The sequence below is a fragment of the Bradyrhizobium sp. 142 genome, from assembly GCF_023074015.1.
Classification (GTDB): Bacteria; Pseudomonadota; Alphaproteobacteria; order Rhizobiales; family Xanthobacteraceae; genus Bradyrhizobium.
This window is the reverse complement of the sequence record NZ_JADPKQ010000424.1, coordinates 55,876-104,184: the sequence shown is the minus strand read 5'-3', so window position 1 is coordinate 104,184 and position 48,309 is coordinate 55,876. Positions and strand designations below refer to the sequence as shown.

At 65.0% G+C, this 48,309-nt stretch carries 45 protein-coding genes and 1 pseudogene (1 of these 46 only partly in view); 23 read left to right on the top strand and 23 right to left on the bottom strand.

The features are described 5' to 3' along the window. From IVA82_RS39570 to guaA, 3 genes and pseudogenes are all read right to left on the bottom strand, one after another. Positions 1–241: pseudogene (locus IVA82_RS39570) on the bottom strand (transposase); the annotation flags it as partial. A gap of 377 nt (positions 242–618) precedes the next feature. Then, positions 619–1,836 carry a prolyl oligopeptidase family serine peptidase gene (locus tag IVA82_RS39565; RefSeq protein WP_247386637.1) on the bottom strand — a complete coding sequence of 406 codons (1,218 nt, stop codon included), beginning with the start codon at positions 1,834–1,836 and terminating at the stop codon, positions 619–621. A 336-nt stretch (positions 1,837–2,172) separates the two neighbouring features. Further along, positions 2,173–3,771, bottom strand: a complete 1,599-nt coding sequence (gene guaA / locus IVA82_RS39560) for a glutamine-hydrolyzing GMP synthase (protein WP_247386644.1) — start codon at positions 3,769–3,771, stop codon at positions 2,173–2,175. A 146-nt stretch (positions 3,772–3,917) separates the two neighbouring features. On the opposite strand from guaA, the gene IVA82_RS39555 reads away from it, so the two are divergent. Continuing rightward, positions 3,918–4,289: a nuclear transport factor 2 family protein gene (locus tag IVA82_RS39555; RefSeq protein WP_247386635.1), complete on the top strand. Its 372-nt coding sequence runs from the start codon at positions 3,918–3,920 to the stop codon at positions 4,287–4,289. A gap of 44 nt (positions 4,290–4,333) precedes the next feature. On the opposite strand, the gene IVA82_RS39550 is transcribed toward IVA82_RS39555, so the two are convergent. After that, positions 4,334–4,786, bottom strand: a complete 453-nt coding sequence (locus IVA82_RS39550; RefSeq protein ID WP_247386633.1) for a helix-turn-helix domain-containing protein — start codon at positions 4,784–4,786, stop codon at positions 4,334–4,336. Between the two features lie 95 nt (positions 4,787–4,881). Between IVA82_RS39550 and IVA82_RS39545 the strand changes: the two genes are divergently transcribed. The 3 genes from IVA82_RS39545 (at position 4,882) to IVA82_RS39535 (ending at position 7,016) form a co-directional block, all read left to right on the top strand. Further along, positions 4,882–6,117 carry an MFS transporter gene (locus IVA82_RS39545; RefSeq protein ID WP_247386631.1) on the top strand — a complete coding sequence of 412 codons (1,236 nt, stop codon included), beginning with the start codon at positions 4,882–4,884 and terminating at the stop codon, positions 6,115–6,117. Between the two features lie 96 nt (positions 6,118–6,213). Next, positions 6,214–6,546, top strand: a complete 333-nt coding sequence (locus tag IVA82_RS39540; protein ID WP_247386629.1) for a DHCW motif cupin fold protein — start codon at positions 6,214–6,216, stop codon at positions 6,544–6,546. 260 nt (positions 6,547–6,806) lie between these two features. Then, complete coding sequence (locus IVA82_RS39535; protein WP_045000506.1) at positions 6,807–7,016, top strand: cold-shock protein; 210 nt, start codon at positions 6,807–6,809, stop codon at positions 7,014–7,016. A 253-nt stretch (positions 7,017–7,269) separates the two neighbouring features. Here IVA82_RS39535 and IVA82_RS39530 read toward each other — a convergent pair whose 3' ends face one another. Continuing rightward, positions 7,270–8,571, bottom strand: coding sequence for an RsmB/NOP family class I SAM-dependent RNA methyltransferase (locus IVA82_RS39530; RefSeq protein ID WP_247386628.1), 1,302 nt, complete (start codon positions 8,569–8,571; stop codon positions 7,270–7,272). Between the two features lie 87 nt (positions 8,572–8,658). Next, on the bottom strand, positions 8,659–8,796 hold the full coding sequence (locus IVA82_RS39525; protein WP_247386627.1) for a hypothetical protein: 138 nt from the start codon (positions 8,794–8,796) through the stop codon (positions 8,659–8,661). Between the two features lie 105 nt (positions 8,797–8,901). Between IVA82_RS39525 and IVA82_RS39520 the strand changes: the two genes are divergently transcribed. From IVA82_RS39520 to IVA82_RS39475, 10 genes are all read left to right on the top strand, one after another. Beyond that, on the top strand, positions 8,902–9,525 hold the full coding sequence (locus tag IVA82_RS39520; protein WP_247386626.1) for an acriflavin resistance protein: 624 nt from the start codon (positions 8,902–8,904) through the stop codon (positions 9,523–9,525). A gap of 69 nt (positions 9,526–9,594) precedes the next feature. After that, positions 9,595–10,434 carry a metallophosphoesterase gene (locus IVA82_RS39515; RefSeq protein ID WP_247386625.1) on the top strand — a complete coding sequence of 280 codons (840 nt, stop codon included), beginning with the start codon at positions 9,595–9,597 and terminating at the stop codon, positions 10,432–10,434. A gap of 142 nt (positions 10,435–10,576) precedes the next feature. Continuing rightward, on the top strand, positions 10,577–11,872 hold the full coding sequence (locus tag IVA82_RS39510) for an alanine racemase (RefSeq protein ID WP_247386624.1): 1,296 nt from the start codon (positions 10,577–10,579) through the stop codon (positions 11,870–11,872). Positions 11,873–11,883: 11 nt separating this feature from the next. Further along, on the top strand, positions 11,884–12,543 hold the full coding sequence (locus IVA82_RS39505) for an amino acid ABC transporter permease (protein ID WP_247386623.1): 660 nt from the start codon (positions 11,884–11,886) through the stop codon (positions 12,541–12,543). Between the two features lie 11 nt (positions 12,544–12,554). Continuing rightward, positions 12,555–13,205, top strand: a complete 651-nt coding sequence (locus tag IVA82_RS39500; protein ID WP_247386622.1) for an amino acid ABC transporter permease — start codon at positions 12,555–12,557, stop codon at positions 13,203–13,205. Further along, complete coding sequence (locus IVA82_RS39495) at positions 13,192–13,920, top strand: amino acid ABC transporter ATP-binding protein (protein ID WP_247386621.1); 729 nt, start codon at positions 13,192–13,194, stop codon at positions 13,918–13,920. Before IVA82_RS39500 ends, IVA82_RS39495 begins: the two co-directional genes overlap by 14 nt. Before the next feature lie 35 nt (positions 13,921–13,955). Next, a complete protein-coding gene (locus IVA82_RS39490) occupies positions 13,956–14,753 on the top strand; it encodes a transporter substrate-binding domain-containing protein (protein WP_247386620.1) in 798 nt (265 codons plus the stop codon). Between the two features lie 55 nt (positions 14,754–14,808). Beyond that, the gene (locus IVA82_RS39485) at positions 14,809–15,153 is read left to right on the top strand and encodes a RidA family protein (RefSeq protein WP_247386619.1); all 345 of its coding nucleotides are present in this window, start codon (positions 14,809–14,811) and stop codon (positions 15,151–15,153) included. A 62-nt stretch (positions 15,154–15,215) separates the two neighbouring features. Further along, positions 15,216–16,244: a succinylglutamate desuccinylase/aspartoacylase family protein gene (locus tag IVA82_RS39480; protein ID WP_247386618.1), complete on the top strand. Its 1,029-nt coding sequence runs from the start codon at positions 15,216–15,218 to the stop codon at positions 16,242–16,244. A 41-nt stretch (positions 16,245–16,285) separates the two neighbouring features. Continuing rightward, positions 16,286–17,350: a LacI family DNA-binding transcriptional regulator gene (locus tag IVA82_RS39475; protein WP_247386617.1), complete on the top strand. Its 1,065-nt coding sequence runs from the start codon at positions 16,286–16,288 to the stop codon at positions 17,348–17,350. 9 nt (positions 17,351–17,359) lie between these two features. Here IVA82_RS39475 and IVA82_RS39470 read toward each other — a convergent pair whose 3' ends face one another. The 3 genes from IVA82_RS39470 to guaB form a co-directional block, all read right to left on the bottom strand. After that, positions 17,360–17,656, bottom strand: coding sequence for a hypothetical protein (locus IVA82_RS39470; protein WP_247386616.1), 297 nt, complete (start codon positions 17,654–17,656; stop codon positions 17,360–17,362). Between the two features lie 174 nt (positions 17,657–17,830). Then, positions 17,831–18,853, bottom strand: coding sequence for an NADP-dependent oxidoreductase (locus IVA82_RS39465; protein WP_247386615.1), 1,023 nt, complete (start codon positions 18,851–18,853; stop codon positions 17,831–17,833). Between the two features lie 286 nt (positions 18,854–19,139). After that, positions 19,140–20,630 (bottom strand): IMP dehydrogenase, encoded by a 1,491-nt coding sequence (gene guaB / locus IVA82_RS39460; protein WP_247386614.1) that lies wholly within the window; start codon positions 20,628–20,630, stop codon positions 19,140–19,142. 452 nt (positions 20,631–21,082) lie between these two features. Here guaB and IVA82_RS39455 point away from each other — a divergent pair, with 452 nt between their 5' ends. Beyond that, on the top strand, positions 21,083–22,573 hold the full coding sequence (locus IVA82_RS39455; protein ID WP_247386613.1) for an MFS transporter: 1,491 nt from the start codon (positions 21,083–21,085) through the stop codon (positions 22,571–22,573). 396 nt (positions 22,574–22,969) lie between these two features. Further along, the gene (locus IVA82_RS39450; RefSeq protein WP_276578029.1) at positions 22,970–24,748 is read left to right on the top strand and encodes a peptidoglycan-binding protein; all 1,779 of its coding nucleotides are present in this window, start codon (positions 22,970–22,972) and stop codon (positions 24,746–24,748) included. Positions 24,749–24,928: 180 nt separating this feature from the next. On the opposite strand, the gene IVA82_RS39445 is transcribed toward IVA82_RS39450, so the two are convergent. Both IVA82_RS39445 and IVA82_RS39440 read right to left on the bottom strand, forming a co-directional pair. Next, positions 24,929–25,615, bottom strand: a complete 687-nt coding sequence (locus tag IVA82_RS39445) for an RlmE family RNA methyltransferase (protein ID WP_247386612.1) — start codon at positions 25,613–25,615, stop codon at positions 24,929–24,931. Then, positions 25,615–26,694, bottom strand: coding sequence for a Ppx/GppA phosphatase family protein (locus tag IVA82_RS39440; protein ID WP_247386611.1), 1,080 nt, complete (start codon positions 26,692–26,694; stop codon positions 25,615–25,617). The genes IVA82_RS39445 and IVA82_RS39440 overlap by 1 nt, the downstream gene beginning before the upstream one ends. A gap of 209 nt (positions 26,695–26,903) precedes the next feature. Here IVA82_RS39440 and IVA82_RS39435 point away from each other — a divergent pair, with 209 nt between their 5' ends. Then, a complete protein-coding gene (locus IVA82_RS39435; protein WP_247493845.1) occupies positions 26,904–29,276 on the top strand; it encodes a xanthine dehydrogenase family protein molybdopterin-binding subunit in 2,373 nt (790 codons plus the stop codon). A gap of 174 nt (positions 29,277–29,450) precedes the next feature. Here IVA82_RS39435 and IVA82_RS39430 read toward each other — a convergent pair whose 3' ends face one another. Further along, positions 29,451–30,251 carry a hypothetical protein gene (locus IVA82_RS39430; protein ID WP_247386609.1) on the bottom strand — a complete coding sequence of 267 codons (801 nt, stop codon included), beginning with the start codon at positions 30,249–30,251 and terminating at the stop codon, positions 29,451–29,453. Positions 30,252–30,355: 104 nt separating this feature from the next. Here IVA82_RS39430 and IVA82_RS39425 point away from each other — a divergent pair, with 104 nt between their 5' ends. From IVA82_RS39425 to IVA82_RS39415, 3 genes are read left to right on the top strand one after another with little or no spacing between them, the layout of a single operon-like run. Then, positions 30,356–30,859 carry a YaiI/YqxD family protein gene (locus IVA82_RS39425; RefSeq protein WP_247386608.1) on the top strand — a complete coding sequence of 168 codons (504 nt, stop codon included), beginning with the start codon at positions 30,356–30,358 and terminating at the stop codon, positions 30,857–30,859. Positions 30,860–30,861: 2 nt separating this feature from the next. Further along, entirely contained in the window at positions 30,862–32,673 is a 1,812-nt protein-coding gene (locus IVA82_RS39420; RefSeq protein WP_247386607.1) for an ATP-binding cassette domain-containing protein, read from the top strand. Positions 32,674–32,676: 3 nt separating this feature from the next. Then, positions 32,677–33,756, top strand: coding sequence for a D-TA family PLP-dependent enzyme (locus tag IVA82_RS39415; protein ID WP_247386606.1), 1,080 nt, complete (start codon positions 32,677–32,679; stop codon positions 33,754–33,756). Here the strand turns inward: IVA82_RS39415 and IVA82_RS39410 are convergent. Further along, the gene (locus IVA82_RS39410; RefSeq protein ID WP_247386605.1) at positions 33,753–34,655 is read right to left on the bottom strand and encodes a LysR family transcriptional regulator; all 903 of its coding nucleotides are present in this window, start codon (positions 34,653–34,655) and stop codon (positions 33,753–33,755) included. The genes IVA82_RS39415 and IVA82_RS39410 overlap by 4 nt on opposite strands. 91 nt (positions 34,656–34,746) lie before the next feature. Between IVA82_RS39410 and IVA82_RS39405 the strand changes: the two genes are divergently transcribed. Beyond that, complete coding sequence (locus tag IVA82_RS39405; protein WP_247386604.1) at positions 34,747–35,964, top strand: MFS transporter; 1,218 nt, start codon at positions 34,747–34,749, stop codon at positions 35,962–35,964. A 9-nt stretch (positions 35,965–35,973) separates the two neighbouring features. Here the strand turns inward: IVA82_RS39405 and IVA82_RS39400 are convergent, their stop codons facing one another. The 8 genes from IVA82_RS39400 to IVA82_RS39365 form a co-directional block, all read right to left on the bottom strand. Then, positions 35,974–37,212: a TIGR03862 family flavoprotein gene (locus tag IVA82_RS39400; RefSeq protein WP_247386603.1), complete on the bottom strand. Its 1,239-nt coding sequence runs from the start codon at positions 37,210–37,212 to the stop codon at positions 35,974–35,976. 175 nt (positions 37,213–37,387) lie between these two features. Next, positions 37,388–38,305: an SDR family NAD(P)-dependent oxidoreductase gene (locus IVA82_RS39395; RefSeq protein ID WP_247493844.1), complete on the bottom strand. Its 918-nt coding sequence runs from the start codon at positions 38,303–38,305 to the stop codon at positions 37,388–37,390. A gap of 231 nt (positions 38,306–38,536) precedes the next feature. After that, positions 38,537–39,016, bottom strand: coding sequence for a MaoC family dehydratase (locus IVA82_RS39390; protein ID WP_247386602.1), 480 nt, complete (start codon positions 39,014–39,016; stop codon positions 38,537–38,539). Positions 39,017–39,153: 137 nt separating this feature from the next. Beyond that, positions 39,154–40,872, bottom strand: a complete 1,719-nt coding sequence (locus IVA82_RS39385) for an AMP-binding protein (protein WP_247386601.1) — start codon at positions 40,870–40,872, stop codon at positions 39,154–39,156. After that, a complete protein-coding gene (mmsB, locus tag IVA82_RS39380) occupies positions 40,872–41,762 on the bottom strand; it encodes a 3-hydroxyisobutyrate dehydrogenase (RefSeq protein WP_247386600.1) in 891 nt (296 codons plus the stop codon). The genes IVA82_RS39385 and mmsB overlap by 1 nt, the downstream gene beginning before the upstream one ends. A 31-nt stretch (positions 41,763–41,793) precedes the next feature. Further along, positions 41,794–42,861, bottom strand: a complete 1,068-nt coding sequence (locus IVA82_RS39375) for an enoyl-CoA hydratase/isomerase family protein (protein ID WP_247386599.1) — start codon at positions 42,859–42,861, stop codon at positions 41,794–41,796. Beyond that, the gene (locus IVA82_RS39370; RefSeq protein WP_247386598.1) at positions 42,858–44,003 is read right to left on the bottom strand and encodes an isobutyryl-CoA dehydrogenase; all 1,146 of its coding nucleotides are present in this window, start codon (positions 44,001–44,003) and stop codon (positions 42,858–42,860) included. Before IVA82_RS39370 ends, IVA82_RS39375 begins: the two co-directional genes overlap by 4 nt. 152 nt (positions 44,004–44,155) lie before the next feature. Further along, positions 44,156–45,652, bottom strand: coding sequence for a CoA-acylating methylmalonate-semialdehyde dehydrogenase (locus tag IVA82_RS39365; RefSeq protein ID WP_247386597.1), 1,497 nt, complete (start codon positions 45,650–45,652; stop codon positions 44,156–44,158). A gap of 98 nt (positions 45,653–45,750) precedes the next feature. Between IVA82_RS39365 and IVA82_RS39360 the strand changes: the two genes are divergently transcribed. Beyond that, a complete protein-coding gene (locus tag IVA82_RS39360; protein ID WP_247386596.1) occupies positions 45,751–46,659 on the top strand; it encodes a LysR family transcriptional regulator in 909 nt (302 codons plus the stop codon). Positions 46,660–46,736: 77 nt separating this feature from the next. Here the strand turns inward: IVA82_RS39360 and IVA82_RS39355 are convergent, their stop codons facing one another. Together IVA82_RS39355 and IVA82_RS39350 are read right to left on the bottom strand one after the other, a co-directional pair. Continuing rightward, complete coding sequence (locus IVA82_RS39355) at positions 46,737–47,360, bottom strand: TetR/AcrR family transcriptional regulator (protein ID WP_247386595.1); 624 nt, start codon at positions 47,358–47,360, stop codon at positions 46,737–46,739. A gap of 59 nt (positions 47,361–47,419) precedes the next feature. Next, a complete protein-coding gene (locus IVA82_RS39350) occupies positions 47,420–47,959 on the bottom strand; it encodes a PaaI family thioesterase (RefSeq protein ID WP_247386594.1) in 540 nt (179 codons plus the stop codon). A 156-nt stretch (positions 47,960–48,115) separates the two neighbouring features. Here IVA82_RS39350 and IVA82_RS39345 point away from each other — a divergent pair, with 156 nt between their 5' ends. Beyond that, a protein-coding gene (locus IVA82_RS39345; protein ID WP_247386593.1) for an enoyl-CoA hydratase crosses the window boundary here: on the top strand, positions 48,116–48,309 show its 5' portion. The gene runs 577 nt beyond the window's last position; 194 of the gene's 771 nt are visible here — the first part of the coding sequence; it begins with the start codon at positions 48,116–48,118; its stop codon lies beyond the right edge, outside the window.

Sequence of the window (48,309 nt, the reverse complement as noted above, 5' to 3'; positions counted from 1 at the left end):
TTCTGTGCGCCAGCGGCAGGCGGAAATAGGTCAGCGTCTCCTCGATGTTCTCTTCCACCCAGCCGGTGAGCTTGGGGTATTTGCCGCCCCATTTGCCGAGCCAGGCGGCGAGATCGCGCCGCACCTCTGCAAGGTCGCGCCGGTCATACATCCAGCGCAGTTCGAGCAGGCAATCGTCATCGACCTTGCGCGGCACGTAGTCGAGCGCATTGCGCAGGAAGTGCACATAGCAGCGCTGCCAGAACACGCCTGAGAGAACCTCCGCTATCCGATACCGCTCCACGGTACTCCCCTTTACTCCCACTCGATGATTCCAACTGATCATACCGCGTTGATTTCAAGCCAGAAATTTCCGATACAGAAAGAAACACCGTCTCCCCGATCGTCAAAAATTTTCGCTCTTAATTCCAAACAGGAATTACGACGATGTGCGATTTGCTCGGTTTCAGGGACTATCGCCATCGATTGATGGATTCTTTGCAGATGCGCGAAAATGATCTTTCGAGTTCATATGAAAAGGACCGTCAATCTTGCGCCGATGGACTCGAGTGACCAACGAGATGGAATACCCGAACAGTTGCTTCGCCATGGAGGTGAAGCGCGATCGACTCTCGTTCCCTACAGCCCGTCGAACCATGTCTTCCACTGCGGCACGGCGGTCGCATAGGTGCCGCGGTGCGAGGTCTGTCCGGTCGACACGGCTTCGACTTGCGGGTTACCGTTTCCGATGGCGCGCTGATAGGTCATCGCCAGTTGACCCAAGCCAACGGCGATCGCCTCGTCCGCCTCGCCATAATAATTGCGCACCGGCGACTTGATGACCCATCGATAGGCCGTAGTCTGCGCGACGAGCTTGCCATAGGCCGACTCTGCGAAGAACTGCGCGTTGAAATACTCTGGCTTGATCAGCTTTTGCAGATCGGTCGGCACATCGCTGACGTTGAATGGCTCGCGCAGGTACGCTTTGCGCGCAACATCGTAGTACTCATCCGCAATCAGCGAGCGCGCCAACCCCGGCACGCCATAATAATTCTCGAACGCAAACGACGAGAGGATGAACAGCGAGTTCACCCAGTCGGCGTCATTCTTGCGCGGGAAGCTGAGGAAACCATTGAGGGCGACCGACACGTCGACCGGCGCGCTCGCCGTCGCCGCGGCATCGACCTTTACGCCGGCGGCTTCCAATTTTTCCAGAAACGCCATCGCGACGAAACCGCCCTGCGACCAGCCGCTGACGAACAGCTTGCTGCTTGAGAGCTTCAGATCGGCGAGCACGGCGCGGCTCGCCAGCAGCATGTCATAGCTCGCCTGCTGGTGGCTCGCCTTCACCATGTAGCCTTCTGGCTCCTTCGACGAGCCCATGCCGAAATAGTCGGCGCCGATGACGATGTAGCCCTGCCCTGCGAACTGCGCGAGCATCAGCTGCGTCTCCGGCGACTGATCGGGAAACGACGGCACCTGCGTCTTCTCGTAAACCGTGCCGTGCTGATACGACACCATCGGGAACGATGTGCCGGCGATATCGGGAACGGCGACCAGTCCGGTCGCGACGATCGGCTTGTTGCCGCGCTCCGGCACCACCGATGAATAGGTCACGCGGTAGATCTTCACCGCGTTCTTGGCTGCGGTGTAGTTCACCTTTACGCCGAAGAACTTCGGCGCGTCGTCGGTGAGCACCTTGTTAAGCTTGTCGGCATCCCAGCGGCCGATCATTTCATATTGTACGTCTGAGGCGATGTGGATGGGGCCCTTGTCCTGCGCCATCGCAGGCAGGGTCTTGCCAACCATACCCAGGGCCAGAACGGCGACAACCAAGGCGCGGAGCATCATCGACATCGGCAGTCTCCAGAAATTAATCGGCGGCAATGACGTAATCGCCAAGCACTTAACTTTGGCTGAGTCATGACGAACAAAGACGCGCTTCAGATGCGGGATAAAATCCCGCGTGTGTTTCGGCGTGCGACTTTGATCCCGTGAGGCGGCGGATTGGAGTGCAATATTGCTTGCCTTTTGACAGGCTCAGTTCGCTGTCATTTATCCGCCGCCGCTCCAGCAGATGTTCGGCCCCCAAGCGGTGCGTAGTTTTCTTCGCGTGATTGAATTGGAGAAATAGCTGAGGATCGTCTTCCAGCGGACGGAACGGGCTTTCGCACCCCACCGATACTAACACCCTCACTCCCACTCAATCGTCCCGGGCGGCTTGCTCGTCACGTCATACACCACTCTATTCACGCCCTTCACCTCATTGATGATGCGCGTGGCGGTCTCGCCTAAGAACTTCATGTCGAACTGGTAGAAGTCCGCAGTCATGCCGTCGGTTGAGGTCACCGCGCGCAGGCCCACGACGAAGTCATACGTGCGGCCGTCGCCCATGACGCCCACCGTTTTCACCGGGAGCAGCACGGCGAAGGCCTGCCAGATCTCGTCGTAGAGGCCGTGCTTCCTGATCTGGTCGATGTAGACGGCGTCGGCCTTGCGCAGAATCTCGAGCTTGTCGCGAGTAATGTCGCCGGGGCAGCGGATGGCAAGGCCCGGGCCCGGGAACGGGTGCCGGCCGACGAAGATTTCGGGCAGGCCGAGCTCGCGCCCGAGCTTGCGCACCTCGTCCTTGAACAGCTCGCGCAGCGGCTCGACCAGCTTCATGTTCATGCGCTCAGGCAGTCCGCCGACATTGTGGTGCGACTTGATCGTCACCGAGGGGCCGCCGGTGAAGGAGACGCTCTCGATCACATCGGGATAGAGCGTGCCCTGCGCCAGGAAGTCGGCGCCGCCGATCTTCTTGGCCTCCGCCTCGAACACCTCGATGAAGAGGCGGCCGATGGTCTTGCGCTTGGTTTCGGGGTCGGTGACGCCTTCGAGCTCGCCCAAAAATTGCTTCGAAGCATCCACGTGCACGAGCGGGATGTTGTAGTGGTGGCGGAACAGATCGACCACGGTCTTGGCCTCGTCGAGGCGGAGCATGCCGTGATCGACGAAGACGCAGGTGAGCTGGTCGCCGACCGCTTCGTGGATCAGCACGGCGGCCACGGCCGAATCGACGCCGCCGGAGAGGCCGCAGATCACCTTGCCCTTGCCGACTTGCTGGCGGATCTTCTGGATCTCCTCCTCGCGGAAGGCGCGCATCGTCCAGTCGCCGGAAAGCCCTGCGATCTTGCGCACGAAGTTGCGGATCAGCTTGGCGCCGTCGGGCGTGTGCACCACTTCGGGGTGGAACATCAGGCCGTAATATTTGCGCGTCTCGTCCTGGATGATCGCGAACGGCGCGTTCGGCGAGGTGCCGGCGACGGAAAAGCCCGGCGGCATTCTTGTGATGCGATCGCCGTGGCTCATCCAGACCTGGTTCTTGCCGCCGAGCGACCAGACGTCCTCGAACAGCTTGCTCTCTGCCTTCACCTCGACATCGGCGCGGCCGAATTCGCGGTGATGGCCGCCCTCGACGGTGCCGCCGAGCTGCTCCGCCATGGTCATCTGGCCGTAGCAGATGCCCATCACCGGCACGCCCGACGCGAAGATCAACTGCGGCGCGCGCGGCGAGCCCGCCTCATGCACCGACTCCGGTCCGCCGGAGAGAATCACCGCTTTCGGCTTCATCTCCAGAAAGGCCTGTTCGGCCTTGTTGAACGGGACGATCTCGCAATAGACACCGTCCTCGCGCACGCGGCGCGCAATCAGCTGCGTCACCTGGCTGCCGAAGTCGACGATGAGAATCTTGTCATGCGCCGAGGCCACCGAGGGCGTCGACGCGGAGCGGTCGTGCTGTGCTGCTGTCATGGCAAGCAAATACGCGACCATGCCCCGGGCCGCAACCGCGCGCCGACACGCGCCCACATTCTTCTTTGGGCATGGACAAATGAATATAGGTAAGTATTATTTACCTAACGGTACCGACAGACAGGGGCCGATTCGGGGAGGGCGCCATGCCGCAGCACCATCAGCCATCAGAGCTCGCCGCGCTCGGCCGGACCTGGGTCGAAGCCTGGAATGCGCGCGACCTCGAACGCGTGCTCACGCTTTACGACGAAGCCACAGAGATGGTTTCGGACCGCATCTCAGCGATGGGGATCGATCCCGATGGCATCGTGCGCGGCAAGGACGCGTTGCGGGCGTATTGGGGCAAGGCGCTCGGGCTGTCGCCGGACCTGCATTTTTCGCTGATCGATGTGTTCGTCAGCCCGGACAGCGTGGTGGTGTTTTACGAGAACGAGCGGGGCAGGCGCATTTGCGAGTATTTGCGGGTGAATGCGGCCGGGCTGATCGTGCAGGGTTCGGCGAACCATTTGCCGCATTGAAGACGTGATCCGGCCTGGCGGCATTGCTCCAGGGCGGAGGGAATTCAGCGCTTGCGCGCGCCGGCCTTCCTCACCCTGGTATCGGACCATGTCAGCGGACGGCCGGCCCGCGACGGGAGCACGAGTTTGCCGACCGGCTGCCCCGTCTCGTCCACAAGGTCGGAATGTACCTCGCCACGGGCGTAGAGATTCGCTTCGCCCCATTGCCGCAAGCTGACCACGACCGGAAACAGGTCGCGTCCCCGCTTCGTCAGCGCGTATTCCTGATAGGCGCTCCCGTCGGAGGCCGGAACCGATTCGAGCACGCCGAGCTCCACCAGCCTGTGCAGGCGCGCGCTGAGCATGCCCCTGGCGATCCCGAGGTTCTTCTGGAAATCGCCGAATCGGCGCAACCCGTCGAAGGCATCGCGCACGATCAGGAGCGACCAAACGTCCCCAATTGCGTCGAGTGCCCGCGCTACCGGGCATTCAGCCTCGGCAAAACCGGTCCGCTTCATTCGCCGCCCTCCAAACAAGTCCTAAAATAGGACTAGACAGCGCCGCACGCAACTGGTCTTATTTTAGGACCAGATTGAGCGTGCGGGAGGCGACAATGACGAATGACGACATCGCGACAGCCGGACCGGCCAAGGCCGGCGACATCAACGGCGATATGACCGGGCGCGGCCTCTCGCGGGCGATGGCGCTGCTGTTCGCGCTGACCTGCGGCCTCAGCGTCGCCAACGTCTATTTCGCGCAGCCGCTGCTCGATGCCATGGCGCACGATCTCGGCATCGCCCCCGCCGCGATCGGCATGGTGGTGACGTTCACCCAGATCGGCTACGCGTTCGGCCTGATCTTGATCGTGCCGCTCGGCGATCTCTGGGATCGGCGCCGCCTGATCGTCGGGCAGACCCTGCTGTCGGCGATCGGCCTCGCCATCGTCGGCACGGCGTCGCAGCCCGTCGTGCTGCTCGCGGGAATGACGATGGTCGGCGTGCTGGCCGTCGTCGTCCAGGTCCTCGTCGCCTTTGCCGCGACGCTGGCAACGCCGGACGGGCGCGGCCGCGCCATCGGCACCGTCACCAGTGGCGTCGTCGCGGGAATCCTGCTGGCGCGGTTCGCCTCGGGCGCGCTGGCCGATGTCGGCGGCTGGCGCACGGTCTACCTGGTCTCGGCCTGCCTCATGCTCGCCATGGCCGTGCTGCTCCTGCGCGTACTGCCGCGCGGCCGGCCGTCGACGTTGGCCGGATCGTCCTATCTGGCGCTGTTGCGCTCAACCGCCTCGCTGTTTGTTCAGGAGCCGATCCTGCGCGAGCGCGCGCTGTTTACGTTTCTGATCTTCGCCAATCTGAACGTGTTCTGGAGCTCGATCGTGCTGCCGCTCTCGGCACCGCCCTTCGCGCTGTCACACACCACAATCGGATTGCTCGGGATCGCCGGTTTTGCTGGAGCACTGGCGGCGCGCAATGCCGGGCGCCTTGCCGACCTCGGCTGGGGCCAGCGCACCACCGGGCTATCGCTGCTGCTGATGCTGGGCGCCTGGGCTCCGATCGCCTGCCTGCACACCTCGCTGTGGTTGGTCGTCGCCGGCGCGATCATGCTGGATTTCGGGCTCCAGGCCGTGCATGTGACGAGCCAGAGCCTGATCGTGGCTGCCCGATCCGATGCGGCCAGCCGGCTGGTCGGGGGCTATATGGTGTTCTACTCGATCGGAAGCGCGGTCGGCGCGATTGCATCGACGATGGTGTACGCGATGGCGGGCTGGAGCGGCGTTTGCGTGCTCGGCGCCGGGATCAGCGCGGCCGCGCTGCTGGTGTGGGTCATCATCGCGAGCAGGATGCGGTGACGGCGGACTGCGCGCTGACGCACTAGGAAAAATGGGGACTGCGCCGAAACCATACGATAACAACAGCGCCGCCGCCGCTAATACAGGACGACTGTAATGAAACTCCCCGCCTCCCCCTTCACGGTCACGGACTGGAGCAAGGTGGAACCGACGCTACATCCCGGCGAGACCGGGCAAGCCAGGTGGCGCACGCTGAACATTGGCGATCTCCGGGTGCGGATGGTGGAATATTCGCCCGGTTATCTCGCCGATCACTGGTGCGACCGCGGCCACGTGCTCTACGTGCTGCAGGGCGAGCTCGACAGCGAGCTGCGCGATGGGCGCAAATTCAAGCTGACGGCGGGAATGAGCTACCAGGTCTCCGATTTCGGCGACGCCGCGCATCGCTCCTCGACGGCTGTGGGCGCGACGCTGTTCATCGTGGATTGAGGGCACACGAGCGGGCGGTGTGCACCGCAAAATAGCAAAGTCCGCTGGCCTCGCGATCAGCGCGTGCCGTCTTGAAGTTGCCCCAATAATTCGCTATATTGTGATCATCGATCCTTGGCCGAACGACTGGGCCGCTCCGCCTCATTTCCAATGGGTGAGCACGTTTCAGGTATTTCTCCAAAATCGACCAAATGGGACGACGGGCGCAAACCATAGCGCACTAGTCCCCCTGAATGCATCCTCAATGAAGGGAAATGACTATGGCAATGGGCACAGTGAAGTGGTTCAACAACCAAAAGGGTTTTGGTTTCATCCAGCCGGACAACGGCGACAAGGACGTTTTCGTCCACATCAGCGCAGTTGAGCGCGCTGGTCTGAGCACCCTCAACGAGGGTCAGAAGGTTTCCTTCGACATCGTCGCGGACCGCCGCAGCGGCAAGTCCTCGGCTGACAACCTCCGCGCCGGCTAGTCCGCCGCGCACCTCGCAGTCTGACCGCGGACGTACCGGCCAGATCGCAGGAATCTCGAAGCCCCGTCACCGGCCTCCGGTGGCGGGGTTTTCGTTTGGGCCGTCATTCCGGGATTCGCCTAGCGAGAACTATGATGCGCAATTGCGCATCTGAGAATTCATCGAGCCACAGAGAATGCCGCGTAATGGATTCTCAGATGCGCAATTGCGCATCATAGCTCGCCCTTCGGGCGCCCCGGAATGACCAAGAGGGTCAGCCGGCCTTCTTCAACACCGACACGAAGAACCCGTCGGTGCCGGTCCGGCGCGGGGTCATCAGCCAGCCTTCATCCGACCGAAGCGCGGCCTTTGCAAAATCCTCGGCCTTGTCCCAGAGCACGCTGGCGGTCTGATCGGGCGGGACAACGGCAAACTCGGGGTGGCGAGCGACGAATGCCCTCACCTGCTCGCCATTCTCCTCAGGCAGCACCGAGCAGGTGATGTAGGCGATGCGGCCGCCCGGCTTCACCAGCGGCACGGCGCGCTCCAGCACCTCGGCCTGGTCCTTGAGACGGATCTCCAGCGCGCCGGGGCGCATGCGCCATTTGGCGTCGGGGTTGCGCCGCCAGGTTCCGGTTCCCGTGCAGGGCGCATCGATGACGACGAGGTCGGCCGAGGCATGGATGTCCTGGAGCGGATCGGCTTCGCCCTTGGGCGTGCGGACATCGGCGTTGTGGACGCCGGCGCGCGACAGCCGCTCGTGGATCGGCGCCAGTTGCCGCTTGTCGCTATCGGTCGCGATCAGGCGACCCTTGCCCTGCATCATGGCGGCGAGCGCCAGCGTCTTGCCGCCGGCCCCCGCACAGAGATCGATCACCTGCTCGCCGGGCTTTGCCGCGGTGAGGCTGGCCGCAAGCTGCGATCCCTCGTCCTGCACTTCAACGCCGCCCTTGATGAAATCCTCTTCGGCCTGGATGCCGGGATTGCGCGCGTCGGCCGAAAGCGCGATGCGCAGGCCAGTTGCCGACCACGGCGTCGGTTCCGCATGAAGATGAGCAAGCGCCCGCAGCACCTTGTCGCGGTTGGATTTTAGGGTGTTGACGCGCAAATCGAGCGGGGCCCGGCTCGCCATTGCGGCGGCCTCCGCCGCACGGTCCTCGCCGAACGCTTTTGTCAGATACGGATCGAGCCACTCCGGATAGTCGCCGGCGATCGCGGCGGGTGCGTCCGTCAGGGAACGGGAGGCGAGCGCCGCCTGCTCGGCCTCCGTTAGCGGCGCCGGCGCGAACCGGCTGCCGTCGAACAATGCCGCCATGGTCGCCGTGTCCATGTTGCGCTCGAGGCGGAGCATACCGATCAGCCGCGCCCGCGCCGTGTCGGCGTCCATCAGATACGCGCTCGAGGCGTAGCGGCGCAGCACGTCCCAGACCAGACCGGCAATGGCCGCACGGTCGCCGGAACCCGCGAAGCGGTGCGCAGTGCCCCACTCCTTCAGCGCCTTGGCCGCAGGCACGCGGTCTTTTTCGATGGTGTCGATCAGCTCGATGGCCGCGGACAGCCGGGCAGCGGGGGTCATTTCAAATCTTTCAGGTCAGGATTGGTTGTTTTTTGCGCATGATCTTGTCGGAAAACCGGTATCCACTTTTCCGGATCATGCGCGCGCCTAGATCAGCAACAGCATCTTCAGCGCGAAGTAGATCCACATCGCCAGCAGCACAAGCACGCCCGCAGCAACACCATTTGAACGGACATCGGAATCTTCCCATTCGGCGGGACCGCCGCAGCGTCCATTAGCTGCCACCGTTGCCGCTGACAATGAACCAGTTGAACCGGCGTTCCCACTTGAGCGACCAACTGCCGATAGTTAAAGCGATTTCGGCTCCCGCGAGCCCGGCGAGATGGCGCCATGACCACCCTGTCCAATCTGATCAGTCTCCTCATCGAGTCGCCGGACGGCCGGCTCGGCATCCTGATGTCGGCGCTATCAGGCATCGCCGCAGCGCTCGCGGTCGCGCTGGCGATGACCGTCTATTTCCGCATGAGCTATCGGACTTGGCGCGACGTCGTCAGGCATGGCCTCGCCGCCACGTCCGCCGCCGTCCTGTTCGTTTTTGTCGCCTACGACACCCGCCACGCCGCGCTCGCCTATCTCGGCCTCAACCCGTCCAAGCCCGCGGTCGAGTTCGAGATCCGCATGCCCAGGGAGACGCTGACGGCGGTATCGGATACCCAGATCGAGCTGCACACCGACCGCAACCAGACGCTGGCGCTGGTCGATGGCGTGAGCGATCTTGCCGACGGGTGCGCGCTGCTGCGCGGTGCCGTGGCGCTCAACCACCGCACCGCGGACCGGGTGCTGGTCGTGAGCCTGCCGGGCAAAGGCACGTTCGAATTCCGCCTCCGCCTGCCCGCCGAACCCCACCGCTCGGAGCAGTTCGGGCCGTGGCATCTCGCCGACCGCGTCGCCTCACCGCTAGCGGGCAGCCTCGCCCCGCAGGACGCCTATACGATCCGCTACCGCGTGTTTTAAATTTTGTTCATTGCGATGCATGCCTGCGCCGTCATCGTTCCGACGCGCGACGACCGGTATGCTGATCCCATGCCCGAATTTCGCCTGACGCAGATTTCCGACACCCATCTCGGCCGGCGCTTTCCCGACCTGATCGCCAACTTCCAACGCGTCAGCGAACATATCGACGCTGATAGACCTGATCTCGTCGTCAACACCGGCGACATCTCGTTCGACGGGCCGACCAGCCGCGACGATGTCGAATTCGCCAAGAGCCTGCACGACGCGCTGCCCGTCGCCTGCCGTTACCTGCCGGGCAATCACGACATCGGCGATAATCCCACCGCGATCGGGCCCGCGCCCACCCCTCCGGTCGCCGAACCGCATCGCCGGCAATTCTGCACACTGATCGGCGAAGACCATTGGTCATTCGAGGCCGCAGGCTGGCGCTTCATCGGCCTTAACTCACTGGTGATGAATTCAGGGCTGGCCTTCGAGGCCGAGCAGTTCGACTGGCTGGCCTCCGAAATCTCGCGCGCGAACGGCAGGCCGGTCGCGCTGTTCCTGCACAAGCCGCTGTTTCTCAACCTGCCCGACGATCCCGAAACGCCGGAGACATCGATCCGCTACGTGCCGCAGCCGGCGCGGGCACGCCTGGTCGAGATGTTTTCGCGCGTCGATCTGCGCCTGATCGCCAGCGGTCACGTGCACCAGCGGCGCGATTTCACGTTCCGTCACACGCGGCACATCTGGGCGCCGTCGGCCGGCTTCGTCATCAACGACAAGCGCCAGGACCGAGTCGCGATCAAGGAAACGGGTCTCGTCGAGTACTGCTTCCAGCCCGACAGTCTCGAGGTCCGCCACGTCCGGGCTCCTGGCCAGGTCGATGTCGATATCGAGGAGCTGCTCGCGCAGATGGGTGCGCATTAGTCTCGTCCACGGGCATCTATCCATACCATAATACCATAATGCATCAGTTTTGGCCGCTTTATGGCTAGAAGACGCTGATGACAACGTTGTCATTTCGCCATATCGTCGGTGCAGGCGGTCGAGGACCGCAGGTGGAGCGATGATGCAGTCCATGTCCGTGTGGGATAGCCAGCGCCTGTTGACGACCATGCGCGGCATCCCCGTGGTCGACGGCCTGCCCGCTGGGGAGGTCAGCAGCCAGCGCTGGTCGCCGGCACGCGGCGATCTGGCCCTCCCTGCACTCACTCTCAATGAGGCCGCTTTCGCGGCCAATCGCGATCTGTTCCTGCGATGGTGCGCGAGCGCCGGCGTGACGGTCGCGCCCCACGCCAAGACGCCAATGTCGCCGGAGCTGGCCCGCTCGCTGCGCGAGGCCGGCGCGTGGGGCACGACGGTCGCCAACGTCCAGCAGGCTGCGGTGCTGCTCGGCCACGGCGAGCGGCGCCTGCTGCTGGCCAACGAGATCGGCGGACTCGCCGCCGGCCGGCGGCTCGGCATATTGCTCGCGGCGTATCCCGACGTCGAGTTTCACGCCTTCGCGGATTCGCCGGCCGCGGTCGCAGCGCTGGCTGAAGCGGCGCAGGTTGCAGGCCGCAGCGAATTGTCCGTGCTGGTCGAGCTCGGCGCGGGACGGGCCGGCGCGCGCGATCGCGCCGCGATCGAGGCAACCATCGCAGCCGTGCTCGGCGCCGACCGGCTGGCGCTCGGCGGCGTCGCCACCTACGAGGGCGCAGCCGCAACACCCGACGCCGACGCGACCATGCGCGAGATCGCAGCGCTCATGGACCGTACCATCGAGACCTTCGCGCTGGTCCGCGCTGCTGCGCCGTGCCGCAAGCTGATCATCAGTGCCGGCGGATCGGCCTATTTCGATGTCGTGGCGCGCGCTCTGGCGCCGGTCGCCCTGGCTGACAGCAACGCCGTCGTGATCCTGCGCTCCGGCGCGCTGTTCTTTGCCGATCACGGCATCTATGCGCGCGCGTTCATTGAGCTCGACCGGCGCGGCGGCCTCGTCATCGAGGGAACGCGATACTCCGCGGCCGAAAGCTTCCGCCCCGCGCTGACGCTCTGGGCCGAGGTGCTGTCGCGGCCCGAGAGCGCGCTCGCGATCGCAGGCTTCGGCATGCGCGATGCTTCCTTCGACGAGGGACTGCCGGTGCCCTTGCGCGTTTTCCGCAACGGCGTCGCACAGCAAGGCCTTCCCGCGGACCTGGCGGTGACCCGCCTCAACGACCAGCACGCATTCCTGTCCGTCGCGCCCGGCGGCGCGCTTGCGGTCGGCGACATCATCGCCTTCGGCATCTCGCATCCCTGCACCTGTCTCGACCGCTGGCGCGTCATCCTCGGCCTCGACGCCGAGGGCATCGTCACGCGCGCCCTTCCCACCCAGTTCGGCTGAGAGCGCGCACGATGAACTTCCTGCCGCTATGGCGTTACGAGAACCAGCTGATCGACGGGGCCATCGTCACGCTCGAACTGACAGTGATCGCGGCACTGTTCGGGCTCCTGATCGGCGTCGCCGGCGCGGTCACGCTGAAAGGCCGCATCACGCCGCTGCGCTGGCTGGTGCGCTTCTATATCGAGCTGTTCCGTAACACGCCGTCGCTGATCCAGATCTTCATCGTCTTTTTCGTGCTGCCGAATTTCGGCCTGAAGCTGCCGGCCTTCGAGGCCGCCGCCGTCGCGCTCTCGCTCTATTTCGGGGCCTATTCGGTCGAGATCATCCGCGCAGGCCTGGATTCCATTCCGCGCAGCCAAATCGAGGCCGGCCAGTGCCTCGGTTTGTCCGGCTGGCAGGTCTTTCGCCACATTGTGCTGCCGCCGGCGCTGCGCAATTGCTATCCGGCCGCGACCAGCCAGTTCGTCCTCCTGCTGCTTGGCACGTCGCTCGCCTCGCAAGTTGCGGCTGACGAACTCTTCCACGTCGCGGGCTTCATCGAGAGCCGCACCTATCGCAGCTTCGAGGTCTACGCGGTGATCTGCGCCGTCTATTTCGCGATGGCGATGTCGTTCAAGGCGCTGTTCGCGCTTCTCGGTGCTGCGGCCTTCCGCTGGCCGCGGCGGCGCTGAAGGGGGAAGCGATGCGATCATTCTCCTTCATTGATCTCATCTCGCTGGTCGCAGCGCTGCGCTGGACCGTTGCGCTCGTCGTGCTCGCACTCGCCCTTGGTGCGCCGCTGGCGCTCGCGCTGGCCATGGGTCGCATCAGCCGTTTCGCTGGGCTGCGCTGGGCGATGGCGGTCTGCATCCAGGTGGTCCAGAGCGTGCCGCTGCTGGGCCTGCTGTTCTTCTTCTATTTCGGCATGCCGGTGTTTTTGGGCATCCAGGTGCCCGCCACCGTCGCCGTGACCGTGGCCTACACGCTCTACACCGCCGCCTTTCTCGGCGAGATCTGGCGCGGCGGCCTGGAAGCCGTGAAGCAGACGCAATGGGAAGCCGGCGCATGCCTCGGGCTGTCGGGCTGGCAACAATTCCGTCACATCGTTGCACCACAGGCGCTACGCCTGTCGTTACCGCCGAGCGTCGGCTTCCTGGTGCAGCTGATCAAGGGCACCTCGCTCGCGTCCATTCTCGGCTTCGTCGAGCTCGCCCGCGCAGGGCAAGTGGTGAGCGCCGCGACGTTCCAGCCGCTTCTCACCTACGCGCTCGTCGCCGGGATCTATTTCGCGCTCTGCCTGCCGCTCACGCTCTGGTCCCGCTCCCTGGAGGCCCGCCTCGATGGCTCTCGTTGAAATCCGCGACGTGCACAAGACATTCGGCCGGGTCGAGGTGCTCAAGGGCGTCTCGCTCGATGTCGAGGAAGGCGAGATCGTCACCATCATCGGCCGCTCCGGCTCCGGCAAGTCGACGCTGCTCCGCTGCATCAACGTCCTGGAGAGCATCGATTCCGGCGAGATCCGCATCGAGGGCGAGAAGGTCCACGCCAAGATGCGCGACCTCAAGCAATTCCGACAGCGCGTCGGCATCGTGTTCCAGGCCTTCAACCTGTTTCCGCATCTGAAGGTCGAGCGCAACATCACGCTTGCCCCGCTCCTGACCGGCCGCATCGACAAGGCGAAGGCGCGCGCGCTCGCCGAGGACGTGCTCACCCGCGTCGGGCTTGCCGAGAAGATCGACGCCTGGCCGGAGCAGCTCTCCGGTGGCCAGCAGCAGCGCGTCGCAATCGCGCGCTGCCTCGCCATGGCCCCTCACCTGATGCTGTTCGACGAGGTGACCTCCGCGCTCGACCCCGAGCTCGTCGGCGAAGTGTTGAAGGTGATGGAAGCGATGGCCAAGCAGGGCATGACCATGATCCTGGTCACGCATGAGATGGGCTTTGCCCGCAACGTCGCCAACCGCATCGTCTTCATGCACCAGGGCCGCGTCTGGGAACAGGGGCCGCCGGCAAAGCTGTTCGCCAACCCAGAGACCCCCGAGCTCGCAAGCTTCATCGCGTCGTCGAAGTGAACATCGTTCACCAAATCCGCCACCAGGAGAGAGCCATGAGAAAGTTGAAGTCCCTCTTCACCATCGCAGCCGCGGCACTTGCCGTTTTCGCCGCACCAAACCTCGCCAAGGCCGACAAGCTCCAGGACGTGCTCGGCTCTGGGAAGCTGCGGGTCGGCATTCTCACCGATGCCGCGCCGTGGGGTTTCAAGGACGACAAGGGGGAGATCGCGGGACTGGACGCCGATCTCGCCAGGCTGATCGCCGCCGACATGGGCGTGAAGCTCGAGCTCGTCCCGGTGACGGGTGCGGCGCGCATCCCGAGCCTGCTCTCGGACAAGATCGACATGCTGATCGCGGGCCTCGGCGCCACGCCGGAGCGCGCCCAGCAGGTGATGTTCTCGCAGCCCTATGCGGTGGTGAATCTCGGCGTCTACGGCGCAAAGTCGCTTGCCGCCGCCACCGGCAAGAAGCCCGACAATCTCGACGGACGCAGCGTCGCGGTCGCCAAGGGCTCGACGCTCGACGTCTGGCTGACCGACAACGCACCGAAGGTGAAGCTGGTGCGTTTCGAGGACACGCCGGCGGCGCTCGCCGCCTATCTGGCCGGCCAGGCCGACACGTTCGCGGAGAACAGCGCAATCGCGCTGAAGGTGCAGGAGCAGAACCCGACCAAGGAGGTCGAGCTGAAATTCCTGATCCGCCAGTCGCCGGCCCATGTCGGCGTGCGCCAGGGCGAGCAGAACCTGCTCAACTGGATCAACACCGACATCTTCACCAACAAGCTCAACGGCAAGCTCGGCGCGCTGCAGCTGAAATGGTTCAAGGAAGAGCAGTTGCTGCCGACGCTGTAGTTTTGGATAGGCTCCCGCGTCACGCGGGAGCCGACTTCACGAGGAGAATTTCAAGATGATCAAACGTTACGTCGCCGGTCCGCGCATGAGCCAAGCCGTCGCCGCCGGCGGCATGGTGCACATCGCCGGCCAGGTCGCGGACGACCGCAAGGCTGGCATCGTGTCGCAGACCCAGCAGGTGCTCGCCAAGATCGATGCGCTGCTGAAGGACGCCGGCTCCGACCGCTCCAAGCTCATCGCCGTCAACGTCTTCCTGCCGCACATCACCGACTTCGACACCATGAACTCGGTCTATGACGCCTGGATCGATCCGGCCAATCCGCCGGCGCGCGCCTGCGTCGAAGCCCGCCTCGCCGATCCCGACCTCCGCGTCGAGATGACCGCGGTCGCCTTGCTCTGAAGGCGACGCCATCCGTTCAACCTTCGGCCGGCGTCGGCGACGACGCGGCCCCGAGGCAAGCCATGCATACCGGACTTTTCCACGAGATCGATTTCGAGACGGACCAGAAATGGTCCGGCCATCTTGGTATTCCCTTCTCGATTGATCGCTCCCCCTATTACCAGCTCAAGATCCCGATCTTCCGGATCAAGAACGGCGCCGGCCCGAAACTGCTGTTGATGGCCGGCAATCACGGCGACGAATATGAGGGCGAGATCACGCTGACGCGGCTGTATCGCCGACTCGATGCGGCGGCGGTGAAGGGCGAGATCACGATCCTGCCCTTCGCCAATCTGCCGGCGGTGATGGCGGCCCGCCGCCGCTCACCGCTCGATGAAGGCAATCTCAACCGCGCCTTCCCCGGCGATGCCTGGGGAACGCCGACCTTTCGGCTGGCGCATTTTCTCGAGCATGAGCTGTTTCCGCGCCACGAAATCGTCTTCGACATCCACTCGGGCGGTACGTCGATGGCGCACGTGCCCTGCGCGCTGATCGAGCGGCAGGGCACTCCCGAGATGTTCGGCCACGCGCTGCGCCTGATGGAGGGGTTAGGCATGCCCTTCGCTTTCGTCGCGGAGAACGGCGCCGCCGCGCCGACCTCGATGGCGGCAGCCGCGCGCGCCGGCGCGATCGGCTTGTCGGGCGAATTCGGTGGTGGCGGCACTGTCACGCCGCAGACGATGGCGCTCACAGCGCGTGCCGTCGATCGGCTGTTGCTGGCGCTTGGCATCGTCCAGGCACCGGTACTGGGTCCCCACGCCCCGGTCGAACGCGCGAGCGAACTGCTGGCGCTGCAAAGTCACGCGCAGGCAGTGTTCGCAACGCGGCGCGGCTGGTTCGAGCCGGCGGTCATGGTCGGCGCACGAGTCAAGGCCGGCGACGTCGCCGGCTGGTATCATGATTTCGAGCGCCCGGAGCAGCCCGAAGAGGTGCTGCGCTTTCCGGCCGACGGCATCGTGATCTCACAGCGCCTGCACACCGACAGTCAGAGCGGCGACTGCCTGGTCCAGGTCGGCCGAGCGCTCGCGCGCGACGAGGTGTCGGCGCGATGAGCTTTGGAGACGATACCGACTTCGACTAAGTTCGGGATTCGATGGCTGATCCGCTGAAGCCGACCTATGACGACGTGGTGCGCATTCCGGCGCCGCCCGGCCGCGGCAGCGCGAGCGGACGGCCGCCACGTATCGAGGAGGTGGCGGAGCGCGCGGGCGTGTCGCCGATCACGGTATCGCGGGTGCTGCGCCATCCCGAGAAGGTTAATCGCGACACCCGTGAGCGCATTCTCGAAGTAATCGAGGCCACCGGCTATGCCTCCAACCCGCATGCGCGCGCGTTGCGGTCGGGCAGGTCCAACGTGGTGGTAGCGTTCGTCTCCAACATCCTCAGCCAGCAGTTCGGGCTTGCCGTGCGCAGCTTTGCCGCCACGCTCGAGCCGGAAGGGTTCGAGGTGCTGGTCGGTCAGACCTCCTACTCCTACGCCAAGGAGGTCGCGATGATCCAGTCGCTGCGCGGCATCCGGCCGGCAGCCGTCATGTTCACCGGCGTTATCGAGCTTGAGGAGAATCGCGCCGCGCTCGAAGAGCTCAGCATTCCCGTGATCGAGACCTGGGCGTTCCCGCCCGATCCCATCGACATGCTGGTCGGCCTCTCCAACGTGGACGCCGGCGCGATGGCGGCACGGCGCCTTGCGGAGGCCGGACATCGCCGCGTCGCCTTCATCGGACGCAGCGTCGGGCGCGGTGCACTGCGCCGCGACGGTTTTCGTGCGGCCGCTGCCAAGCTCGGGCTGGAGATCAGCCACGAGATCGGCGTCGGCGAGATCGCGGGGCTGGTCGATGGCCGCGCGGCGTTCAGCGCCCTACTCGATCGCGGCGACCGCGTCGATGCCGTGTTCTGCGCCAACGATCTATTGGCGACCGGCGCGCTGATCGAGGCGCGCGCCCGCGGCCTGACGGTCCCGCGCGATCTTGCGCTGCTCGGCTTCGGCGACAACGACGTGGCGGATCAAATCACGCCCGGCCTCACCACCATCTCCTTCGACGCGGCTTCCGTGGGGCGTATCGCAGGCGAATTGCTGCTGGCGCGCCTTGGCGGCGCGCCGCCGGCCGAACAGCGGCTTGCGGTCGAGCTCTTCCTTGTCGAGCGCGGCAGCATCTGACGATGCGGCTTACGCGACGCTCTTGAGATCCTGCTGGATCGCGGCAAGCAGGGATTGCAGCGCCTGGCTGTTCACCGGCTTGGCCGCGCAAGAAGCAGGCTGACCATCGGATGGCTTGGCGGCCTTGACCGGACGTTTCGGAAAGGGCGGCGCAGGCGCGCGCATCGCGGGTTGCGCAGTCGCGCCCCCATCGTCGGCATGAACGAACTTGCCATGGATGACGTCGTCGCGACGGCCCATGACGAACATGATCGCCCAATAACCGGCGGCCAACAGCATTACGCAAAAAACACTGATCTCTAACATCGCAACACCCAAAATATGCGCGATGATTCAATGCCTTCGCTCAGCCGTCAATGAACCGCCGGTCACACCTGCGGCTTTTGCCGGCATGTGTGGCCGATCGGTCACTTTTTGTTAACCATCTCCGGCCCCGAGAGTGGCGTTGGCGCAACCAGGCCTTGTAACTAAGATTTGCAGCTAAGCCTTATCCGGCCCGACCCGGACGAGCTGCTTGCCGAAATTGGCGCCCTTGAGGAGCCCGATGAAGGCCCCGGGCGCGCTCTCCAGGCCCTCGGTGACGAACTCCTTGTACTTCACCCGGCCGTTACGGACCCAAGCCGACATGTCGCGCAGGAAGTCGCCATGGCGGGCGGCGAAGTCGGAGACGATGAAGCCGCGGAAGGTCAGCCGCTTGGTCAGGATCGCGCGCATCATGGACGCGGCCCATTTCGGCGGCTTGGCCTCGGTGTCGTTGTAGTGGGCGATCAGGCCGCAGACCGGCACGCGCGCAAACGGATTGAGCAGCGGGAACACGGCCTCGAACACGGCGCCGCCGACATTCTCGAAATAGACGTCGATACCCCCAGGACAGGCGTCCTTCAGCTTCGCCGCCAGATCAGGATCGCGGTGATCGAGGCAGGCATCGAAGCCGAGCTCCCTCACGACGAAGTCGCACTTGTCCTTGCCGCCGGCGATGCCGACCGCGCGGGCGCCCTTGATCTTGGCGATCTGGCCCACGGCCGAGCCGACCGCACCCGAAGCACCGGCGACGACGACGGTCTCGCCCTGTTGCGGCTTGCCGATGTCGAGCAGGCCCGTATACGCCGTCATGCCGGGCATGCCGAGCACGCCGATAGCGGTCGAGATCGGCGCGAGCTTTGGGTCGACCTTCGCAAGACCCCTGCCGTCGGAGATCGCATGCGTCTGCCAGCCGGCGCGCGAGAGCACGATGTCGCCCTTGGCGAAATTCGGATTGTTGGAGGCCGCGACCTCGCAGACCGTGCCGGCTTCCATCACCCCGTTCACGGGCACCGGCGTCGCATAGGACGGACCGTCGCTCATGCGCCCGCGCATGTAGGGATCGAGCGAAAGCCAGATCGTACGCAGCAGGACTTCACCCTGCCCCGGTGTCGGAATGGCGAATTCCTCAACGCGGAAATCGGACGGCTTTGGCTCGCCGACGGGACGCGCGGCGAGAACGATGCGTTTGCCTTGGGACATGATGGCTTCCTCCTGATTATGCTTCGGCGCGAACGGAAGCGGAGGGAGCGGGGCGCGTCAATACAAAAGCGAGGAGTGCGGCGGCCTGGAAGCACCGTGACGACGTTGCTGCGTTACGCTCGCGTTCAACGCATCGCCGTCATGCCCCGCGAAGGCGGGGCATCCAGTACGCCGCCGCTTCTCGGTTCAATCGCAGGCGTCGCGGAGTGCTGGATTCCCCGCCTTCGCGGGGAATGACAGCGGAGAACATGGCAAGCGCGCTGAAACCAACGCGGAGCCGAGACGACTAACCCCCGCCGGGATAGTTCGGGGCTTCGCGCGTGATGGTGACGTCGTGGACGTGGCTTTCGCGCAGGCCTGCGCCGGTGATGCGGACGAACTGCGCCTTGGAATGCAGCTCGCTCAGGTCGCGCGCGCCGACATAGCCCATCGCGGCGCGAAGGCCGCCGGCGAGCTGGTGCATGACGTTGCCGACCGGGCCCTTGTAGGGCACCTGGCCCTCGATGCCTTCGGGCACGAGCTTGAGCGTGTCCTTGATGTCCTGCTGGAAGTAACGGTCGGCCGAGCCGCGCGCCATCGCGCCGACCGAGCCCATCCCACGATAGGCCTTGTAGGAGCGGCCCTGCCACAAGAACACTTCACCGGGCGTCTCGTCGGTGCCCGCCAGCAGCGAGCCGACCATGGCGATGTCGGCGCCGGCGGCAAGCGCCTTGGCCAGATCGCCGGAGAACTTGATGCCGCCATCGGCAATGACGGGGATGTTCGACTTCTTCGCCGCTTCCACCGCATCCATGATCGCGGTGAGCTGCGGCACGCCGACGCCGGCGACGATACGCGTGGTGCAGATCGAGCCCGGGCCGATGCCGACCTTGATGCAATCGGCGCCCGAATCGATCAGGGCCTGCGTGCCCTCCGCCGTCGCAACGTTACCGGCGACGACCTGCACCGAGTTGGACAGGCGCTTGATGCGGTTCACGGCGTGAAGCACGTGGCGGGAATGGCCGTGCGCGGTGTCGACGACGACGAGGTCGACGCCGGCATCGATCAACCGCTCGGTGCGCTCGAAACCGGTGTCGCCGACGGTGGTGGCCGCGGCGACGCGCAGGCGGCCCTGCGCGTCCTTGCAGGCGAGCGGATGGGCGACCGCTTTTTCCATGTCCTTGACGGTGATCAGGCCGACGCAGCGATACTGGTCGTCGACGACGAGCAGCTTTTCGATGCGGTGATGATGCAGCATCCGCCGCGCTTCGTCCTGACTGACATTCTCACGGACCGTGACGAGGTTTTCGTGCGTCATCAGTTCGGAAATTTTTTGCTGACGATTGGTCGCAAACCGCACGTCGCGGTTGGTGAGGATGCCGACCAGCTTGCCCGGCGTGGACTTGCCGGCGCCGGTGACGACGGGAATGCCGGAGATGCCGTGATCGCTCATCAGCTTCAGCGCATCGTCGAGCGTGGCATCGGGGCTGATGGTGAGCGGGTTGACCACCATGCCCGACTCGTATCGCTTGACCTGCCGGACCTGGGCGGCCTGCCCCTCGGGGTCGAAATTGCGATGGATGACGCCGATGCCGCCGGCCTGCGCCATGGCGATCGCCATGCGCGCCTCGGTCACGGTGTCCATGGCGGAGGCCATGATCGGAATGTTGAGCGGGATGGCGCGGGTGACGCGGGAGCGGATATCGACCTCGCCCGGCATGACGTCGGAGAGGCCCGGCTTCAACAGCACGTCATCGAATGTAAAGGCTTCGCGGATGCCTTGTTGCACCGTAGCCATGTGCCAACTCCTTCCTGCGGCCTTGCCGCAAATAGCTATGGATGAGCGCCGCCCTCGGCGTACCTTGCGGCAGCGCCGTCGAATCGGAGCCCATCAGTGGGGTTGACGCGGGTCGATAGCACGGTCGGGTGACGAATCAAAGCGATTCGGACCGCTGGCCAGCCATGCACAGGCTTTTTGGGCTAATTCAGCGGGGATAGCCCGGCGGCGACCCACCCGCCGTCATTCCGGGGCGCGACGAAGCCGCGAGCCCGGAATCCATCCCAAAGCGGTCTCTCGGCCCAATGGATTCCGGGCTCGCGCCAAGGAGGCGCGCTCCGGAATGACGAGAGGTGTCACACAATCGTTGCGCAGGATTTAGGTGCCATGCGCTGATCCGCAATGGTCCCCGCTCGGTGGCGGTGATAAGCCGCAATTCCACCCGTCCTGCCAATTTCAATTACCAATCCGTCATGATCGACAAGCAACGCGTCATTCCACTGATCGTGGCCACCGCCCTGTTCATGGAAAACATGGACTCGACAGTGATCGCCACCTCGCTGCCGGCGATCGCGGCCGACATCGGCACCAGCCCACTGACGCTCAAGCTCGCGATCACGTCCTATTTGCTGTCGCTCGCGGTGTTCATTCCGGCGAGCGGCTGGACTGCTGACCGCTTTGGTGCGCGCCTGGTGTTTGCCATCGCGGTCGGGGTGTTCATGGTCGGCTCGGTCGGCTGCGCGCTCTCGACGTCGGTCACCGATTTCGTGTTCGCGCGCATCCTCCAGGGCATGGGCGGGGCAATGATGACGCCGGTCGGACGCCTCGTGCTGCTGCGCTCGGTCGACAAGAGCGCGCTGGTCAATGCGATGGCCTGGGTGACGGTCCCTGCCCTGATTGGTCCCGTGATCGGGCCGCCGCTCGGCGGCTTCATCACCACCTACGCGTCGTGGCATTGGATCTTCCTGATCAACATCCCGATCGGGCTGCTCGGCATCTTCATGGCCTTGCGCTTCATCGATCCCATCAAGAGCGAGGAACGCGAGCCGTTCGATCTCTACGGCATGGTGCTCGCGGGAATCGGCCTCGCCGGCATCGCGTTCGGATTGTCGGTTGCCGGCCTCAATCTGCTGCCGTGGAGCACCGTCGTCGCCCTGGTCGTCGGCGGATCGATCTCGATGACGCTGTACGTACTTCACGCAAGGCGCACGGGATCGCCGGTGCTGGACTTTTCGCTGTTGAAGCTGCCGACGCTACGCGCGGCCGTTCTCGGCGGCTTCATGTTCCGGCTCGGCATCGGCGCGCTGCCGTTCCTCCTCCCGCTCCTGATGCAGGTCGGCTTCGGCCTGTCGCCGTTCAAGTCGGGCCTCGTCACGTTCGGCTCCTCGCTTGGCGCCATGGGCATGAAGGCGCTGGCCGCGCGCATCATCCGCGCCTTCGGCTTCCGCAATCTGATGACGATGAATGCCATCATCAGCGCGGTTTTTCTCGCCGCCTGTGCGCTGTTCACGGTGACGACGCCGCTGCTCATCATCATGATCATCCTGGTGGTCGGCGGCTTCTTCCGCTCGCTGGAGTTCACTGCGATCAACACGGTCGCCTATGCCGAGGTCGAGACCGCACAGATGAGCCGCGCCACCACGCTTGTCAGCGTCAACCAGCAGCTGGCGGTCTCGGCCGGCGTCGCCGTCGGTGCCGCCTCGGTGGAGACGACGATGTGGCTCAGCCACGTCAGCGAGCTCAACGCCACCGTATTCGCGCCGGCCTTCATCGTGGTCGCGCTGACCTCGGCGGCGTCGAGCTGGTTCTTCTGGCAGATGCCCGATGATGCCGGCCACGAGATCTCCGGCCGCAAGGCGGTGGAGATTTCCAGCCGCAAAGGCGCGGACAAGGGTGCAGCGAAAGCGGCCGTCAAGGCGGCGACCGAGGACACGCAGGACGTGCGGGACCAAAGGTTGGGGTAGCGGAAAGCAAGGTGTCGGCCCTCGGCGGACAAAATGCGCGAAACAACTCCATGCAAAGCAGCCGAGGGGCGTCGGGGTCAATTGCTTCCATATTTCCGAAAACGGATTGATGCATCCATCGTCGGCATGAGACCATAGTGACGGAATTCCCGAAAGACGATCCACCGTCCGGCCCCGCGACGTGATCTTCGCACGCCCGCGGAACAGCTAAGGGATATGGATCTCTCGGGCAAAAGCCATAGTCACGAGGCGGCCGCCACCAGAGCGCGCGGGTTCAATGAGAGGAACACCCGTTTATCTTTGTGGCTCCTGTTGCTCGCGGATGGCGCGCACTTGCAACTTTTGCCCTTCGGCAATGTTGGCTCCCATTGAGAAATGCTCATGGAGGAGCTTCAGATGAACACGAGCAAGAACAGGTTCCTGCTGACCACAGCAGTCCTGCTCGCCGGTGTCAGCCTGGCATCGGCCCAGGGCATGCGTGAAGGTGCCGGCGGTGGAATGAGCGGCGGCGGAACGAGCGGAGGCGCAGGCGCTGGCGCTGCGGAACACGGTCGATCCGGCGATGGAATGCCGCAAGGTGCAGGTGGTGCTTCCCATAGCGAAGGTGCAGCTGGCATTTCCCACCGCGAGGGAATGACACAGGGCCGCGCAGGCGGCCGGGCCGAGGGTCCCTCTGCGGCGCCATCGCGCACCGAGCGCAGTGAAGGAATGCGTGATAGCGGCACGGCCGACAGGAGCGAGCGTCAGACCATCGGTCAGGGTCGCAGCGATCGCGACGCTGCACGACAGTCCCAATCTGAAAGCGGGAAGCATGGCAAGGACCAAACAGTCGGACAGAGCCGTAGCGAACCTAGCCATGCGCGTCAGTCCAAGTCCGATAGCGACAAGAGCGGACAGAAGGACCAGACCGTCGGACAGGGACGCAGCGACCGCGACCGCACGCGTCAGTCACAAGGTGCAGAACAGGGTAAGAGCACGACCACAGGCGCCAACACCAAGGACAATGTCCAAGGCAAGAACGCGCAGGGTCAGAGCACGACAACGACCGGCGCCAACACCAAGAGCAACGCCCAAGGTCAGGACGCCCAGGGTCAGAGCACGACAACGACCGGCGCCAACACCAACAGCAACGTCCAGGGCCAGAGCCCACAGCAGGGTCAGGGCACGACGACCGGCGCCAACACTCAGGCTTCGGCCAACACTCAGGCGCAAGCCCAGGGTGGGACTACCCAGAGCCTGTCCGGCCGCGTGCAGGTAAACGCGCAGCAGCAGACCACACTGCAGCAGTCGGTGTTGACCTCAAGCAACGTGGAGCGCGCGCGGGTCAACTTCAATTCCATCAACTTCGCCGTCAACCCCGGCGTGGTGGTGCCGCGGAACATCTCCGTGGTCGCCGTCTCGGCATTCCCGGTGCTGATCGACCTCTATCCGGACTATCGCGACGATAGCTTCTTCGTCGTGGATGACGAGATCGTCGTCCTCGACCGAAGCCGCCGAATCGTCGACGCCATTCCCGCCGGCCCGCGGACACACTTTGCCCGGCGCGGCGGCCCGAGCGGCGGCGGTGCCAATGTCGCGGCGCTGAATCTCAGCCCCGACGAGATCCGCGTTGTTCAACGGGTCCTGATTGAACGTGGCTTGCTGTCTGGCCAAGCAGACGGCGTCCTCGGGCCCGCTACGCGCGAAGCGCTGATCACCTTCCAGAGACAGGAAGGCTTCCAGACCACTGGCTCGATCGATACCCGCACGGTCGCTGCACTTGGCGTGTCCAACCAGATCCGTGCCACGCAGGGCCAATCGACGACCGTTGGTCAAGGCGCGACTGGCCAGTCGACGCAGCAGAACACAACCGAGCAGTCGACGCAGCAGAACACGACCGGTCAAACCACCGGTCAGACCAATGCGCCGGCGCAGCAGAACCAGACCACGGGCCAAGCCGGGCCGAATCAGCCATCCACTAGCGGCCAGGCCCAGCAGAACCAACCGGCGACGTCGGGTGAGGCGGCCACACAGCCGCCGCCAGGCCAGACCACCGGACAGGCCCCGGCCCAAAGCAACCAATCCACCAACCAGCCTGACGCCACACAGAACACGCCGTCTGGACAAACCAACCAGAACAATGCCCCGCCGCCTTCACCGTCGGGTCAGCCGGCTCAAAACCAACCCAGCCGGTAAGGGCCCGAGCCCCGCCCCTGGCGGGGCTCTTTTTGCGGCCTGTACGATGCTCAAGCGTTTGGCTGCCAATGCCGGACGATCGCGGCAACTCTGGTTGCCTCGGTACGTCTACCGCGCATCACGGACGGACCACGCGGTAGGAGTCCCGGCCTTCCGCCGGGACGACAGCGGAGTGTCGGGCTACGCCTTCGCCCCGCCCCGAAACCCCGTCGCGAGCACGTAGCGCTCGGACGAATCCTGGCGGCTTGCGGCCGGCTTGACGTGGCGCACGGTGGCGAAATCGCGCTTGAGCTGATCGAGCAGTTCGGCGTCGGCACCGCTTTGGAAGGTCTTGGCCAAAAAAGCTCCGCCGGGCTTGAGCACGTCGCAGGCAAACGCCGCCGCGGTCTCGATCAGGCCGACGATGCGGAGCTGGTCGGTCTTGCGATGGCCGGTGGTGTTGGCGGCCATGTCGGACATCACGACGTCGGCGCCGCCGCCCAGCATGGCCTTGAGCTTGTCCGGCGCGTCGTTCTCCATGAAGTCGAGCTGCGCGAAGTCGACGCCGGGAATCTCAGGCATCTCCAACAAATCGATCGCCACGACCTTGCCCTTGCCGTCGACCGAGCCGACGCGCTTGGCCGCGATCTGGCTCCAGCCGCCGGGTGCAGCGCCAAGATCGACTACGGCCATGCCGGGTTTCAGCAGCCGAAACTTGTCGTCAATCTCCAAAAGCTTGAACGCCGCGCGCGAGCGATAGCCCAGCGCCTTGGCCTTAACGACATAGGGATCGTTGAGCTGCCGCTCCAGCCAGAGCTTTGATGACAGCTTGCGCTTGCCGCCGGTCTTGACCTGGACGTGCAAGCGGCCGGTGGTATCCTTGGCCATCACCAGCTCCTGAGCGCGCCGTCCTCGCGCATCATCTCGACCAGCATGCCTTCGCGCAGGCCCCGGTCGGCGACGCGCAGGCGCGGCAGCGGAAAGGCGCGGCGGATCGCATCGAGAATGGCGCAGCCGGCCAGCACGAGATCGGCGCGCTCGGCGCTGATGCAATTGTTGGCTGCGCGCTCCTCGTAGCTCATGCCGAGCAGCTTGCTGATGGTCGCGGTGACGTCGGCATCGTTCATCCAGATGCTGTCGATGCGGCGGCGATCGTAGCGCACGAGGTTGAGATGAATGCCGGCGAGCGTCGTCACCGTGCCGGACGTGCCGAGCAGATGCATGCCAGCGAGATCGCGACCGTGCGCCTGCGCAAACGGTGCCACGTGGCGTGCGACCTCCTGCTCCATCTGCGCGTAGATTTCCGGCGTGACGTCGCGGCCGCCGAACTGCTCGGCCAGCGTGACGACGCCGAAGGGAATCGACATCCACGCCTTGATGCGCGGCTCCGGGTTCTCGCCGGCAGGATCGCGCTCGATCCGCACCAACTCGGTCGAGCCGCCGCCGATGTCGAACAGGATGGCGCCGCGTCCCCTGGGATCGACCAGCGGCGAGCAGCCGAGCACGGCAAGCGCGGCCTCGGTCTCGCGGTCGATCACCTCGAGCTCGATGCCGGTCTCGGCCGAGACGCGGCTGCGAAAGCCTTCCGCATTCGAAGCCGCACGGCAGGCCTCGGTGGCGATCAGCCGCAAGCGCCGCGCTTTGCGCAGGTTGATCTTGTCGCGGCAGATGCTGAGCGCAACGATGGCGCGCTCGATCGCGGCCTCGCTGATGCACCCCGTGGCCGAGACGCCCTCGCCGAGCCGGATGATGCGCGAGAACGAATCGACCACGCGAAAGCCGTCGCTGGTCGGGCAGGCGATCAGGAGCCTGCAATTGTTGGTGCCGAGGTCCAGCGCCGCGTAAACGCCGGTTCCCGGCGCTTGTACGACGACGGCCGGTTCAGTGGCCAATGCCACCGCCGCCATCGACCCCTCTAGCTCACCGTGCAGCGCATGGCCGTCGCGGAGCCGCGTGTGGTCATTCATACAAACTGTCTTTCCGCGGCCAGTTGGGCCGATCTGGAATTGCTTTTTCGCCTGAAACATTAGCAGCGCGGCAGGTCTGCGCAACAACGCATCACATAGGACCATGCCCATTCGTGCGTTGTCGTGAACGGGTCCGTGGGTTATTTGGAGGGATCCGGTCCTCCAGGCGCCCACAAACCGCGCAATCGCCGGCTTTTCAGGTCAATCCCATGCAAGAACACACTAAATCGTCTACGCTCGAAAACGCTATTGCACTGCAAAAATACGGCGTCGGGCAGCCCGTCCGCCGCAAGGAGGACGACGCGCTGGTGCGCGGCAAGGGCCGCTACACCGACGATTTCAACCTGCCCGGCCAGGCCCATGCCGTGGTCGTCCGCTCGACCCATGCGCATGGCATCATTCGCGGCATCAAAATCGACGCCGCCAAGGCGCTGCCGGGCGTGCTGGGGGTGTGGACCGGCACCGACCTCAATGCCGCCGGCTATGGCCCCTTCACCTGCGGTCTGCCGCTGAAGAGCCGTGACGGCTCGCCCCTACTCCAGACCAACCGCCAGCCGCTGGCGACCGACAAGGTGCGCTTCGTCGGCGATCCCATCGCCTTCGTGGTGGCGGAGACGCTAGCTCAGGCGCGCGATGCGGCCGAGGCGGTCGAAGTCGACATCGACCCGCTGCCGGCCGTGACGGATCCCGAGGAAGCCGCCAAGCCGGGCGCGCCGCAGCTTTACGACCACATCCCGAACAATGTCCCACTCGACTATCACTATGGCGACACGGACAAGGTCAACGCCGCCTTCGCCAGCGCCGCCCATGTGACCAGGCTCGACATCGAGAATACTCGCGTCGCCGTGGTCTCGATGGAGCCGCGCGTGGGACTTGCCTCTTATGACAAGAAGGCCGAGCGCTACACTCTCCAGGTGCCGACGCAGGGGGTGGCGGGCAACCGCGCCAATCTCGCCAAGAACCTGAAGGTACCGAACGAGAAGGTGCGCATTCTCACCGCCAACGTCGGCGGCTCCTTCGGCATGAAGAACATCAACTATCCCGAATACATGTGCATCCTGTACGCGGCCAAGGCGCTTGGTCGTCCGGTGAAGTGGCTCGACGAGCGTTCGACCAGCTTTCTCTCCGACAGCCACGGCCGCGCACAAAAGATCCATGCCGAGCTCGCGCTCGACACCGAGGGGCATTTCCTCGCCGCCAAACTCTCGGGCTACGGCAATCTCGGTGCCTACATCACCGGCGTCGCACCGGGCCCGCTCTCGCTCAACACCGGCAAGAACTTTTCCAGCGTCTATCGCACGCCGCTGATGGCCGTCGATATCAAGACGGTGCTGACCAACACCACGCTGATGGGCGCTTATCGCGGCGCCGGACGGCCCGAGGCGAACTACTACATGGAGCGGCTGATCGACCGCGCCGCCGACGAGATGGGCATCAACCGCCTGACCTTGCGCAAGCGCAACTTCATCAAGCCGAACCAGATGCCGTTCCCGGCATCCTCAGGCGTCACCTATGACAGCGGCGACTTCCAGGCGGTGTTCAACAAGGCGCTCGAAATCTCCGACCACGAGAATTTCGCCAAGCGCAAGAAGGAGAGCAAGAAGGCCGGCAAGCTGCGCGGCATCGCGGTCGGCTCCTATCTCGAGGTCACCGCGCCGCCGAGCCCCGAGCTCGGCAAGATCGTGTTCGACCCCGACGGCTCCGTGCAGCTCATCACCGGCACGCTCGACTACGGTCAGGGCCATGCCACGCCATTCGCGCAGGTGCTGTGCGAGCAACTCGGAATCCCCTTCGAGAGCGTCAAGCTGGTGCAGGGCGACAGCGACATCGTCCACACCGGCAGCGGCACCGGCGGCTCGCGGTCGATCACGGCGAGCGGTATGGCGATCGTGGAGGCCTCGAAGCTCGTGATCGAGAAGGGCAAGCGCGCCGCGGCGCACATGCTGGAAGCCTCCGAGGCCGACATCGAGTTCGAAGGCGGCAGCTTCACCATTGCCGGCACCGATCGCAGCATCGACATCATGGAGCTGGCCAAACGCCTGCATGACGGCAAGGTGCCGGAGGGCGTGCCCGATACGCTCGACGTCGACCACACCAGCGAGCCGGTGCCGTCGGCATTCCCGAACGGCTGTCACGTCGCCGAGGTCGAGATCGATCCCGACACCGGCGTGGTGCAGATCGTGCGCTACAGCGCCGTCAACGATTTCGGCACGGTGATCAACCCGATGCTGGTCGCGGGCCAGCTCCATGGCGGCGTCGTGCAGGGCATCGGCCAGGCGCTGATGGAGCAGGTCCGCTACGACGAGAGCGGCCAGCCGATCACGGGCTCGCTGATGGACTATGCGCTGCCGCGTGCGGAGGACGTGCCGAACATGACGGTCGGCGACCATCCGGTGCCGGCGACGACCAATCCGCTCGGCAGCAAGGGCTGCGGCGAAGCCGGCTGCGCCGGCAGCATGTCGACGGTAGTGAATGCGGTGGTCGATGCCCTCTCCGACTACGGCATCAAGCACATCGACATGCCACTCACGCCTGAGCGGGTCTGGCGGGCGATCCAGGATGCGAAGGGGAAGGCGGCGTGAGGGACGCTCTTCCGCAGCTGCACACCCGCTGTCATCGTCCGCGAAGGCGGACGATCCAGTACTCCGAGACAGCGCGACTAGAACCGAAAAGCCGCGGCGTACTGGATGCCCCGCCTTCGCGGGGCATGACGCCGGTATTTGGGGTGACAGCTACCGCACGACTGCCAACGCGCCCTACGCCGCCGCCTGCTCGCGCGGCTGGTAGATCGCGATGTGCTGGCAGTGCGCGAGCGGTGTCGTGCCGTTACCGACGACGAGTGCGTCGAGCTCGACGAAACGGTGGCCCTTCTTCTCATAGTTCGCAGTCACCTTGGCTCGTGCAATGATCTCGTCACCGGCGCGCGCGGCCGACAGAAGCTGCATGCGGCTGCCGACGTGGATCCACGGGCCCAGAACGGTGTTGTCCACCAGCACCCGGTTCATGACCCGCTGGATCAGACCGGGATGACCGAGCCCCTCGCGCGCAAAGATCGGATCGATTTCCCGGATATCCGCGAGATAGTCAGCGGCCGCCTGTCCAATCCATCGGCGCGGCACGGTGCCGAGCCATTTGCCGGTCTCGAATGTCGCGGGGCTGACCGGCTTGCGCTCGGACACGGCCGGCACCTCGACATAGTCGTTCAGCGAAAACGCCGCCACAGTCGCCGGCAGTGAGGCCGTTCCCATCGCGCACAGCTCGCCGCGACTGAACACCTCGATCGTCAGTACGTCGTTGTGCTCGGTCGCATCGACATCCGCCGTCTCACCGTCATAGACCGGCTTGGTGAAGCGTGCCTCGACCAGCCCGCGCGCAAGGAATTCGCGGCCCCAGCGCGCCACCGGCACGTGCATCATATAGGCGAAGACATCGACGCCCGGGACCAGCCCGCCGGAAAAGCCGAAGCGGCGCGCCACCGCGTCGTCGTGCATCTTGTTTTCGGATTGCTTGGCGGTGTTGTAGGCCTCGACGCTGTAGGTTTCGAGCCGGTTCGGCATGGGGGTTTCCCTGAATTCTTGTTGTTTCGGCGCCGATCGTAGGCCGCCGGGAACCACGGTCAATCCCCTCGCCTTTGAAGCCCGAATGGGGTACCACGCGGCGAATGACTGACACCCCCACCCGCATCTATGTCGACGCCGACGCTTGTCCCGTGAAGGACGAGATCTACCGCGTCGCGCTCCGGCACGGCGTGCCCGTGAGCGTGGTCGCGGGCAACTTCATCCGCGTGCCCCAGGACCCACTGATTGAGCGCATCGCCGCAGGCGCCGGTATGGACGCCGCTGACGACTGGATTGCGGAACGAGTCAAGCCCGGCGACGTCGTCGTCACCTCCGACATTCCGCTCGCCAGCCGCTGCGTCAAGGCGGGCGCCGACGTGATCGCGCCGAACGGAAAACCGTTCACGGAAGAGTCGATCGGGATGACTCTGGCGGTGCGCAATTTGATGACGGATCTGCGCTCGGCGGGCGAAGTCACCGGCGGACCGCGATCGTTCGCACCGCGCGACCGCTCAACCTTCCTCTCGGCGCTCGACCAGACGCTGCGCCGGATCCGGCGCCGCCGCACTGATGCGGCCGCAACAAGCCAGAATTCAAGCCAGGGCTGACGATGGCGCCGCCACTGATTCAACTGAAAGACATCAAGCTGACCTTCGGCGGTACGCCGCTGCTGAGTGGCGTCGAACTCAATGTCGCGGCAAGCGAGCGGGTCTGCCTGATCGGCCGCAACGGCTCCGGCAAATCGACATTGCTGAAGATCGCGGCCGGCATCGTCGAACCCGACGGCGGCACGCGTTTCGTACAGCCCGGCGCGACCGTTCGCTATTTGCAGCAGGAGCCGGATTTCGGCGATCACAAGACCACGCTTGCCTATGTCGAGGCGGGGCTCGCGCCGGGTGACGATCCATACCAGGCGCGCTATTTGCTGGAGCAGCTCGAACTCACCGGCAACGAGAACCCCGAAAACCTCTCCGGCGGCGAGGCGCGCCGCGCGGCACTGGCCTGCGTGCTGGGGCCCTCTCCGGACATTTTGCTGCTGGACGAGCCGACCAACCATCTGGATCTCTCCACGATCGAGTGGCTGGAAAAGGAGCTCGACAGCCGCCGCAGCGCGCTGGTGCTGATCAGCCACGACCGCCGCTTCCTCTCCAATCTCTCGCGCTCGACCGCGTGGCTCGACCGCGGCAGGATCAAGCAGATCGACCGCGGCTTTGCTGCCTTCGAAGCCTGGCGCGACGAGGTACTGGCCGAGGAGGAGCGCGACCAGCACAAGCTCGACCGCAAGATCGTCGACGAAGAGCACTGGCTGCGCCACGGCGTCTCCGGCCGCCGCAAGCGCAACGTCAAGCGGCTCGGCAATCTGCACGCGCTGCGCGACCAGCGACGCAACTATCGGGGCACAGCCGGCAGCGCCAATCTCGCAGCGGCCGAGGCGGAGCAATCCGGCAAGCTGGTGATCGAGGCCAAGGGCATCACCAAGGCTTTTGGCGAACGCATGATTGTCGATAATTTCTCGACCCGCATCCAGCGCGGCGACCGGCTCGGCATCATCGGACCGAACGGCGCCGGCAAGACCACCCTGGTCAATCTCCTCACCGGTGGGGCGCAGCCGGACTCCGGTACGGTGCGGCTCGGCGCCAATCTTGAGACGGCTACCCTTGATCAGAACCGCGAAAGCCTCGATCCCAAATCGACCTTGGCCGAAGCACTGACCGGCGGCCGTGGTGACCAGATCATGGTCGGCGGCAAGCCGAAACATGTCGTCGGCTACATGAAGGACTTTCTGTTCGCGCAGGAGCAGCGCGGCACGCCGGTGGAGGTGCTCTCCGGCGGCGAGCGCGGCCGGCTGATGCTGGCGCGCGCCTTGGCAAAGCCCTCGAACCTGCTGGTGCTGGACGAGCCGACCAACGACCTCGACCTCGAAACGCTCGACGTGCTCGAAGATATGCTGGGTGATTACGAGGGCACGGTGATCCTGATCAGCCACGACCGCGATTTCCTTGATCGCGTCGTCACCTCGGTGATCGCGCCGGAAGGCGACGGCAAGTGGACCGAATATGCCGGCGGCTACAGCGACATGCTGACGCAACGCGGCGCCGACCTCAAGCGCGAGACCGCGAAGGCGCAGCCGGCTGCGGAGAAGAAAGAGGATCGGCCCGCCGCTCCGACGTCCGCGCCAAAACGGCGATTGAGCTTCAACGAGAAGCATGCGCTGGAAATGCTGCCGAAGAAGATGGAGACGTTGCAGGCCGATATCGCCAAGCTGCAACGCGTACTCGACGATCCCAATCTCTACGCTACGGATCGCAAGAAATTCGACGATACATCGGCCGCCATCGCCAAGGCGCATGACGAATTGTCCGCCGCCGAAGAGCGCTGGCTCGAACTGGAAATGCTCCGCGAAGAGATTGAACAGGCATAACCCATGACAACCACTCTTGCCGCCAAGATCGCCCGCGAATACGGCACGCCCTGCGCCGTCATCGACATGGACAAGGTCGAGCGCAACATCGCGCGCATCCAGAAGGCCTGCGATGACGCCGGCATCGCCAACCGGCCGCACATCAAGACCCACAAGAACCCGACGATCGCGAAGATGCAGGTCGCGGCAGGCGCGAAGGGCATCACGTGTCAAAAACTCGGCGAGGCCGAGATCATGGCCAATGCCGGCATCGACAATATCCTGATCAGCTACAATCTGCTCGGCGAGGAGAAGATGGCGCGGCTTGGCGCGCTTCAGGCGAGGGCCAACATGACAGTCGCCGCCGACAATTCGACCGTCGTTGCCGGCCTGCCCAAGGCCGCGGCGGCCTCGGGCCGGCCGCTGTCCGTGGTGGTCGAGTGCGACACCGGCCGCAAGCGCGCCGGCGTCGAGACACCGGCCGAAGCGATCGCGCTGGCGCGCGAAATCGCCGCGTCCAAAGGGCTGCAATTCGCGGGCTTCATGCTCTATCCGACAGAGACTGGCTGGGCCGACGCGCAAAAATTCTACGATGAGGCACTGGCCGGCGTACGCGCGCATGGGCTAGAGGCCACCATCGTCTCGACCGGCGGCACGCCCAACCTCAAGAACATCGGCAAGCTCAAGGGCGGCACCGAGCATCGCTTCGGCACTTACATCTACAATGATCGCATGCAGGTCGCCGCCGGCGTCGCCACCTGGGACGATTGCGCGCTGCACATCTATTCGACGGTGGTGAGCCGCGCCGCACCCGACCGCGGCATTCTGGATGCCGGTTCGAAGACACTGACGTCGGACACCGGCGGGCTCGACGGCCACGGCCTGATCCTGGAGCATCCCGAAGCCAAGATCGCCCGCTTCGCCGAGGAGCACGGTTTCCTCGATCTCTCCCGCAGCAACACGCGGCCCAATGTCGGCGACGTTGTGCGCATCGTGCCGAACCACGTCTGCGTCGTCGTCAACATGATGGACGAGGTGGTGATGGTGCGCGGCGAGGAGATCATCGGCACGCTGCCGGTGGCAGCACGCGGGAAGCTGCGCTAAGCGCCGATCAACGCCTTCAGCTCCCGATCCAGTCCGTCACGAAACAGCTTGATCGGGCGCGCCAATCGGCCGGCCGGCGGGCGATGCACAATCCAGGCGCGTACGGCCGGCTTGAAATCCCGAACCGCGACCGGCCTGAGCTTGTCGCGAAATGCGCTCCGCCTCAACCCAATCGGCGTCACCAGACCGACGCCGAGGCCGCGCGCGACCAGCGACAGGCGAAGCTCGCTGTCAAGGGCCTCCACCGCGATGTTGAAAGGCAAATGCTCGGCGTCGAACCGACGCTTCAGCGCGTCGCGAAATCCGCAACCATCCTGGTTGATCACCCAGGACATTTGCGACAATCGCTCCAGGTCGACGATGCGCGGGATCTTGATGTCGCGTGCGACGACAAACACGACCGGCTGCGCACCGAGATCGTCGGCCAGGAGATCCGCCGGGGGCACGGCGCCGTCAGGCAGGCAAATCGCGGCCGCATCGAGCTCGTTGCGGCAGACGCGCTCGACCTGATGCGGCGACCAGCCTGAAACAACCCGCACGGCCAAAGCCGGAAATTCGGCACGTACGGCATCTAACGGTGCGGTAAGCCCGGCCTCGGACAGAAACGGCGTGAGACCGAGCCTGAACTCGCCGCGCACGACGCCGTCATTCGCAACACCGGACTTGAGGTCATCCAGCATCCTGAGCAGGCGCCGGCCCTGCTCATAGGCTTCATGTCCCGCCGCCGTCGGCTTGAGCGGTTTGGAGAGCCGGTCCAGAAGCTGCGCACCCAACATCTCCTCGAGATTCTGGATGCGCCGGGTCACGCCGGGCTGGGTGAGATCGAGACGGGCCGAGGCCGCAACGATCGATCCGGTCTCGACCACCGCAACGAAAGCGACGAGGTCATGTGTATTCATAACGAACTCGCATATTCTTTATAGGCTTATTTGAATTGTAGCATATTAATCCGCCTGGTTAAAGGACCCGCACCATCGTTGCGAGGTCCACATGACCATTTCAGAAACCACCAGGCTTGCGTCTCCCAAGCAACTCTCCGAGCGGCCCTTGATTTGGCTCGGCGCGATCACCACCGGCGTGGTCGTCACCAATTTATTCGCACCGCAGATTTTGGTCGGTCTGATCGGCCGATCGCTGGCGACGCCAGGCTGGCAGGCCGGCCTCGTCAGCACGCTGACGCTGCTCGGTTATGCGCTCGGCCTGCTGTTGCTGGTCCCGCTGGTCGATCTCATCGAAAACCGCCGCCTTATCCTGCGCGCGCTCGGCTGCGCCATCCTCGCCGCAATTGCGACGGCGCTGGCGCCGACGCCAGCGCTGCTGCTGCTTGCCAGCTTCGTTCTCGGCGCCTCCTGCGCGGCGATCCAGATGATGGTCCCGCTGGTCGCGTCCATGGTGCCGCCGGAGCGTCGCGGCCAGGCCATCGGCGAGGTCATGAGCGGACTGATGATCGGCATCCTGGTTTCGCGGCCAGCGGCAAGCTTGATCGCCGATCTCTGGAGCTGGCGTGCCTACTACGTCGTCTCAGCCGCCCTGATGGCGCTGCTTGCCGGCACGCTTGGCCGCTATCTGCCGGTACTTCGGCCGACGGCGCGCGCCAGCTACGGCGAATTGCTGCGCTCCTTTCCAACACTGCTGCGCGAAGAGCCCGTGCTCCGTGTCCGCGCCTGGACCGCGGCACTGGTCATGGCTTCCTTCACTGCCTTCTGGTCCGCAGTCGCGCTGCGCTTGCCGGACGCGCCGTTCGGCCTCGACGCCAGGGGAATTGCCGCGTTCGCCCTGATCGGAGTGGTCGGCGCCGCGGCAACGCCGATCGCCGGCCGCTGGGGCGACAAGGGCTGGGCGCGCCCGATGTTGCTCTCAGCCCATGTGCTCATCATCGGCTCGCTCGCGCTCTGCGCCTGGGCTGGCGTGCTGGAATCCCCTGTCCCCGCCCTGCTCGTGCTGGGCTTTGGCACCATCCTGCTCGACGTCGGCATCACCACCGACCAGACGCTTGGCCGCCGCGCCGTCAACCTGCTGCGTCCCGAAGCACGCGGCCGCATCAACGGCCTGTTCGTCGCGCTGTTCTTCATCGGCGGCGGCGTCGGCGCCGCGGCGGCATCGCTGGCCTGGAGCTACGGCGGCTGGACGGCGGTCTGCGCGGTCGCGGCCAGCTTCGGCGCGCTCGGGCTCGTCACGGATCTCATGACTCGAACCGGGACGTCGTGATCGCCCAGATCAGCAAGACGATCGCGCAATCCATCGCAGCGCGCCTCGCCCCGCGGCGGCGCCGGTCGCGAACGAGGCTTGCAGCAGGTATCCGCCAGTCGGCGCTTCCCAGTCCAGCATCTCGCCGGCGGCGAAGACGCCCGGAAGCTTGCGGATCATGAAATCAGCGTCGAGCTCCTCAAAGGCGATGCCACCGGCGCTGGAGATCGCGCGCGCAATTGGGGCGACGACGGTGAGCTTGACCGGCACGGCGTTGATCAATTCCGCCAATCGTTGCGGCGGCATTGCCGATAGTGACTGGCCCGTGCCGATGGCGGCTTCCTGGAGCAGACCGACGGCGACGGGCGGAAGCTGTGCGGTCTTACGCAGGAAGTTGGAGAAGGATTGCTTGCCGCGCGAGGCGGACAGGCGCGTGGTCAGCGCGGCGGCGTCGAGATCGGGCCGCAACGCGATCGTCAGCGTCGCCTGCCCGAGACCCAGCACCGCCTCGCGCAGCTCGGCTGACAACGCATAGATCGCGCCACCTTCGATGCCGTTGCGCGTGATCACCGCCTCGCCGCGTACCGTGTGCGCACCGATCGTCAGCGCCACGCCCTTGAGCGGCTGGCCCTCGAAGCGCGCGCGGAAGACGTCCGACCAGGCGACCGTGAAGCCGCAATTCGCTGGTCGCAGTGACGCAATCGCAATGCCTTTGTCGGCCAGGACCGTGGTCCAGCCGCCGGCGGAGCCCAGGCGTGGCCAACTAGCGCCGCCGAGGGCCAGCACCGTGGCGTCGGCAGCCATAGCGGACGCACCGTCGGGTGTTTGAAACAGCAAGCGGCCCTCGTCGTCCCAACCGGTCCAACGGTGGCGAAAGGCGAAGCGCACGCCGCCGGTATCGAGCCGCCGCAGCCAGGCACGCAGCAAAGGCGATGCCTTGAACGCCTTCGGAAACACCCGCCCGCTGGTGCCGACGAAGGTCGGCTCGCCCAGCGCCTCGCACCAGGCGCGCAACGCTTCCGGCGGAAACGCTTCGATGGCCGCCCGCAGCTTCGGCATCGCCTCGCGATAGCGCGCCATGAACTGCGGCAGCGGCTCGCTGTGGGTCAGATTGAGCCCGCCGCGGCCGGCCATCAGCAACTTGCGGCCCGCGGATGGCATGGTGTCGTAGACGGTGACGCGGGCCCCGCCCAGCGCCAGCCTCTCGGCCGCCATCAGCCCGGCGGGACCGGCGCCAATGACGGCGACGTGGGCTTGGGGTGTGGTCATGACGGGAGTTTAGGCCAGGCTGGAGGCGAAAGAACAGGTCGTCATGCCCGGGCTTGACCCGGGCATCCACGTGAGCCACGCGTGCGGCGCCAAAGACGTGGATGGCCGGGACAAGCCCGGCCATGACGGAAAGTACCGTTCCGGGCGACCCTGCGGGCGCCCCGGAATGACAGTCTCAAAGCTTGATGCCCGCCCTTGCCGCCGCCTGCGTCACATATTTCTGCGTCTGCTCGAACGCGCCGGTCAGCGCCCTGGCCTTCGACATGTCGCTGATCTCGGCGAAGTGGGCGCCAACCGCATCGGGGGTCCACTCGGCTTCCGGCAAGTTGATGCCTTCGCTCTCGACAATCTTGATCACGGCGAAGGAGCCGGCGCCGGCGCCCATGATGGTGCGGGTGGGCGCGTCCTCGCTCAGCATGTATTCGACCGCCGGCGTGATCGCGTTCGGCTTCATCAGCTGCAGCGCCTGTGGCGGCAGCAGCTCTTCGGTCATGCGGGTCGCCGCCGTCGGCGAGATGATGTTGACGCGGATGTCGTTTTTGCGACCTTCCTCGGCCAGCACGTTCATCAGGCCGACCATGCCGGACTTCGCCGCGCCGTAATTGGCCTGACCGAAATTGCCGTAGAGGCCGGAGGACGACGTCGTCAGCACGATACGGCCGTAGTTGCGGTCGCGCATGCCGACCCATACCGCCTTGCAGCAGTAGAAGGTGCCGACGAGGTGCACGTCGAGCACCTTCTGGAAATCGGCGGCTTCCATCTTGCCGAACGATTTGTCGCGCAAAATGCCGGCGTTGGCGCACATGAGATCGACGCGGCCCCACTCCTTCGTGGCGCGCTCGACCATCGCTGTGACCTGCTCGAAATTGGAGACGTCGGCGCCGTCGGCCATCGCGGTGCCGCCGGCCTTGCGGATTTCCTCGACCACGGCTTCCGCCGGAGAGAGCGAGCCGCCGCTGCCGTCGCGCGCACCGCCGAAATCATTGACCACGACTTTCGCGCCGCGGCTTGCGAGCCCCAGCGCGTGGGCGCGTCCGAGGCCATTGCCGGCGCCGGTGACGACAGCAACGCGTCCGTCAAACCTGATTGCCATTGTGCATTTCCTGCTTCTTCCCTTCTCACCTTGTGGGAGAAGGTGGCGCGAAGCGCCGTATGAGGGGTATCTCGCCACGGCCGAGATCGCGGAGAGATACCCCTCACCCGGCTTCGCTTTCGCGAAGCCACCCTCTCCCACAAGGGGGAGAGGGGAAGAGCTCCGCGCGAGATTTGACAGCTTTTGAGCAGCGATGGGTTGCCGGGTCAAGCCCGGCAACAACGCCTGAGGTCAGGCGAAATAGATCAGCCCCAGCCAATCCGCGACCAGCGCGGGCTTGTCCTCGCCTTCGATCTCCACCGTGACGTTGGTGCGCGACTGCAATTCGTTGGGCTTGCGCAATTTGGCTTCCGCCAGCACGAAACGGCCGCGGACGCGCTTGCCCGATCGCACCGGCGAGATGAAGCGCAGCTTGTCGAAGCCGTAATTGACGCCCATCGTGGTGCCGGCGATGACCGGCATCACCTCGTAGGACATGATCGACAGCAGCGACATCGTCAGGAAGCCGTGCGCGATCGTGGTGCCGAAGGCGGTTTCCTTCTTCGCGCGCTCGGGATCGACGTGGATGAACTGGTGATCCTCGATCACGTCGGCATAGGTGTCGATGCGCGGCTGGTCGATCAGGTGCCACGACGACACACCGACCTCCTTGCCGACCATGGCCTGATAGGCGTCAAGTGTGATCGGCGGCTTCTTCCAGACTTCGTTCATTGATAGCTCCAATCGCTGTCATTCCGGGGCGCGCGAAGCGCGAGCCCGGGATCCATTCGGCGGCAATCTCTGCAGCGAAATGGATTCCGGGCTCGATGCTGCGCATCGCCCCGGAATGACGAACTCACTTCGTTCACTTAGGTCTCACCCCTGGTTTTCGACAGCTCCGGGAAATCCTCTTCGCGGAATTCGCGGCCGCGCAGGGGGTCGTTGCGCTCGTCGTCGCGTTCGAGCCGCCTCAGCTGGACGCGGCGAATTTTTCCCGAGATCGTCTTCGGCAGTTCGCTGACGATCTCGAGGCGGCGAATGCGCTTGAATGGCGCAAGGCGCGTGTGCAGATGCCTGAAGATCGAGAGCGCGGTCTCCGGCGAACGCTCCGCGCCCGACGTCAGCAGCACGAATGCCTTGGGGATCGCGAGCCGGATCGGATCCGGGCTCGGCACCACCGCGGCTTCTGCAACGAGTTCGTGCTCAAGCAGCACGCTCTCCAGCTCGAACGGACTAATGCGGTAGTCGGAGGACTTGAACACGTCGTCGGAGCGGCCGACGAAGTTGAGATAGCCGTCGTCGTCCGCGAACACGACGTCGCCGCTGCGATAGAGCGCACCTTCGGCGCCGGACAGCCCGCCATCATCGCTCTGATAGCCCCGCATCAGGCCGGCGGGCCGGTCGGCATCGAGCAGCAGCGTCACCTCGCCCTCTTTGGCGGGGTTGCCATCACCGTCGCTGATCTGCACGCGAAAACCCGGCAGCGGCCGGCCCATCGAACCGACCTTGACCTTCTGGCCGGGCGAATTTCCGGCAAGCGCCGTGGTCTCCGTCTGGCCGTAACCGTCGCGGATGGTGAGGCCCCAGGCGGCCTGCACCTGGTCGATCACTTCCGGGTTGAGAGGCTCGCCGGCGCCGCAGACCTCACGCAAGGCCACCTTGAACGATGCAAGGTTCTCCTGGATGAAAAGCCGCCACACCGTCGGCGGCGCGCACAGCGTGGTGACGCCGCAGCGGCCGATGGTGGCGAGCAGCGCCTTGGCATCGAAGCGCGGCTGGTTGACCACGAACACGGTCGCGCCGGCGTTCCACGGCGCGAAAAAACAGCTCCAGGCGTGCTTGGCCCAGCCGGGCGAGGAAATGTTGAGGTGGACGTCGCCGGGCTTCAGCCCAATCCAGTACATGGTGGAGAGATGGCCGACAGGATAGCTGCGCTGGCTATGCAGCACCAATTTTGGTTTCGCTGTCGTGCCCGAGGTGAAATAGAGCAGCATCGGGTCGTCGGCGTTGGTGGAGCCGTCCGGCGAAAAACTCTCAGGGGCCTTCGCCGCATCATCATATGAAAACCAGCCGTCGGACACAGCGCCGACGACGATGCGGACGACATTCTCGGCGCCAAGGCTCGTAAACTTCGCGACCTGGTCCTGTGCCGCGATCACCGCCTTGGCCTTGCCGCGGTCGAGCCGGTCGCGCAGTTCGTCGGCGGTGAGCAGCGTCGTGGCCGGGATCACGACGACGCCGAGCTTCATCGCCGCGAGCATAGTCTCCCACAGCGGAACCACATTGCCGAGCAGCAGCAGCAGATGATCGCCGCGCTTGAGGCCCCTCGCGCGAAGGAAGTTCGCGACCTGGTTGGAGCGGCGCGACAGCGCCGCAAAGGACAGCTTTGTCTGCCGGTCTTGTGCAGCATCGACGATCCAGAGCGCGGGCCGGTCGCGGCTCTCCGCGTTCGTCGCGAGCTCGGCGTCGAACCAATCGAGCGCCCAGTTGAAGAGAACCGGATCAGGCCAGCGGAAGCCCTTCACCGCCGTCTCGTAATCCGTCCGATGCTCAAGCAGAAAGGCGCGCGCTTCCTGAAATGTCGTCATCAAGTTGTCCCGGTCAGCGCCCTAACGTGCTTGATAATCCCGGAAAAATCCACCCCACCCTGCCCGGCGGCGTCGAAGGCCTGATAGATCTCTTGCGCATGCTTGCCGAGCGGCGTGGCCGCGCCCGCGGCCTTGGCGGCGTCCTGCGCCAGCGTCAGATCCTTGACCATCAGCGCCGAGGCAAAGCCCGGCTTGTAGTCGTTGTTGGCGGGCGAGGTCGGCACCGGGCCGGGCACCGGGCAATAGCTGGTCAGCGACCAACACTGGCCCGACGAGGTCGAGGCCACGTCGAACAGCGCCTGGTGCGAGAGCCCGAGCTTCTCGGCGAGCGCGAACGCCTCGCTCACCGCGATCATGGAAATGCCGAGGATCATGTTGTTGCAGATCTTGGCCGCCTGCCCCGCGCCGGCGCCGCCGCAATGCACGATCTTCTTGCCCATGTTCTCCAGCACCGGCTTTGCAGCCGCGAACGCGTTCTCTTCGCCGCCGCACATGAAGGTGAGCGTTGCGCCCTTCGCACCCCCCGTGCCGCCCGAGACTGGCGCATCGACCGAGAGCACGCCGTGCTTGGCGGCCAGCGCATGCGCCTGGCGCGCGCTTTCGACGTCGATGGTCGAGCTGTCGATGATCAGCGCGCCCTTGGTCATGGCGGGGACGACCTCGTTCCAGACGCCGAGCACGTGCTTGCCGGCCGGCAGCATGGTGACGACGACATCGGCGCCCTTCACCGCGCCGGCCGCGCTCTCGGCAATGGCCGCGCCGTCGGCCTTGGCTTGCGCGCGCGAGGCTTCGACAAGGTCGAAGGCCACCACCTTGTGGCCGGCCTTGACCAGATTGGCCGCCATCGGGCCGCCCATGTTGCCGAGACCGATGAATGCGATCGTGGCCATCTCGTTGTCCTCCCGTGATGCGTTTCGTTGATTAGTTGAACTTGAGTTCGTCGGCGCCAATCTCGGCGAGATACGGCGCCAGCATGTCCGGCGTAACGTCCTCGATCCGCGGCGGCGACCAAGTCGGGTTGCGATCCTTGTCGATCACAGCGGCGCGCACGCCCTCGCGGAAATCGTCGCTGCGGAACACCTCCAGCGCGGCGCGATATTCGCGCACCAGGCATTGTTCGAGGCTCGACGCGGTCCGTGCGAGCCGCAGCAGCTTCAAGGTCACTACCATGCCGCGCGGCGACTTCTCACCAAGCGTCTTCAGCGTCGCCTGTGCAAACTCCGATCCGTCGCGCCTGAGCGCGGCGATGATGTCTTCCATCCGGTCGAAGCCGAACAGCGCGTCGATCGTCGCCTGCCTTGCCGCCACCGGCCCCGCGGCATCGCCAGTCGCGAAGCCGTTGATCAGCTTGCTGACTTCTGGAGCGGTTACGCTTTGATGGACCTTCGTCAGCGCATCGCGCAGCTCGGGCAATTTCGCAGTTAGCACCACCCAATCGGCGAACTTCGCATGGATCGCATCCGGCCCGTTCATGGTCTGGCCGGTCAGGCCGAAATAGGTGCCGATCTCGCCGGGGGAGCGCGACAGCAGCCAGGTGCCGCCGACATCGGGAAAGAAGCCGAGCCCGACTTCGGGCATCGCGAGTTTGGTGCGGTCGGTGACGACGCGGTGGCTCGCATGCGCGGACAGACCGACGCCGCCGCCCATCACGATGCCGTCCATGAACGCGATATAGGGTTTTGGAAATTTCTTGATGCGGGCGTTGAGAATGTATTCTTCACGCCACAAGGTCTTGCCGAGATCGCCTTTCACCTTCGAGCTCTCCCAGAGCGCGCGGATATCGCCGCCGGCGCACAGGCCACGCTCGCCGGCGCCTTCGAGCAGGATCACGGCGACGGCCGGATCGGTCTCGAAGCGGTCGAGCGCCTTCTCGATGTCGCGAAACATCTCCAGCGTCACGGCATTGATGGCCTTGGGGCGGTTGAGCCGGATGACGCCGGCCGCGCCCTCGATGCGGGTGACCAGGTCGCCCTCTTCCACAACCGTCATCGCGCGCCCTCGATCAGCTTGCGCGCCACGATGAGCCGCATGATTTCATTGGTGCCTTCGAGGATCTGGTGTACGCGCAGATCGCGTACGATCTTCTCGATGCCGTATTCGCTTAAATAGCCATAGCCACCGTGCAGCTGGAGCGCCTGGTTGGCGACCTCGAAGCCGACGTCGGTGCCGAACCGCTTCGCCATCGCGCAGAGCATGGTAGCGTCCGGGTCCTTGCGGTCGAGTGCAGCTGCGGCGCGCCACAGGAAGGTGCGCGCGGCCTCGAGCTCGATCGCCATGTCGGCGAGGCGGAATTGCAGCGCCTGGAATTCGTCGAGCCGTTTGCCGAAGGCTTTGCGCTCCTTCATGTAGGCGCGCGCTTTGTCCAGCGCGGTCTGCGCACCGCCGAGCGAACAGGCCGTAATGTTGAGGCGCCCGCCGTCGAGGCCGGCCATCGCGATCTTGAAGCCGACGCCCTCGTCGCTTAGCCGGTTGGCCACCGGCACGCGGGCGTTCTCGAATATCACCGCGCGGGTGGGCTGCGCATTCCAGCCCATCTTGCGCTCATTGGCACCGTAAGAGACGCCTGGCCTCTTGCCGTCAATGACGAGCGTCGAGATGCCGCCCGGGCCGGCGCCGCCGGTCCGCACCATCACGACCAAAAGGTCGGTACCGCCGGCGCCGGAGATGAACTGCTTCTGGCCGTTGAGCACGTAATGATCGCCGTCGCGCACCGCGCGCGTGCGCAGCGCTGCCGCATCAGAGCCGGCGCCAGGCTCGGTCAGGCAATAGCTCGCGATCAGCTCCATGGTGCAGAGCTTTGGCAGCCATTTTTGGCGCTGGGTGTCGCTGCCATAGGCATCGATCATCCAGGACGCCATATTGTGAATGGAAATGAAGGCCGCGGTGGTCGGACATCCCGTCGCCAGCGCCTCGAAGATCAGCGCCGCGTCGAACCGCGTCATGGCGGAGCCGCCGACATCGTCGCGGATGTAAATGCCGCCCATGCCGAGCGCGGCTGCCTCGCGCATCACGTCGACGGGGAAGTGCTTCTCCTCATCCCAGCGCAGCGCATGTGGCGCGATCCTCGAAGCCGCAAATGCCAACGCCATGTCGCGAACCGCAACCTGATCCTCGTTCAGAGCGAATTGCATCGTTGCCGCTTACCCTTTTGCCCTACCGTCATTGCGAGCGCAGCGAAGCAATCCAGACTGCCTCCGCGGAAAGACTCTGGATTGCTTCGTCGCTTCAAGACAAAATTGCTACGCAATTTTGTCACGAGCTCCTCGCAATGACCGTCGAGGAACTACTTCATCAGCGGGATCGAGAACTCAGCGCCTTCCTTGACACCGGACGGCCAGCGCGAGGTCACCGTCTTGGTTTTGGTGTAGAAGCGAACCGAGTCCGGGCCGTGCTGGTTGAGATCGCCGAAGCCCGACTTCTTCCAGCCGCCGAAGGTGTAATAGGCGATCGGCACCGGGATCGGCACGTTGATGCCGACCATGCCGACATTGACCTTGGCCGCAAAGTCGCGCGCGGCGTCGCCGTCGCGGGTGAAGATCGCGACACCGTTGCCGTAGTCATGCTCGGACGGCAGTGCCAGCGCTTCCTTGTAGTCGTGCGCGCGCACGACCGAGAGCACCGGGCCAAAGATCTCTTCCTTGTAGATCCGCATGTCCTTGGTGACATTGTCGAACAGCGAGCCGCCGAGATAAAAGCCGTTCTCGTAGCCCTGCATCTTGAAGCCGCGGCCGTCGACGGCGAGCGTCGCGCCCTCCTTGAGGCCGATGTCGATGTAGCTCTTGACCTTCTCGACCGCCTCGCGCGTGACCAGCGGGCCGTAATCGGCCGACGGATCGATCGAGGTGCCGATCTTGAGGCTCTCGACACGCGGGATCAGCTTGTCCATCAGGCGGTCGGCGGTGGTCTTCCCGACCGGCACGGCAACCGAGACGGCCATGCAGCGCTCGCCGGCAGAGCCGTAACCGGCGCCGATCAGGGCGTCGACCGCCTGGTCCATGTCGGCATCGGGCATGATGATGGCGTGGTTCTTGGCGCCGCCAAAGCACTGGCAGCGCTTGCCGGTCTGGGCTGCGCGCTCATAGATGTACTGCGCGATCGGCGTGGAACCGACGAAGCCGATGGCCTTGATATCGGGATCGTCGAGGATGGCGTCGACCGCTTCCTTGTCGCCATTGACGACGTTGAGGATGCCGGCCGGCAGGCCGGCCTCGATCATCAATTCGGCAAGCAGCATCGGCACGCCCGGGTCGCGCTCCGACGGCTTCAGGATGAAGGCGTTGCCGCAAGCGATGGCGGGGGCAAACTTCCACATCGGGATCATCGCCGGGAAATTGAACGGCGTGATGCCGGCGACGACGCCGAGCGCCTGGCGCATGGAGTAGATGTCGATGCCGGGGCCTGCGCCCTCGGTGTATTCGCCCTTCATCAGATGCGGGATGCCGCAGGCGAATTCCGCGACCTCGAGGCCGCGCTGGATGTCGCCCTTGGCGTCGGGCACGGTCTTGCCGTGCTCGCGCGCGAGCAGCTCGGCGAGCTTGTCGTAATCGCGCTGCACCAGCTCGACGAACTTCGTCATCACGCGGGCGCGGCGCTGCGGGTTGGTCGCAGCCCATTCCGGCTGCGCGGCGCAGGCGTTTTCGACGGCGGCACGGACTTCGGCCTTGGACGCCAGCGCCACCTTGGCCTGGACGTCACCGGTCATCGGCTCGAAAACGTCGGCGGTGCGGCCCGAGGTGCCCTTGACCTCCTTGCCACCGATGAAATGTCCGACTGAACGCATGGAATGATCTCCTTCAGGCCTGATCCGCTTTGACAAATCCTATCGACCTGCATTTTATAGGATTCAAGTCTGATATATTGCACCTTAGATGTGCGAAAATGCTGGATCAAGGTAGCATCGACTGGGACGACTTTCGCTTCATGCTGGCCATCGTGCGGGGCGGCTCGGTTTCGGCTGCGGCAAAGCATCTCGGCGTCGACCATGCGACCGTGATCCGCCGCGTCGACCGGCTGGAAAAGCACCTCTCGGCAAAACTGTTCGACCGGCGCAAGACCGGCTACCTCCTCACCGAAGCTGGCCAGCGCGTCGCCGACAGCGCGGAAGCCATGGAATCGACCATCGTCGCCAACCAGGAGCAGGTCGGCGGCTCGGTGGCGCGGCTGACCGGCACGGTCCGGATCGGCGCACCGGATGGCTTCGGCACCGCCTTTCTGGCGCCGCGGCTGGCACCCTTTGCCGATCGGTATCCCGATCTCGATTTGCAACTGGTGGCCACCGCCCGGCTCTTCAGCCTCTCCAAACGCGAGGCCGACATCGCCATCAGCCTGACCATGCCGAAGGAAGGCCGGATCGTCGGCCGCAAGCTGCTCGACTATGGGCTCGGGCTCTATGCCGCGCCCGCCTATCTCGATCGTTTCCCGAAAATCACCTCGCGCGAGGTCCTACCGCAGCACCGCTTCGTCGGCTACATTGAGGAGCTGCTGTTCACGCCGGAGCTCGACTATCTGCCACAGGTCTCACCGCGGATTTCGGCGCGCCTGCGCAGCGCCAATCTGATCGCGCAGCTCAACGCCACTCTCGCCGGCTTCGGCATCGCCGTGCTGCCGCACTTCATGGCGAGTGACTATCCGCAGCTGATTGCGGTATTGCCGGATGACGTGTCGATAACCCGCACCTTCTGGATGCTGATGCACGCCGACAGCAAGGACCTCGCAAGGATCCGCGCAGTGGCCGATTACATCAGTGAGATCGTGGAGCGCGAGCGGGCGTTGTTCGCGGGGCGGTGAATTCGGGCCGCGTAGCAATCGCGGAGAGTTCGTGGGCACGGCGCAAGGGCGCCTTTGCCCACCTACGGCATCTCGGCCTAATTCTGCTTCTCGCGCGGCTTCTTCGCAGCCTTCACCGGCACGCGGCGCGCGCCGTCGAGCGCGCTGTCCTTGCCGGCCTTCAACACTTCATCCGACAGTTCGCTGGCGCCGGCTATGCGCGCCAGAAGCATGGTACCGGCCATGGTGGCGAGCGTCGCGATCGCCTGCTTGCGTGCGGCCTTGCGCGGCTGGCCGGGAATGCAGTCCGCCATCGTCTCGATCATCTCATCGAGCTTGCCCGCAAACGCCTTGCGTGTCCTCGGGCTCTCGCGTGCGATCTCCGCTCCCAGCGCCGGAATCGAGCAGCCGTGACCGGGATTGTCGCGATGCAGCGTCGAGAGATAGGTCTCGACGATCTGGCTGAGCTGCTTCTCGGGCGCAACCTGATCGGACTGCTTGCGCCAGTGCTCCATCGAGCGGTCCATGGCGTAGGCAAAAGCCTCAATCACCAGCGCCTCGCGGGAATCGAAATGCGCGTAGAAGCCGCCGTGCGTGAGGCCGGCCTCCTTCATGAGGTCGGCGACGCCGATGCCATGGGCACCCTTTTCGCGCAGCCGCACGGACGCCTTCTTCACGATGCGGTCGTGGGTTTCCTGCTTGTGTTCCAGGGAGTAGCGCATGGGATGCTCATTGGATGTCGGAAGTCATCTCATAACACGCAAATGTCGAAATGGGTGCATTAATTTGACGTTAGGTTGTTGCCGATCATGGAAAAGGTTGCAGTTGCATGGACCGCGAGCGCGCCGTTGCCGTCGCGGACGAAGCCCTCGCAGTAGCTGGTCTGGCGCCCCAGCTTAATTACCTTGCCTTCGGCGGAGATCATCCCGGAGCGGACCGAGAGCGGAGGCAGGAATGTCAGCTTGAGATCGAGCGTGACGGAGCCCTGCCCGGCCTCCAGCCTGGTCGAGATCGCGCATCCCATGGCGGTATCGAGCAGCGCCCCGGCGGTCGCCCCGTGCAGGAGGCCGATGGTGTTTTCGAGGTCCTCGCGCGGCTCCAGTTCCATGACGATCCGCCCTGGCTCGACCACGGCCATGATGAGGCCAATCAGCTTTGCGAAGGGCGGAGGCGGCAGGCGCCCGTCGCGGATCCCGAGCATGGCGTCCATACCGGAAAGCCCCATCACAGCCTTCGCAACCGGCGCTGGCGCTTGCCAATCCACCACACGCTGGCACCGCTGCGCCGGCGAAAACAGTTCGCGTTGATCGATATCGGCCATATCAGCCTCTTTCAATGATAAGCATCATACTATGTCGCGGACTTTGCCCAGGAAACTCCGTCTTCGACGCCCGCTTGACAAGCCCAGCGTTTCGGCCCGGAAGTAGCCGCGACCGGCGCACCGCCGCGCACGTCCACGAAGCCTCGAGATCCCATCATGGAAATGCTCAATCACCACTGCGGCGTGACGCGCGATGCGCGCGGCGTCGTTCATGTCACGATCTGCAATGCAGGCCCGCTCAACATCCTCGGCTCCCCCGTGACCGACGCGGTGCGCGAAGGCCTGCAGCAGCTCGCCACCGACCGCAGCATTCGCGTCGCGGTGCTGCGCGGCCAGAGTGCGAAAAGCAT

Excerpts from the sequence above, each read along its gene's own strand:
- IVA82_RS39400 (WP_247386603.1), bottom strand. The coding sequence starts at position 37,212 with ATGACCACACCCCAAGCCCACGTCGCCGTCATTGGCGCCGGTCCCGCC.
- IVA82_RS39480 (WP_247386618.1), top strand. The coding sequence starts at position 15,216 with ATGCATACCGGACTTTTCCACGAGATCGATTTCGAGACGGACCAGAAA.
- IVA82_RS39350 (WP_247386594.1), bottom strand. The coding sequence starts at position 47,959 with ATGGCCGATATCGATCAACGCGAACTGTTTTCGCCGGCGCAGCGGTGC.
- IVA82_RS39425 (WP_247386608.1), top strand. The coding sequence starts at position 30,356 with ATGACTGACACCCCCACCCGCATCTATGTCGACGCCGACGCTTGTCCC.
- IVA82_RS39440 (WP_247386611.1), bottom strand. The coding sequence starts at position 26,694 with ATGAATGACCACACGCGGCTCCGCGACGGCCATGCGCTGCACGGTGAG.
- IVA82_RS39355 (WP_247386595.1), bottom strand. The coding sequence starts at position 47,360 with ATGCGCTACTCCCTGGAACACAAGCAGGAAACCCACGACCGCATCGTG.
- IVA82_RS39415 (WP_247386606.1), top strand. The coding sequence starts at position 32,677 with ATGACAACCACTCTTGCCGCCAAGATCGCCCGCGAATACGGCACGCCC.
- IVA82_RS39555 (WP_247386635.1), top strand. The coding sequence starts at position 3,918 with ATGCCGCAGCACCATCAGCCATCAGAGCTCGCCGCGCTCGGCCGGACC.
- IVA82_RS39535 (WP_045000506.1), top strand. The coding sequence starts at position 6,807 with ATGGCAATGGGCACAGTGAAGTGGTTCAACAACCAAAAGGGTTTTGGT.
- guaB (WP_247386614.1), bottom strand. The coding sequence starts at position 20,630 with ATGGCTACGGTGCAACAAGGCATCCGCGAAGCCTTTACATTCGATGAC.
- IVA82_RS39385 (WP_247386601.1), bottom strand. The coding sequence starts at position 40,872 with ATGACGACATTTCAGGAAGCGCGCGCCTTTCTGCTTGAGCATCGGACG.
- IVA82_RS39395 (WP_247493844.1), bottom strand. The coding sequence starts at position 38,305 with ATGGCAATCAGGTTTGACGGACGCGTTGCTGTCGTCACCGGCGCCGGC.
- IVA82_RS39375 (WP_247386599.1), bottom strand. The coding sequence starts at position 42,861 with ATGACGGTTGTGGAAGAGGGCGACCTGGTCACCCGCATCGAGGGCGCG.
- IVA82_RS39490 (WP_247386620.1), top strand. The coding sequence starts at position 13,956 with ATGAGAAAGTTGAAGTCCCTCTTCACCATCGCAGCCGCGGCACTTGCC.
- IVA82_RS39470 (WP_247386616.1), bottom strand. The coding sequence starts at position 17,656 with ATGTTAGAGATCAGTGTTTTTTGCGTAATGCTGTTGGCCGCCGGTTAT.
- IVA82_RS39540 (WP_247386629.1), top strand. The coding sequence starts at position 6,214 with ATGAAACTCCCCGCCTCCCCCTTCACGGTCACGGACTGGAGCAAGGTG.
- IVA82_RS39495 (WP_247386621.1), top strand. The coding sequence starts at position 13,192 with ATGGCTCTCGTTGAAATCCGCGACGTGCACAAGACATTCGGCCGGGTC.
- IVA82_RS39430 (WP_247386609.1), bottom strand. The coding sequence starts at position 30,251 with ATGCCGAACCGGCTCGAAACCTACAGCGTCGAGGCCTACAACACCGCC.
- IVA82_RS39370 (WP_247386598.1), bottom strand. The coding sequence starts at position 44,003 with ATGCAATTCGCTCTGAACGAGGATCAGGTTGCGGTTCGCGACATGGCG.
- IVA82_RS39410 (WP_247386605.1), bottom strand. The coding sequence starts at position 34,655 with ATGAATACACATGACCTCGTCGCTTTCGTTGCGGTGGTCGAGACCGGA.
- IVA82_RS39505 (WP_247386623.1), top strand. The coding sequence starts at position 11,884 with ATGAACTTCCTGCCGCTATGGCGTTACGAGAACCAGCTGATCGACGGG.
- IVA82_RS39500 (WP_247386622.1), top strand. The coding sequence starts at position 12,555 with ATGCGATCATTCTCCTTCATTGATCTCATCTCGCTGGTCGCAGCGCTG.
- IVA82_RS39420 (WP_247386607.1), top strand. The coding sequence starts at position 30,862 with ATGGCGCCGCCACTGATTCAACTGAAAGACATCAAGCTGACCTTCGGC.
- IVA82_RS39510 (WP_247386624.1), top strand. The coding sequence starts at position 10,577 with ATGCAGTCCATGTCCGTGTGGGATAGCCAGCGCCTGTTGACGACCATG.
- IVA82_RS39545 (WP_247386631.1), top strand. The coding sequence starts at position 4,882 with ATGACGAATGACGACATCGCGACAGCCGGACCGGCCAAGGCCGGCGAC.
- IVA82_RS39365 (WP_247386597.1), bottom strand. The coding sequence starts at position 45,652 with ATGCGTTCAGTCGGACATTTCATCGGTGGCAAGGAGGTCAAGGGCACC.
- IVA82_RS39405 (WP_247386604.1), top strand. The coding sequence starts at position 34,747 with ATGACCATTTCAGAAACCACCAGGCTTGCGTCTCCCAAGCAACTCTCC.
- mmsB (WP_247386600.1), bottom strand. The coding sequence starts at position 41,762 with ATGGCCACGATCGCATTCATCGGTCTCGGCAACATGGGCGGCCCGATG.
- IVA82_RS39515 (WP_247386625.1), top strand. The coding sequence starts at position 9,595 with ATGCCCGAATTTCGCCTGACGCAGATTTCCGACACCCATCTCGGCCGG.
- IVA82_RS39550 (WP_247386633.1), bottom strand. The coding sequence starts at position 4,786 with ATGAAGCGGACCGGTTTTGCCGAGGCTGAATGCCCGGTAGCGCGGGCA.
- IVA82_RS39465 (WP_247386615.1), bottom strand. The coding sequence starts at position 18,853 with ATGTCCCAAGGCAAACGCATCGTTCTCGCCGCGCGTCCCGTCGGCGAG.
- IVA82_RS39520 (WP_247386626.1), top strand. The coding sequence starts at position 8,902 with ATGACCACCCTGTCCAATCTGATCAGTCTCCTCATCGAGTCGCCGGAC.
- IVA82_RS39435 (WP_247493845.1), top strand. The coding sequence starts at position 26,904 with ATGCAAGAACACACTAAATCGTCTACGCTCGAAAACGCTATTGCACTG.
- IVA82_RS39475 (WP_247386617.1), top strand. The coding sequence starts at position 16,286 with ATGGCTGATCCGCTGAAGCCGACCTATGACGACGTGGTGCGCATTCCG.
- IVA82_RS39565 (WP_247386637.1), bottom strand. The coding sequence starts at position 1,836 with ATGTCGATGATGCTCCGCGCCTTGGTTGTCGCCGTTCTGGCCCTGGGT.
- IVA82_RS39390 (WP_247386602.1), bottom strand. The coding sequence starts at position 39,016 with ATGAACGAAGTCTGGAAGAAGCCGCCGATCACACTTGACGCCTATCAG.
- IVA82_RS39450 (WP_276578029.1), top strand. The coding sequence starts at position 22,970 with ATGAACACGAGCAAGAACAGGTTCCTGCTGACCACAGCAGTCCTGCTC.
- IVA82_RS39530 (WP_247386628.1), bottom strand. The coding sequence starts at position 8,571 with ATGACCCCCGCTGCCCGGCTGTCCGCGGCCATCGAGCTGATCGACACC.
- guaA (WP_247386644.1), bottom strand. The coding sequence starts at position 3,771 with ATGACAGCAGCACAGCACGACCGCTCCGCGTCGACGCCCTCGGTGGCC.
- IVA82_RS39455 (WP_247386613.1), top strand. The coding sequence starts at position 21,083 with ATGATCGACAAGCAACGCGTCATTCCACTGATCGTGGCCACCGCCCTG.
- IVA82_RS39485 (WP_247386619.1), top strand. The coding sequence starts at position 14,809 with ATGATCAAACGTTACGTCGCCGGTCCGCGCATGAGCCAAGCCGTCGCC.
- IVA82_RS39445 (WP_247386612.1), bottom strand. The coding sequence starts at position 25,615 with ATGGCCAAGGATACCACCGGCCGCTTGCACGTCCAGGTCAAGACCGGC.
- IVA82_RS39360 (WP_247386596.1), top strand. The coding sequence starts at position 45,751 with ATGCTGGATCAAGGTAGCATCGACTGGGACGACTTTCGCTTCATGCTG.